Genomic DNA, 57671 nt, shown 5'->3' on the forward strand with positions numbered 1-57671 from the left:
GGTCCTACACCGTGAAGGGCGGGGACACACTCGGCGCCATCGCCTCCCGACACGGTGTCTCCCTGCAGGCCCTGCTGGCCGCCAACAAGATGAGCATGACCACGATCATCTACCCGGGCCAGAAACTCACGATCCCGGGCAAGGGCGCAGCACCGGCTCCCGCGCCCGCTCCGGCACCCTCCGACCTCGTGCCGTCGAGTTTCCTCGGCTACACGTACCCGGACCGCGTCGTCGCGGACGCCAATGCGAACAAGGCCCTCCTGAACTCCCTGCCGGCACCGTCTCAGGCCGAGATGCAGAAGATCGTCGCCGACACCGCCCGTTCCATGGGGGTGGACCCCAGCCTGGCGCTCGCCTTCGCCTACCAGGAGTCCGGCTTCAACCAGCGGTCCGTCTCCCCCGCGAACGCGATCGGCACCATGCAGGTCATCCCCTCCTCGGGGCAGTGGGCGAGCGACCTCGTGGGGCGCAAGCTGAACCTGCTGGACCCGTACGACAATGCGACGGCGGGTGTTGCGATCATCCGGTCGCTCGTGCGGACCAGTCCTTCCCTCGACATCGCCATCGCCTCCTACTACCAGGGTGCGTACTCCGTGCAGACCCGCGGGATGTTCCAGGACACCAAGCAGTACGTCGCCGCCATCAAGGCCCACCAGAAGAACTTCCGGTAGGCCGCGGAGGTCCGTCCTCCGGGACCGTGACCACGGACGGGAGGGGGTGGGATCGCGTGGTGGTCCCGCCCCCTCCCGTCGTCCCCGCCTAGTATCGGAGGGTGCACCAGCAACGGAGGGACCCGCTCGAGGGCGCGACGGTCGACGGACGGTACGTCGTCGAATTCCGCCTTGCCCGCGGCGGGATGTCGACCGTGTACCTGGCCACCGACCGGAGGCTGGACCGGCGCGTGGCCCTGAAGGTGCTCTATCCGCACCTCGCCGACGAGCCCGGCTTCATCGACCGGTTCGAGCAGGAGGCGAAGTCCGCCGCCAGACTCTCGCACCCGCACGTCGTCGGCGTGCTCGACCAGGGCGTGGACGAGGTGGAGGGGCAGGCCATCGCCTACCTCGTCATGGAGTTCGTCCAGGGACGCACACTGCGCGAGGTCCTGCGCGAACACGGCCGCCTCACCCCCAGGCATGCTCTGGTGCTGCTCGACTCCGTCGTCGAGGGCCTTGCCGCGGCGCACGACGCCGGGCTCATCCACCGCGACGTCAAGCCGGAGAACGTGCTGCTCTCGGACAGCGGGCAGGTGAAGATCGCCGACTTCGGTCTCGCCCGTGCGGTCTCGGCGACCACCGGCACCGCGACCCTCGTCGGGACGGTCGCATATCTCTCCCCCGAACTGGTGCTCGGCCGGCCGGCAGAGGCGCAGAGCGACATCTACTCCACGGGCGTCATGCTCTACGAGCTGCTGACCGGCAGGCAGCCCTTCACGGGCGAGACGCCGATCCAGGTCGCGATCCAGCACGCGCAGTCGGACGTCCCCGCGCCCTCCGTCCTCCTCCCGGGCCTTCCCGAGGACATCGACGAACTCGTCCAGTGGTGCACCTCCCGGGATCCCGAGGACCGTCCGGTCGACGGCGCGGCGCTGCTCGGTGAACTCCGGCACATCCGGACCGTCCTCACCGACGAGGAGCTCGACTTCGTCCCGGTCGGGACGGCGGGAGCTGCTGCGGTGCAGGAGAGCCTCACCGCCGCCGTCGTCCCCCGCCTGCCGGACGCCCGGCGCGACGACGGCACCGCCGCGCGGTCGTCATCCGATGCTGTATCCGGCACGGAGATCCTGCGGGACGGACGGACCGGTCCGTGGCAGGGGGAGCGGCAGGCCGATCGGACGGCCGCCATCGGTACGGAGCCGACGGGCGGGCGCGAGGACCACACCGAGGCACTGCCACGACCCTCGACCGGTGCGCTGCATCCCTTTCCTGCTCCGGCCGGCGCGACGGAGGTCTTCCGTACCCTCGACGACGCCAACCGGACGAGCGTGATCGGCACGGACCGGAACGCCACGCGGGTGATCGGTGCCATGCCGACCGCCGCACCGGCGTCGTCCCGTCAGGAGCCCGCCCCGGCCGCCGCGGGACGCCCGTCGTCCGACGCCGCTCCGGGTCCCACCGCCGACCCCGCGCGCTCGGCGGGCAGCACCGCCCGTCCCCTCTCGAAACGCCGGCAGTCCCGCGAGGCCCAGCGCCCGCAGCAGTCGCTGCACGGCACAGCGGGTCGACGCGGGGTCCGCGCGCTCGTCGTCCTGCTCGTCCTCCTCGCCGGCCTCGTGGCCACCGCGAGCTGGTTCTTCGGCGCCGGACCGGCCGGACTCGTCTCCCTGCCCGACGTCAGCAACACGCCCCTCGAGGAGGCCCGGACGGCGCTCGCGGACCAGGGCCTGTCCACCATCGCCACCGAGGAGGTGTTCGACGAGCAGGTCCTCGAAGGGCTGGTGGTCGCCACGGACCCGGCCGCCACCTCCGAGGTCAGGCGCTTCGAGCGTGTCGAGTTGATGGTGTCCAAGGGCCCGGAGCTGTTCGCCGTCCCCGACCTCCTCGGACGCGCCGAGGTCGACGCCGCGGCGCGTCTCGGTGCAGCGGGTCTGGCCGTGGGAGGGCTGGAGCAGGAGTACAGCGAGACCGTTCCCGCCGGGAACGTCCTCCGGCAGACACCGGATGCGGGCGCGGAGCGGCGCCGCAATTCCACGGTGGACCTCGTGGTGTCGCGCGGTCCGGCGCCCGTCGCCGTTCCGGAGGTCACCGGACTCACGGCGGCGGAAGCCTCCGCAGCCCTCGAGCAGGCGGGCCTCGTACCGGCGGTGGCCGAGGTCGAGGAGTTCAGCCGCACGGTGCCGCGCGGAGCGGTCGTGGTCCAGAGCCCGACCGGTACCGAGGTGCAGCGCGGGACGACCGTGACGCTGACCCTCTCCCGGGGACCGCGCCTGGTGAGGGTGCCCAACGTCTTCTCGCTGTCCGAGGACCGGGCCGTCGCCGCACTCGAGGAGGCGGGCTTCGTGGTGGAGGTCGACTACACCTTCGGTGGCTCGGTCCTCGGACTCGTCGCAGGGCAGAGCCCGACGGGTGAGCAGCCCGAGGGGACGACCGTCCGCATCACCGTCACCTGAGACCTGCAGGCGGCCACCCCGGGTGGCCGCCTGCGGGCGGTGAGACCAGCCGGTGCCGGTCCTCAGCTCTTGGAGAGCGCTCCTGCCACGAGGAAGGCCATCTCCAGGGACTGCATGTGGTTCAGGCGAGGGTCGCAGACCGACTCGTAGCGCTCCAGGAAGGCTTCCTGGTCGATCGGATCGGCACCCCCGAGGCACTCGGCGACGTCGTCGCCCGTCATCTCCACGTGCAGTCCACCCGGGAAGGTGCCCAGGGCGTTGTGCACCTCGAAGAAACCCCGGACCTCGTCGATGACGTCGTCGAAGTTGCGGGTCTTGTACCCGTTCGGTGAGGTGACGGTGTTGCCGTGCATGGGGTCGGTGACCCAGAGCACCTGCGCACCGGACGCCGTGACACGTTCGACGAGGGAGGGCAGCTTCTCGCGGATGTTCGACGCCCCCATGCGGGTGATGAAGGTCAGGCGGCCCGGTTCACGGTTCGGATCGAGCTTGTCGATGAGGGCGAGGGCGTCGTCCGCCGAGGTGGACGGGCCGAGCTTGACGCCGATGGGGTTCCGCACCCGCGAGAGGAAATCGACGTGGGCGCCGTCGATGTCGCGGGTCCGCTCCCCGATCCACAGGAAGTGCGCCGAGGTGTCGTACGGCAGGGAGGTGCGCGAATCGATGCGTGTGAGCGCCCGCTCGTAGTCGAGGAGCAGGGCCTCGTGGCTCGCGAAGAACTCGACGCGCTTCAGCGCCTCGAAGTCCGTGCCACAGGCGTCCATGAAGCGCACCGCCCGGTCGATCTCGCGGGCCAGCGACTCGTAGCGGGAGTGCGCGGGGTTGGCCATGAACCCCTTGTTCCAGTGGTGCACCAGGCGGAGGTCCGCGAACCCGCCCTGGGTGAAGGCGCGGATGAGATTCAGCGTCGAGGCGGACGTGTGGTAGGCCTTCACCATGCGGGAGGCATCGTGGCCGCGGCTCTCCGGCGTGAAGTCGTACCCGTTGACCATGTCGCCGCGGTAGGCGGGAAGGGTCACGCCGTCGCGCGTCTCGTCGTTCGACGAGCGGGGTTTGGCGAACTGGCCCGCCATGCGGCCCATCTTGATGACGGGCAGGGACGCTCCGTAGGTGAGGACGACGGCCATCTGCAGGATGGTGCGCACCCGGGCGCTGATCTTGTCGGCGGTCGCACCGTCGAAGGTCTCGGCGCAGTCACCGCCCTGGAGGAGGAAGGCCTTGCCCTGTGCCGCGGCGGCGAGCCGCTCGCGCAGCACATCCACCTCGCCCGCGAACACCAGGGGCGGCAGGCTCGAGAGCTCCTTCACCGACGCCGAATAGACCCCGGCGTCCTGCCACGACGGCTGCTGCACGGCGGCCATCGAGCGCCAGGCATCGAGGCCATCGGTGGTGGACGGGGTGGGTTCCGCGGTACGCGGGAGGGCGGGAGCTAGTGAATCGGTCACACCGGGATTCTACGTGCTGGCCGTCGGGCCCCCGATTCGGCCCGTCATCGCCGCGTCGCGACAGGTCACAGAGGGGAGCCCTCGAGCGGAGTGCGCCTAGCCTGCCTGCGGCCTGGAATCGTGACCCTCGGACGCACCGGTCTCGCCCGCTCCGGCCTGCTTCACCGCGGCCCTGCCGATCTCCGTGACGGCGCCGGGAGCGGGAGCGTCGGGAGAGATCCGGACGGCGGCCTTCCGCGTGTCCGCACCGGGCTTCGGCGTCTTGCGGCCGGCTGCCTTCTCCGCGGCGAGGCGTTCCTTCACGGTGCTGGCGTAGGCGTCCACGTACTCCTGACCGGAGAGGCGCATGAGTTCGTACATGATCTCGTCCGTCACCGAGCGCTGGACGAAGCGGTCGTCCTCGAGGCCCCCGTAGCGGCTGAAATCCAGGGGCTCCCCGATGATGACCCCGACGCGCCTGATGTTCGGGATGCGTCGGCCGATGGGCTGGACCTTGTCCGTCCCGATCATCGCCACCGGGATGACCGGTACGCCGGTGGCCAGCACGAGCTTCGCGACGCCGGTCTTGCCGCGGTAGAGGCGGCCGTCGGGGCTGCGGGTCCCCTCGGGGTAGATGCCGAGGATGCCTCCGTCGTTGAGGATGTCCATGCCTGCGGTCAGCGACGACGACGACGCCGCGCCGCCGGAACGGTCCATGGGCAGCTGGTTGGAGAGGCGGAAGAAGAGGGCGGTGAGTCTGCCCTTGATGCCCTTGCCGGTGAAGTACTCCGATTTGGCGAGGAACACGACGGGCCGGGGTACCACGATCGGCAGGAAGATCGAGTCGGAGAAGGACAGGTGGTTGCTGACGATCACGGCGGGTCCGGTGGACGGGATGTTGTCGAGTCCCTTGACCCAGGGCCGGAAGAGGAGGTTCAGGATCGGACCGACGATGATCCGTTTCATGACCCAATAGAACACGCTGCCAGCCTCCCTGCATGGACGGTGCGGCATGTGGCGTGCCACCCGCTTTTTCCTGTGGAAGCCTACTCTAAGGGGGCCGACCCGGCGGACGCCCGTCCTTTCCGGGCGGGGCGCCACCCCTGCACCCGGTCCCGCCCGGCGTCGAGCACTGCCGACACGCTGACGGCCGGTTGACGTAGCGCCGCGTGATGTCCACGATGGGACGAGCACGCCCTCCCATCAGCAGGATGCCGGCCCGACGTCTCGGGCCCAGGCGCAGCACGCGACAGCAGGTAGCAGAGTATGGGCCCCCGAGGTCAGGAACCGAACGAATCCACCGACGACGCCGTATGGCAGGATCTCGTCGCGCGGCTGGAGGGCACCGCCTCCGATCCCCTGGCCACCGAGGCGTCACCCCGTACCCAGGAACCGCCCGCCGGGGCACCGGGACCGCGGCCGGACGGTCGCGGTGTCCACAGGACCGATGCGGCCGGCGCCGCTCCTGCGGGGCGGGGCGGCGGCGAGCCGGACGGCCTGACGGACCGCGAGCGGGCCGATGCCATCTTCCGCAACCAGCCGTTCGCCTCGGCAGGACCACGCGACTACGTCGCCCCCGAGGAGCCGGAGGAGGACGACGGTTTCACCCCGGACGAGCCGCCACCCCTGGGCTCGGGCGACCCCCTCACCGTTCTCGCCTGGGTGGGAGCCGCCGGCGGGCCCGTCCTGCTGCTCCTGTTCGCCATGTTATGGCAGGATGCTCCCCTGGCCGCGACACTGGCCGTGCTGGCCCTGTTCCTCGCCGGTGCGGGCTACCTCGTGACGAAGCTGCCGAAACACCGGGACATCGGGGATGACGGCGCCGAGGTCTGACGGCGTCCGTCCTCCGAAACCGTTCCCCGCCCGGTCGGGCAGCCACGGGCGGCGGAGGTCAGGTCCCGCTCCGGGACAGCAGGCGTGACAGGTCCGCGGCACCGATCAGCCCCGCCTGGGGGCCCAGCGCGGCACGCTCGATCCTCGCCGCGGGCCGGAAGCCCCGACCGGTCAGGTTCCGACCGAAGGCGCGACGCGCGGGATCGAGGAGCAGCTCGCCCGCATCACTGAGCCCGCCGCCGATCACGAAGGTCCCGGGATCCAGGGCGGCCGCAAGGTTGGCGAGGCCGAGCCCCAGCCACTGGCCGACGTCGTCGACGAGTTCGCGCGACGCCGGGTCCCCCTGCATCGCCAGGCGGGTGACGAGGGCCCCGGTGATGGCCGAGCCGTTCCCCGCGTCCGCGCCGGCCGCATCGAGGATGGCCCGTGCGACCGGGGAGTTCGCTGCAGCGAGCTCCCTCGCCTCGCGGCCCAGTGCGTTGCCCGAGGCGTACTGCTCCCAGCACCCGCGATTGCCGCACTCGCAGCGATGGCCCTGCGGCACGATGATCTGGTGCCCGAACTCCCCGGCGACGCCGTGGCGCCCACGCTCCACGCGCCCACCCATGATCATCGCGCCACCGATGCCGGTCCCGAGCGTGACGCAGACCAGGCGGCTCTCGCCGCGGCCGGCCCCGAAACGCCACTCGGCCCAGGCTGCGGCATCGGCGTCGTTCACCACCGTCACGCGTCGGCGCAGCAGCTTCTCGAGGTTGCGCCGCAGCGGCTCGTTGCGCCACGCGAGGTGGGGGCTGAACAGGACGGTGCTGTTGGTCAGGTCCATCCACCCCGCGGCGCCGATGCCGACGGAACGGATGCGGTAGTCGCCGGAGAGTTCGCGCACCAGGTCGGAGATGACGGCTTCGACCGCACGGGGATCCTGTCCCGGGGTCGCCCTGCGGGCCTCGGCGAGGATGCGGCCGTGCACGTCCACCACCCCTGCGGCGACCTTCGTCCCGCCGATGTCCACTCCGACGGAGAGTCCACGCCGTGCCGGGTTGGGGAAGGAGGACCGCGCTGCGCGTTGCGCCAGGGGGCCGTTCGTCCGCCACCCGGCCGGGGCCTCGCCGCGGGGCCGGCGGACCCTCGGGGTGGTCGGCTCGGGCGTGATCGCCATGCGGTCCTTCCTCGTCGCGGACCGCGCCGACGCGCCGCCGTTACCGATCTGTACACTACTGGACGGTCCGTGCAGCAGGGGAACCGATAGGCTGAGGCGACCCACGATCAAGGTGATACCAAAGGAGCTATCGTGCGCGACATCAGCGTTCCCGTCCTCGTGGACGTTCCCCGCCGGTCCAACATCGCGGATCTCGTCATCCGGCAGGCGGCCAAGCCGTCCGATCCGGCACTGTTCGCGGTCAAGCGGCCCTCGGGTGAGTGGGAGGACATCCCCGCGACGGAGTTCCGCCGGCAGGTCGAGGACATCGCGAAGGGACTGATCGCCTCCGGTATCCAGCCCGGCGACCGGGTCGCCATCATGGCCCGCACGCGGTACGAGTGGTCCCTGGCCGACTTCGCGATCTGGTTCGCCGGGGCCGTCTCCGTGCCGGTCTACGAGACCTCCTCCCCCGCCCAGGTGGCCTGGATCCTCAGCGATTCCGGCGCGGTCGGGGCCTTCGTCGAGGCTTCGCGCCATGAGCAGGTGGTGCGCGAGGCCGTGGCACTGGAGGGCATCACCTCCCTGCAGCATGTCTGGCAGTTCGACGGCAACGGCCTCGACACGCTCCGCACCGCGGGTGCCGGGACCGACGACGCCATGCTGGCGGACCGCCGCGCCTACGCCGGACTCGACGACGTCGCGACCATCATCTACACCTCGGGCACCACCGGGAAGCCCAAGGGCTGCGAGCTGACCCACGGGAACTTCGTGGAGCTGTCGGAGAACGCTGCTGCGGCCCTCCCCGAGGTTGCACGTGAAGGTGGTCAGACCATCATGTTCCTGCCCCTCGCCCACGTGTTCGCCCGTTTCATCTCCGTCCTGTGCGTCGCGGCCGGCGCCACCGTGGCGCACACACCGGACGTCAAGAATCTGCTGCCGGACCTCCAGAGCTACAAGCCGACCTTCATCCTCGCCGTGCCCCGCGTCTTCGAGAAGGTCTACAACAACTCGATGCTGAAGGCGGAGGACGGCGGCAAGGGCAAGATCTTCCATGCGGGAGCCGACGTCGCCATCGCCTGGTCGAAGGCCGAGCAGGCAGGCCGGATCCCCCTGAGCCTCAGGGTCAAGCACGCGGTCTTCGACCGGCTGCTCTACGGCAAGATCCGCACCGCCATGGGCGGGCGGGTCCAGCACGCGGTCTCGGGCGGCGCACCGCTCGGAGACCGCCTCGGCCACTTCTTCCACGGCATCGGACTCATGGTCCTGGAAGGCTACGGCCTGACCGAGACCACGGCCCCCATCACCGTGAACACCCCCAAGAAGATTAAGATCGGCACCGTCGGCGCACCGCTACCCGGCAACGCCGTCAAGATCGCCGACGACGGCGAGATCCTCACCCGGGGCGTCTGCGTGATGAATGGGTACTTCAACCGTCCCGACCTGACCGAGGACACCTTCGCCGACGGCTGGTTCCGCACCGGGGACATCGGTGAACTCGACGACGACGGGTTCCTGCGCATCACCGGCCGCAAGAAGGAGATCATCGTGACCGCCAGCGGCAAGAACGTGATCCCGGCGGTCCTCGAGGACGCCATCCGCTCCAATGCCCTCGTCTCGCAGTGCGTCGTGGTAGGCGACCAGCGCCCCTTCATCTCCGCGCTGATCACCCTCGACGAGGAAGCCCTTCCCGGGTGGCTCGAGCGGCACCAGCTCCCGGCCACGACCACCATCGCGGAAGCGGCGGAGCACCCGAAGGTCCTCGCGGAGATCCAGGAACTCGTCGACACCGCCAACACCACCGTCTCCCGGGCGGAGGCCGTCAAGGTCTTCCGGATCGTCCCGACGGACTTCACGGAGACCACCGGGCACCTGACGCCGTCGCTGAAGATCAAGCGGAACCAGGTGCTGAAGGACTACTCGGCCGTCGTCGAGTCCATCTACTCCTCGGCCCGGGTCTGAGCCGGCTCCTCCCCCGCGGGCCGGACGGTCGGTCCGGGGAGGAGGGGCGGATCAGTCCGTCTTCAGGTTGAGCAGCGCGTTCTCGATGACCTCGGTGAGGGCCGGGTGGATCCAGTACTGGCCCTTGGCCATGGTGTGGGCGTCGAGACCGAAGGACATGGCCTGGACGACGGGCTGGATGATCATGGACGCCTCGTGACCCAGGACGTGCGCCCCGAGGATCCTGCCCGTGGACCGGTCCGCGATGACCTTCGCGAAGCCGGTGGTGTCCTCCATGGCCCAGCCGTATGCGGTCGAGCCGTAGTGCTGCACTGCCGTGACGACGGTGGCGCCGGTCGCGTCCGCATGGACGAGAGCCTCTTCCTCGGTCATGCCCACGGACGCGGCTTGGGGGTGGGAGAACACCGCGGCCGGCACGAAGCGATGGTCGCTCGACCGGAGGTCCCCGGGGTTCAGCAGATTGTGGGCGACGATCCTCGCCTCGTGGTTCGCCACGTGCTTGAGCTGGTACTCGCTGCTGACGTCGCCCAGGGACCAGAGTCCCTCCACGGGTGCACCATCGCGGAGCACCCGCTGCTGGGCGTCGACGGCGAGACGGCCGTCGTCGTGCAGGTCCAGTCCGGCGTCCGCTGCGCCGAGCGTGTCCGTGTTCGGTGTGCGCCCCACCGCGACCAGGACGACGTCGACCTCGACCTCGACCGGACCGTCGGGGCCCTCCAGCGATGCGGTCACGCCGCCGGCGGAGGCCGTCAGCGCGGTGACGGCGGTGCCGAGGCGGAGGTCCCACTGCTGGGCCGCCTGCTGCGTGAAGGCGTCGGCGACCGTCTCGTCGAGATGCCGCAGCATCCCGCCGGAGCGCACGGCGATGGTCACCTCCGTGCCGAAGGAGGAGAACACGTGGGCGAACTCCGCTGCGATGTAGCCGCCACCGATGATCAGCAGCCGTCCGGGCAGCTCATCGATGCGCATGACGGTGTCCGAGGTGTGGACCTGCGGGAGGGTGATGCCGGGGATGTCCGGGATGACGGCGCGTGATCCGGTCGCAATCACCAGCTGATCCGCCGTGACGACCTCCCCGGAGGCCGTCTCGAAGGACTTCTCCCCCGTGAGCCGCACGTACTCCTCGATGAGCGTCACGTTCTCGAGCTCCTCCGCCCGATAGGTGCGACCGCCCCGCGAGATGGCGTCGATCCGGGTGAAGATCCGGTCCCGGATGTCGGTCCACCGGACGCCCTCGAACCGGAGGTCGACCCCGAGCCGCGAGGACACCGTCGGCGCCGAGGCCAGCTCTGCGGGATAGACGAACATCTTGGTGGGGATGCACCCGACGTTGAGGCAGGTGCCGCCGAACGTGCCCCCGTCCACGAGCACGACGCTCCGATCGTCCCATTCCGGCGAGATGAGGGTGTTGCCTGAACCGGAGCCGATGATCGCGAGGTCGTAATGGGTCACCTGCGCAGTCTAGCCGCGCTCACGCGGCGAGCTGGTCGACCACGAGGGCCGCGAGCTCCGTCACCGCCCGCCGCGTGGCCGGGTTCAGCCGGGACAGGTCGACCCGCGAACCCTCCGCCAGGTGGCGATCGTACGGGATACGCACCACGGTGCTCACCCGCGACCGGAAATGCTGCTCGATCTGACCCACGTCCACCTGCGTCCCGTTGCCGGACGAGAGGTTGATCACGACGATCGCCTTCTTCACGAGGTCCTGCCGACCGTGCGCCTCCAACCAGCTGAGGGTCTCCGAGGCGAGCCTCGCCTCGTCGACACTGCCCCCGGAGACCAGCACCACCGAGTCGGCCTTCTCGAGCGTCCCCTTCATCACGGAGTGCACCATGCCGGTACCGGAGTCGGTCAGGACGATCGAGTAGTAGCGGCTGAGCAGATCCGTGACGGCACGGTAGTCGGAGTCGTCGAACGCCTGGGCCACTGCCGGATCGGTGTCCGACGCGAGCACGTGGAGCCGGGAGCCGTCACGCGTCACATAGCCCGCGAGCTGCGCGAACGAATCGATGGTGTACCGGTTCTGGACGAGCTGCCGCGCCGTGTGGTCCGCCCGCCCCGGCGAACGGTCGGACAGTGTCCCACGGTCCGGGTTGGCGTCCATGGCGATGATGCGATCCTCCCGGATGTCGGCCAGGGCCATCCCGAGGAGGGTGGTGACCGTGGTCTTGCCGACGCCGCCCTTGCGGGACAGGACCGGGACATAGCGTGTCCGTCCGCCCAGCCGTGCGGAGATGCGGTGCTCCAGCGCACGCTGCGAGCGCACGGCGTCGGAGTCGCCGACATTGATGCGTCCGAACGTGGCGCTGTAGAGCCAGCGCCGCCAGCCCGAGACCGGCGGCCGGTCCGGTCCCACGAGGAGTCGGTCCGCCGTCAGGGCTGATGCCGGCTCCGGACCGAGGTCCTTCTCACGGCGGCTCGTCCGTTCGGCAGCGGCCGCCGTCGGCCCTGGCGCCGGCGGCGGGTCGTCGCGCGCGGTCGAGGTCCTTCTCGGCGATCGGGTGCCGGACGGCGTCCATCCGTCGGTCGTCGTGGGCACCGCTGCACCTCCGGTGACGAGACCGGACGTGGTGAGGGCGTCGGCGGGAAGGGGGGCGGGCACGCTCAACGTCGGACCCTGCAGCGTCGATGGGGGGACGGTCGAGACGGGGACGGCGAAGGCGTTGAGGTGGACCCCGTTCGGGGCCGTCGCTGCCTCTCCTGCAAGGGCGGTCACGATGGCCGGGACCGGGCCGGTGGTCCCCGGTCCACCCGCGCCCGCGGGACCGACGGGGCCCGGGTCGGCGGGCACGACACCTACGGGACCGGCGTCGTCGGGCTCGATACCGGCTGGGTCGGTGTCGCCTGGATCAGCAGCCACCCGATCCGTACCGGCTGCTCCGATGTCCGCGGCTCCGGTATCGGCGGGCTCATCGGCGTTCCCGGCAGCAGACACTGCGTCAGGACCGGCATCGGCAGGATCCGGGCCCACGCCTGCTGAGGCGGGAACCGGGCTCCCGGGGGAATCGACCGCGGGCGGGGCAGCGTCGGTGGGACCGCCGTCGGGCAGCAGGGGAACGCCGGGAACGATCGGCACGCCCTGCGTCATGTCCGGGCGGACGGCGGCCGGGAGGGGTGCGCTCGCATCGGCGCCGGGCGTGGAGGGATCGGTCGATTCGCGTGCCATGGTTCCTCACAGATCGTCGGGCGGCCGGCCCGCCCGCCTGCGCGAGCGGGACCGTTCGGATGTTCCCAGCGCTCCACTCTAGCCTGACCGTCCTGTCCGCCGAGGTGCGGGGCGGTCCGGTCGGACCACTTCGCGGGCGCGTCAGCCGGGCGTGACGACGAGCAGCAGGTCCCCGCCCTGGGCCGGTCCGCCCGTGGAGGCGACGCGCTGCACCGTGCCGCCGATCGGGGTGGTGATGCTGGCCTCCATCTTCATCGCCTCGATGGTGGCGACCGTGTCACCGGCGGCGACGGTGTCGCCCTCCGCCCGCGTGACCGTGACGGATCCGGCGAACGGTGCGGCGATCTGGCCGGGTGTGCCGGCGTCGGCCTTCTCCGCCGCCTTCACATCGCTCTCGACGCTGCGGTCACGCACGCTCACCGGCCGCATCTGCCCGTTGAGCGTGCACATGACGGTGCGCATGCCCCTCTCGTCGGGCTCGGACACGGCTTCGAGGGTCGCGATGAGCCGCACGCCCTTCTCGAGTTCGATCACGTGCTCGGTGGCGGGCTGCAGGCCGTAGAGGTAGTCGGCCGTACCGAGGAGCGAGACGTCGCCGTACGTGTCGCGGATGGACCGGAAGTCCTTGGTCGGCCCGGCGAACAGCAGCGTGTTCAGGGCGGTACGTCGCTCCATCGAGCTGCCCGCGAGCTTCGCCTCGTCCTCGGAGCTGAGCTGCACGTCGCGGGGCTTGAGTTCGCGCCCTTCCAGCGCCTTGGTCCGGAAGGGTTCCGGCCAGCCTCCGGGCGGGGTGCCGAGTTCACCGTTCAGGAAACCGATCACGGAATCCGGGATGTCGAAGGACTGCGGGTTCTCTTCGAACTCGGCGGGGTCCGCGTTCCTCCCGACCAGGGCCAGCGCGAGATCCCCGACCACCTTGGAGGACGGGGTGACCTTCACGAGTCTGCCGAGGATACGGTCCGCGGCGGTGTACATGTCCTCGATGGCCTCGAAGCGCTCCCCCAGTCCGAGCGCGATGGCCTGCTGCTTGAGGTTGGAGAGCTGACCACCCGGGATCTCGTGGCGGTATACCCGGCCCGTGGGACCGGGCAGCCCGGATTCGAACGGCGCGTACATGCGCCGGACGGCTTCCCAGTAGGGCTCTAACGCGCACACGTTCCCGAGATCCAGCCCGGTGTCCCGCGGTGTGTGCGCGAGGGCGGCGACGAGGGCGGAGGCGGACGGCTGGCTGGTCGTCCCCGCCAGGGCCGCGCTGGCGACGTCGACGGCGTCGACCCCCGCCTCCACGGCGGCGAGCAGCGTGGCGAGTTGCCCGCCCGCGGTGTCATGTGTGTGCAGGTGGACGGGCAGGTCGAAGCGGTCCCGCAGGGCGGCGACCAGCTTCGCCGCCGCGGCCGGACGGAGCAGTCCCGCCATGTCCTTGATCGCCAGGATGTGCGCCCCGGCGTCGACCATGCGCTGGGCGAGGTCGAGATAGTACTCCAGCGTGTACAGCTTCTCGTCGGGATCCAGCATGTCGGAGGTGTAGCACAGCGCCACCTCGGCGACCGCGGTCCCCGTCTCCCTCACCGCCCGGATGGCCGGTTCCATCTGCGAGACGTCGTTGAGCGCGTCGAAGATCCGGAAGATGTCGATGCCGGAGGCCGCGGCCTCCTGGACGAAGGCCATGGTCACCGCCTCGGGGTAGGGCGTGTAGCCGACGGTGTTGCGTCCACGCAGCAGCATCTGCAGGCAGATGTTGGGCACCTCGCGGCGTAGGACGTCCAACCGCTCCCACGGGTCCTCACCGAGGAAGCGGAGCGCGACATCGTACGTCGCGCCGCCCCACGCCTCGGCGGACAGCAGCTCCGGCGTCAGGTGCGACACGCTCGCTCCGGCCGCCGCCAGGTCCCTCGTCCGGACCCGCGTGGCGAGCAGGGACTGGTGCGCATCGCGGAAGGTGGTGTCCGTGACCGCCACTGCCGTCTGGTCGCGCAACGCCCGGGCGAAGCCCTCCGGTCCCAGCTCCAGCAACCGCTGACGGCTACCCGCCGGGGCTTCCGGATCCTTCTCGCCCGCACGGGCGGATCCCGCGCCCGGCACTGCGCCCGCAGGTTCCCGGTCGGATCCCGCAGGAGCCGCTCCGGGGTCGGACGACGCGGCCGGGAGGGCCGGCAGCTTTTCGCGCGGGTCCAGGTGGGCCGGCCGCGGCCCGTTGGGCTGGTTGACGGTGACGTCGGCGAGCCAGGTCAGGAGCTTCGTGCCGCGGTCCGCGGGGACGCGGGCGGTCAGCAGTTCGGGACGCTCGTCGATGAAGGAGGTCGCCACGTTCCCGGCGATGAAATCCGGATCGTCGAGGACCGCCTGCAGGAAGCTGATGTTTGTGGAGACGCCCCGCACCCGGAACTCGGCCAGCGCCCGCCGGGCCCGCGTGACGGCGGACGGGTAGTCGCGGCCACGGCAGGTGAGCTTGACCAGCATCGAGTCGAAGTGCGGGCTGATCTCGGCGCCGGCATAGACCGTGCCGCCGTCGAGCCGCACGCCCGCTCCACCGGCGGACCGGTACGCCGAGATCCGTCCGACATCGGGACGGAACCCGTTCGCCGGGTCCTCCGTGGTGATCCGGGATTGCAGGGCGGCTCCGCGCAGGGTCACGGTGTCCTGGCTCAGGCCGAGATCGGCGAGGGTCTCCCCCGCGGCGATCCGCAGCTGGGACTGCACGAGGTCGACGTCGGTGACCTCCTCCGTGACAGTGTGCTCCACCTGGATGCGCGGGTTCATCTCGATGAACACGTGCTGCCCTGCCCGCTCCCCGACCGTGTCCACCAGGAACTCGACGGTCCCCGCGTTCACGTAGCCGAGCGCCGTCGCGAACTTCACGGCGTCCCGGTGGAGCGCCTGCCGGATGCCCTCGTCGAGGTTCGGTGCGGGGGCGATCTCGATGACCTTCTGGTGTCGACGCTGCAGGGAACAGTCGCGTTCGAAGAGGTGCATGACGTTGCCCTGTGCGTCCGCGAGGATCTGCACCTCGATGTGCCGCGGACGCAGGACCGCCTGCTCCAGGAACATCGTCGGATCGCCGAACGCGGACTCCGCCTCCCGCATGGCCGCTTCCAGCGCCTCGGGCAGTGCCTCCCGGGTGTCGACCCTGCGCATCCCGCGGCCGCCGCCGCCCGCCACGGCCTTCGCGAAGACCGGGAAACCGATCTCCTCGGCAGCGGCGATCAGCTCGTCGACGTCCGCACTCGGCCGGGAGGAGGCGAGGACCGGGATGCCGGCGCTACGGGCGGCGTCCAGCGCCTTCACCTTGTTCCCGGCGAGCTCCAGGACGTCGGCGGGAGGCCCCACGAAGGTGATCCCTGCCTCGGCCGCGGCCCGCGCGAGCCCCGGGTTCTCGGAGAGGAATCCGTAGCCCGGGTAGATGGCGTCGCACCCGGCCTCCGTCGCGACGCGGATGATCTCGGCGATGTCCAGGTACGCCCGGACAGGGTGCCCCTCCTCGCCGATCAGGTACGCCTCGTCGGCCTTCTGCCGGTGGATCGAGGTGCGGTCCTCATGGGGGAACACGGCGACGGTCTTCGCGCCCACCTCGTGCCCGGCACGGAACGCCCGGATCGCGATCTCGCCGCGGTTGGCCACCAGAATCTTCGAGAACATCGCACTCCTGCATCATCGCCGGTCGGGTCCATCACGCTGGCATGATCCTACCCGCCGGCACAGCCTGGTCCAGCGGACGTCCCAGCCGCGGACGTGCCCTCCGCACGGCCGCCGGACGGGCGCAGATCAGGGCGGATGAGCGGTTCCGCCTATGATTGACCGGGGCGTCAAGGACAGCCGCATGCCCCGGCGGCGGCCAGAGACAGGTATGGGTTCACCACGTGCAGGTAGTCAGTATCAGCAGCCTCAAAGGCGGCGTGGGCAAGACGTCGGTCACCCTGGGGCTGGCGTCCGCCGCGCTGGCAGCAGGGATCCCCACCCTCGTCGTCGACCTCGATCCCCACGCTGACGCGACCACCGGTCTCGGCGTCAGACCCTTGGGCCGGACGGACATCGGGCGGCTGCTCAAGAACGCCCGGCGCGCGGACCTCGGAGCGAACACCGTCCCGGCCGGCTGGGTCGCGACGGCGGCCGGGCGGTCCGGGTCGTCCCCCTCGGTCCTCGACGTCGCCATGGGCTCTGCGTACTCCGGCATCTACGACAGGCCGGACCTCGGGCGGCGGGACCAGCGACGCCTGGCCACGCTCCTCTCGAGGATCACGGGGTACAGCCTCGTGCTGATCGACTGCCCGCCGTCCCTCAACGGTCTCACCCGCATCGCCTGGACGGCGAGCAACAAGGTGGTCCTGGTGGCCGAGCCCGCCCTCTTCTCCGTCGCCGGCACCGAGCGGACCATGCGCGCCCTCGAGCTGTTCCGGCGCGAGTTCGCCCCCGGCCTCACCACCGCCGGGATCGTCGCGAACAAGGTCCGCGCCACCTCCAACGAGCACGCGTTCCGCCTTGCCGAGATGAGGCAGATGTTCGGTGACCTCCTCCTGACGCCGACCATCCCCGAGCAGGCCGACTGGCAGCAGATCCAGGGTGCTGCCCACGCGGTGCACCACTGGCCGGGCGATTCCGCCCGCCAGGCGTCGGGCTACTTCGACGAGCTGCTCAGGGGCGTTCTGGATACCGGGAGGATGAGGAGCCGCAGCGGGCGCCGTTGACGGCTCCGGAGCCTTGCCGGGATCGACCGCCGCGTTGCTGGAGGGGATGCGGTTCGACCCCGCCCGACTCCTGCGGGGAGCTAGCTGATCTTGCGGGTGGCGCGGCGCTTGCTCAGCTCGTCGCCCGGGAATTCCTGCTCCAGCGCATGCTCGCTCGGAAGCGCGGCGAGGCTTCCCTCGACCTCACGCCAGACCCGGCCGACGGCGATGCCGAAGACACCCTGTCCGCCCTGCACCAGGTCGATCACCTCGTCGGCGGAGGTGCACTCGTACACACTCGCGCCGTCGCTCATCAGGGTGATCTGCGCGAGGTCCTCGACCCCGCGCTCGCGCAGGTGCTCGACGGCCGTGCGGATCTGCTGCAGGGAGACACCGGTGTCGAGCAGCCGCTTGACGACCTTGAGCACGAGGATGTCCCGGAAGCCGTACAGCCGCTGCGTGCCGGACCCGGAGGCACCGCGGACGGCGGGTTCGACGAGGCCGGTCCGCGCCCAATAGTCGAGCTGGCGGTAGGTGATGCCCGCAGCCTTGCAGGCGGTGGGACCGCGATACCCGGCATCTTCATCGAGGACGGGGAGGTCTTCCGTGAACAGTAAGCCCTGGGCGCTTGCTGGGACGCCAGCGCCTGCCGGGCTGGCTGCCTTGCCGGCGTCACCCTTCGGACTCACGTGCTGCCTCCTCGTAGTGTTCCCGGGGAAGATGCTCTGAACGGAACCTCAGGATGTGCACCAAGTGTGCCCCGAGTCCACCACACACGCAATGGGAACTGTATGCTCCGACGTTAGATCGCGGGAGGGCTGAGGTCAAAGACCGAGCCCCACAAGCATGGGCGTGTCGGAGGCCGTCCTCAGCGCTCGAAATCCTCGGGCTCCACATCGGCGAGGAACTCCCTGAACTGGAGGACCTCCTTCTCCGCCGTCTCCCCGGTGTCGCCGTCCGCGCCGTCCTCCGCTTCGGCGTCGGCGATCTCCACGCCGGCAACCGCCAGGACCTCGTCGGCACAGAAGATGGGGCACGGCACACGCAGCGCCACCGCCAACGCATCCGAGGCGCGCGAACCGACCGTCACACCATCACTGAAGACGAGTTGGGCGTGGTACACGGTGTCCTCCACCGAGGTGATGCGCACCTCGGTGATCACCTTGCCGGCGGCGGCGACGACGTCGACCAGCAGGTCGTGCGTCATCGGCCGGGGCGGCACGATCCCCTGCTGGACGAAGGCGATGGCGCTGGCTTCCGGGGCGCCGATCCAGATGGGCAGGTGCCGTTCCCCCGACGACTCGCGGAGGAGGACCAGGGGCTGGTTCGAGGGCAACTCGATCCGCACTCCCACGACTTCTACTTCGATCACGGGGTGGCCGCCTAACTGTCCATCCGGGCTATGTGGCTGTTCACGAGGGCGCTGTGCAGCCCGAGACAGAGCTCGCTGATCTCCCGTGCCGTCTCGGCCGCACGGGCCTTCGACGCAACGTCCTTGCGCGAGGCGACGGGAGCGACGACACGCTCGACGAGGCCCAGCTCGCGGTCTGCGGCCGCCCGGAAGGGACGGAGATGGCGGGGCTCGATGCCGTGCAGCTCGAGCTGGACGCAGGCCGTCGTGATCTTGAGGGCGTACTCGTCGAAGCGGTTGTCGACGGCAGAGATGAGACCGAAGCTCACGAGGTCGTCCACGAGCCGCCGGGGGGCACCGGCCTCGGCCGCGAGCGTCTCGGCCGTGAGCCGACGGGCGTGGGCGCTGAGTTCCCGTGACAGCTGCTCGGAGACAATGCGCGGCGCGAGCGTCATGCCGCCCGGCAGCGACTCGGGGCGTTCACCCCGGTCGATCGCGTCGACGTAGTCCTTGATGACCTTGAGCGGCAGGTACTGGTCGCGCTGCAGGGCGAGGACGAACCGAAGGCGCTCGACATCGTGCCCCGTGTACTTGCGGTACCCGGCGCGGGTGCGCTGCGGGGTGATCAGGCCCTTCTCCTCGAGGAACCTGATCTTCGAAGCCGTGACCTGGGGGAATTCGCCGGAGAGCTCGCGGAGCACCTCGCCGATCGTGAGGACGCCCGAGGTACCTGGAGCGACGCCGGCGGACCGGCGGGCGGGTTGGGAAGGCATGGAGCGGACTAGGCCTGCGCTGTCGTCTGCTGCGCTGCCTGGGCCGTGACGGCACGGGCAGCATAGAACGTCAGCCGGAACTTGCCGATCTGTACCTCGTTGCCGTTGCGGAGGGCGACGCTGTCGACGCGGTCGTTGTTCACGTAGGTCCCGTTGAGGCTCCCGGTGTCGACGACCATGAAGCCGCTGTCCGTCCGCCGGAATTCAGCGTGCTGCCGGGACACCGTCACGTCGTCCAGGAAGATGTCGGCATTGGGGTGACGACCGGCCTTCGTGATGTCCTCGTCCAGCAGGAAGCGGGCACCCGCATTCGGTCCGGAATGGGCGATCAGGAGTGCGGAACCCGAGGGAAGCGCTGCGACCGAAGCCTGTTCCTCACGGGTGAGATGCCGTTCGAGCTCCGTCGTCACGGCCTGCGGGGGCAGACCGATCGTGGTTGTCTCCGGAGACGTCATGTTCGGCTCTTCTCCATTCACGGCTGGATCGTCATTCGGCATCATCGGTGGTTCCTCCCCTACTGCGTGCAACAGTCCGTCCTGCCCTGCTGCCCTGTCCTGCCGCCCTCGCGGGGGTGGATCTAGCCTACCTGCTGGGAGTAATCGGCTGAACTCAGCAGGCCCGTCACCGCGGAGCTGTCGGAGACCTTGATCTCCAGGAGCCAGCCCTCACCGTAGGGATCGGTGTTGATGAGCGAGGGATCGTCGTCGAGCGCCTCGTTGCGCGAGACGATCTCCCCCGTGATCGGGGCATAGATGTCGCTGACGCTCTTGGTGGACTCGACCTCGCCGATGACCTCGGCGCCCGTGACGGCCGTGCCGGCCTCGGGCATCTGGACGTAGACGACGTCGCCGAGGGCGTCCTGTGCGAAGTCGGTGATACCCACACGAACCGTGCCGTCGGCTGCCGGCTCACTGACCCACTCGTGCTCCGCGGTGTAGTACAGGCCATCGGGAATGTTGCTCATGGTTGCCTTTCGGACGCGCGGTTTTCATCGGCGGCGCCGGGCGCCGTCCGCTACGGGTACTGGTCGAGTATAGGCATATCCACCGGGCCCCGTGACGCACCACTCACGCCCTGTGGACCGCCCGTGGACCGCCCCCGCGGGCATGCGAAAAGCCCGCCTCCTCCGGTCATCACAACCGGTGGAGACGGGCTCTGCAGTGTCGGGATGACAGGATTTGAACCTGCGACCCCTTGACCCCCAGTCAAGTGCGCTACCAAGCTGCGCCACATCCCGATCAGCCCGTCCAGCGGGCCAAACCACTCAGACAACACTACAGCATTCCCCGGGTGGATCGGCACATCGGACGGCGCCGTCCGGGGGTCAGCGCTTGCGGCTGCGCTTCTCCCGGACGCGCATGCTGACCTCGATGGGGGTTCCCTCGAAACCGAACGTCTCCCGCAGCCGGCGGGTGATGAAACGCCGGTAGCCGGGGTCCAGGAACCCCGTGGTGAAGAGGACGAACTTCGGCGGCCGGCTCGAGGCCTGGGTGCCGAAGAGGATGCGCGGCTGCTTGCCCCCGCGGACGGGGTGCGGGTGCGCGGCGACGAGTTCGCCGAGGAACGCGTTGAGGCGTCCGGTCGGGATGCGCCGGTCCCACGACTCGAGGGCGACGTCGAGGGCCGGGACCAGCCGGTCCTTGTGCCAACCGGTGAGGGCGGAGATGTTGACCCGCGGAGCCCAGTCCACGTGCGCGAGATCCTGCTCGATCTCGCGTTCCAGGTACCGGCGGCGTTCGTCGTCGAGCAGGTCCCACTTGTTGAAGGCCAGCACGATCGAGCGGCCCGATTCGATGGCCATGTTGAGGATGCGGACATCCTGCTCGCTGAGGATCTCGTCGACGGCGAGGAGCACGACGGCGACCTCCGCCTTCTCGAGCGCGGACTGCGTGCGCAGGGAGGCGTAGAAGTCTGCGCCCTGCTGCATGTGCACACGGCGCCGGATCCCGGCGGTGTCCACGAAGCGCCAGGTGCGGCCGCCGAGTTCGATCATCTCGTCCACGGGATCGCGGGTAGTGCCCGCTAGGGGGTCCACGACGACGCGGTCGGAACCCGCGAGCTTGTTCAGGAGCGAGGACTTGCCCACGTTCGGGCGGCCGATCAGCGCCACGCGTCGGGGGCCTCCGGACCGCTCGATCCCGCCGTGCTCGGAGAACTCCGGCAGGATCTCGACGACCTTGTCCAGCATGTCGGCGGTGCCGCGGCCGTGCAGCGCGGAGACCGGCCAGGGCTGCCCGAAGCCGAGGCCCCACAGCACGGAGGCGTCGGCCTCGTTCTGGATGTCGTCCACCTTGTTGGCCACGAGGATGACGGGCTTCTTCTTACGGCGCAGCATACGGACCACGGCCTCGTCCGTCGCCGTGGCTCCGACAGTGGCGTCGACCACGAGCAGCACGGCGTCGGCCATGTCGACGGCGATCTCCGCCTGGTCGGCCACGCGGGCGTTGATGCCCTTGGCGTCCTGCTCCCAACCGCCCGTGTCCACGAGCGTGAAGTTGTGGCCCGTCCACTGCGCCGGGTAGGACACGCGGTCACGCGTCACGCCCGGCGTGTCCTCGACGACGGCCTCGCGGCGTCCGAGGATGCGGTTGACGAGGGTGGACTTCCCGACATTGGGGCGGCCGACGATCGCGAGGACCGGGTTGAGCCGCCCCTCTGCCTCGTCGTCGTAGTCCTCGTCCTGCCGGGCCAGGAGGGCGGCGTCCTCGTCGTCGAGTTCGTAGTCCTCGAGGCCCGCGCGCAGCGAGGCGGCACGCTGCTCGGCCTCGGCGTCGTCGAGGGTCTCGAGCAGCTCGCTGACCTGGTCCTCGCCGGTCGGCTCGTAGTCCTGGTCGGCCCCGGCCCCGTGGCCGGTCGCGTTCGGCGAAAGGTTCTCGCTCATCGTTGGTTTCCTTCGGTTGGTGTACGCCGTCTCCCGACGGCGATCCTGGTGGGCGCGAGCCCGGAGTCTTGAGGCGCGCTCAGTGCGCGATGGTGCGGACGACGTCGAGCACGGCGGCGACGGTCTGCTCGAAGTCGAGGTCGGAGGAGTCGAGCGTGACCACGCCGTCGGCGGCCTGCCGGAAGTTGACAACCGTGGAGTCCCTGGCGTCACGGTCGATGACCTGCTGCTTCAGCTGCGCGTCCGTCTGCGTCCCGCCGAGCTGGTCGCCACGGCGCCGCAGGCGGGCCTCCTCGCTCGCGGTGAGGAGGATGCGGACCTCGGCATCGGGGGCGACGACGGTGGTGATGTCGCGTCCCTCGGCGACGATGCGGTGTCCGGCTCCGGCGATCAGCGCACGCTGCCTGCGGATCAGTTCGGCTCGCGCACCCATGGTCGTGGCGACGGCGCTGACGGCCGAGGAGACCCCCGGCTCGCGGATCGCGGCCGTGACGTCGTCACCGGCGATGGTCACCGACTCCCGATCGGGACTCGTGCTGATGAACAGCTCGATGCCGCGGGCGGCGGCCTCCACGGCCACGCCGTCCTGCAGGTCGACGCCGGTGGCGATGCAGTGCAGCGTCACCGCGCGGTACATGGCGCCCGTGTCCAGGTACGCCGCGCGGAGGCGGCGCGCCACCTCCCGGCTGACGCTCGACTTCCCGGAACCGGAGGGTCCGTCGATCGCCACGACGAGCGACTTCCCGAGGCGGAACCCCGAATGGGGGCTCGCGTCCCGCTCCGCCGTCGCCTCCGGATCCCCTGCCGCGGGTGCTGCCGATGCTGCTGATGCCGATGTGGTGATCACTGCACTACCTTCCAGCCCCGCTGGGTCAGGGACTCCGTCAGTTCTTGCCGCTTGCCGGGCAGGACCGAGAGCTCCGCGAGTCCCACCTGCCGCCCGGGTGAATGTTCGAGGCGGAAGTCCTCGACGTTGATGCCGGTGTGGCCGATCTCCGTCAGGAGCTTCGCGATCTGCCCGGGAACGTCGTCGACCAGCACGGTCAGCCGCGCGAACGAATTCGGTGGGGTGCCGTGCTTGCCCGGGACACGCGCCTGGCCGGCGTTGCCCTCCGTCATGAGTTGCGCCATGTCGAGCCGCGCTCCCCCGGCAGTCGGGTCCTCGAGCGTCGAGATGAGGCGGTCGAGGTCCTCCCGGACGCCGTACAGGATGTCCACGAGGCGGCCGGCGTTGGCCGAGAGGATCTGCACCCACAGGCGCGGATCACTCGCGGCGATGCGGGTGACATCGCGGAGCCCGTTCCCGGCGAGGGCCAGCGCCTGCACTGGCGAGTCCTGCAGCCGGCTCGCGACCAGGGAGGACACGACCTGCGGGAGGTGCGAGATCAGGGCGACGGCACCGTCGTGCTCCCCGGCGGACATCCGCGTGGGGACCGCGCCGAGGTCGACGGCGAGTGACTCGGCCCGGAGCACCGCGTCCGGCCTGCTCGTCGCGTGGGCGCACAGCACCCACGGGGCACCGGAGAAAAGCTCCGCGCGGGCCGCCACGGGCCCCGACTTCTCACGGCCCGCCATCGGGTGGGTCCCGACGTAGCGCGGGAGGTGGCCGGCGGCGTGAGGCATGCCCTCGAGGTCCCGCAGGATGGACTCCTTGACGCTGCTGATGTCCAGCACGACGGCGGCGGGGTGCGCCACGAGGGCGTCCGCGACGACCCGGGCCGTGACGTCAGGGGGCGTGGCGACGACCACGAGTTCCGGCTCGAACGATCCGCCGTCGAGCTCGGAGTGGAGCCTGCCGGCCCCGATGTCCCGCGCCACCGCCTCGGTGGACGGCGAGCTGTCGGACAGCACGACGTCGAGCCCGCGCGCCCGGAGGCCGAGCCCGATGCTCGCGCCGAGCAGACCCGCCCCGACGATGAGGACGGGACCGGCGAGGTGCGTCCCCTGGTCCGTGCGGATGGTCATCGACTAGAGGCCCACCGAAGCCAGGAGGTGTCCGACCTCCTGGCGGCCGAGCACGCGGATGCTGCCCTGGCGCTGGTCACCGACGCGGATGGGACCCACCTGGGTGCGGACGAGGCGCTCCACGGGGTGTCCGACGGCGTCGAAGAGCCGGCGGACGACGCGGTTGCGTCCCGAATGCAGGACCACCTCGACGAGGATGTGGCCGGGGGTGGAGTCGACGAGCTTAAAGGAGTCCACCGTCGCCACGCCGTCCTCGAGCTCGATCCCCTCCTTCATCTGGGCTCCGATGCCCTGGGCCATGGGGCCGCGGACCTGGACGAGATAGGTCTTGGGTACTTCGTAGGAAGGGTGCGTGAGGCGGTTGGTGAGCTCACCGTCGTTGGTGAGCAGCAGCAGGCCCTCGGTCTCGGCGTCCAGGCGGCCCACGTGGAAGAGCCGCTCGCTCTTGTCCTTGTTCTTGAGGAAGTCGCTGATGCAGCGCCGGCCCTCGGGGTCCTCCATGGTGGACACGACGCCGCGGGGCTTGTTGAAGACGTAGTACTTCAGGTGCTCGTTGAGCTGCAGGCGGATGCCGTCCACGTGGATGGCGACCTGTTCGGGATCCACCCGCACACCGAGTTCGGTGACGATCGTGCCGTCGACCTCCACCCGGCCGTCGAGGATCATCTCCTCGCAGACGCGGCGGGACGCGACGCCGGCGAGGGCCATCACCTTCTGCAGGCGCACGCCCTCGGGGTTGTGCACGTCGATCTCGTCCGCGGGTCGGCCCGAGTGCTTGGGCCTGGCCTGCCGAACCGGGCCGAGGTTCTGGCCGAAACGCTCCTTGCCGAAGGCCTTGGCGCCCGCCGGCTTCTGGCGCGGGCCTGCCTGGCCCGGACGTCCCGGCTTGCCGGCGCGGCTGCCCGGCTTCGCTGCGAAGCGGCCCGACGGCGTGCCGGCCGAGGGACGGCCTGCGGCCGAACGCGCTCGACCGTCGGCGGACTCGCGCCGCTCACCGCTCTGCGGCCTGCCCTCGGCGGAGCGGCTCGGGCGGCCCTCGCCGGTGCGACCACCGCGATCGTCACGGGACGGGAAGGAGCGGCCCTCGCCTGAGCGACCACCGCGATCGTCACGGGACGGGAAGGAGCGGCTCTCGCCGGTGCGACCTGTGCCGGGGCGGCCCTGGCCGGACCGCGCCGGCCGACCCTCGGCGGAGCGGCTCGGGCGGCCCTCGCCGGCCCGACCACCGCGATCGTCACGGGGCGGGAAGGAGCGACCCTCGCCTGGGCCGCCCGTGTTCGGGCGGCCGGTGCGCTCGCCGCGGGACGGGGACGTCCGTGCACGGTCAGCGTCGGCGGGTCGACCGGCGGACCCGCCGCGGCGCGGCGCGTTACGTCCGGAATCGGATCCTGGCTGCTGTGTCATGTCGTCCTTCGTGTAGGTACTGCTCTGTTCGTCACTGCTCGGGGCGGTCCGTCCGTCCCGCTCCTGATCACCGCTGATCGATGCCGGCCGATGCACCTCAGTACGTCGTCTCGTCGTACTCCGCCAGGCTCTCGAGGCCCGGAAGGTGGGGGGCGATCCGCGGCAGTTCGTCGACGCTGCCGAGTCCCAATCTTTCCAGAAAGAGGATGGTGGTCCCATAGAGGACCGCTCCGGTCTCGGGATCGGTCTCCTGCTCGACGACCAGCCCCCGCTGCAGCAGCGTACGGACCACGGAATCGACGTTGACGCCCCGGATGGCGGACACCCGGGCACGGGAGACGGGTTGGCGGTACGCGATGACCGCCAGTGTCTCGAGTGCTGCCTGTGAGAGCCGGGCAGTCTGGCCATCGAGAACGAAGTCGGCGACAACGGACGCGAAGTGCGTCCGGGAGAAGATCCGCCACCCGCCGGCGATGTTCCTGAGTTCGAAACCGCGCGGTTCAAATGGTTCGGTGCTCTGGAGGCCTGATCCAGTATAGCCGTCGTACTCCCGCTGCAGGTCCACGAGGACCCCGTGCACCTCGGCGGTCGGCCGCCCGAGGACCGCGGCCACCTGTTCGTCGGTCACGGGACGGTCCGCGACCATGAGGATCGCCTCGACGGCGCCCCGGATCCCGCCGGGCAGGACATCGACGTCGGGCACGGGTTCATCCCCTGCGGGGGGTCCAGGCTCAGTCATCCTGCGCCTCCCGTTCCCCCGCGGACCGCGGGCCCTGCCCACCGTCGGGTGCGTCGCTGTTCCCCTCCGCGTTCCCCTCCGAATCGAACCCTTCCGCCTCGAAGTCGCTCGTCAGCGCTTCCGCGGACCAGTGCCCGTCCTCGGCACTCCACCGCACCAGCAGTTCGGCGAGCGGGGCTGCCTGGTCGAAGGAGATCGCCCCGTCGCGGAAGAGTTCGAGGAGCGCGAGGAAGCGCACCACCAGCACCAACCGTGAACCGGCGTCCTCGGTGAGCTGCCGGAAGGACAGCGGACCCCTCGTCAGGAGGAGATCCTGCAGGATGACCGCCTGGTCCCGGACGCTGACGGCCGGGGCGTGCAGGTGCTCGATCCCGACCTCGGACGGCTGCTCCTGCCGTGGGGCGAGGACCTTCGCGGCCAGGGCGGCGAAGTCCGCGGGCGTGTGCTTCCAGATGAGCTCGGGCAGCAGCCGGGTGAGGTGCGGTTCGAGGGGGACGTCGCGAGGATGCCTCGCGTCCTCCTCCTCGAGCCGCTGCGCGAGGTGGCGGGCCACTTCCTTGAAGGCCCGATACTGCAGCAGCCGGGCGAACAGGAGGTCGCGGGCCTCGAGCAGGGCGATGTCCTCCTCGTCCTCGACCGCGCCGGAGGGCAGCAGCCGCGCCGCCTTGAGGTCCAGCAGGGTCGCTGCGACCACGAGGAACTCGCTCGCCTCGTCGAGTTTCCACTCGCCCTCGGCCGCCTGGATGCGGCGGATGTGCGCGATGAATTCGTCCGTCACCTGGGCGAGGGCAATCTCGGTGATGTCGAGCTCACGTCGCGAGATGAGGTTCAGCAGCAGATCGAAGGGCCCGCTGAAATTCGTCAGCTGCACCGCGAACACGGCGGCAGGAGCCGCCGTCGTCGGAGCGGTGGCCGCCTTCGCGCGTGCCATCCCGGTCACCTACCGGGCCCGGGCGGACCCGGTGCGCGCCGGCACTAGGGTGCTCCGCCCCTGCTGATGAGCTCCTTCGCGAGCCGCCGGTAGGCATCCGCGCCGGAGTGGTTGGCGGCGTAGGACGTGATCGGCTCCGCTGCGACGGTCGCGTCGGCGAACTTGATGGTCCTTTTGATCACGGTCTCGAAGACCTTGTCGCCGAAGGCCTCGACCAGCCGGGCGATGACCTCGCGGCTGTGGAGCGTCCTGGCGTCGTACATGGTGGCCAGGACCCCGTCGATCTGCAGGCGCGGGTTCAGCCGGTCCTGGACCTTCTCGATGGTCTCGACCAGCAGGGCCACCGCGCGCAGGGCGAAGAACTCGCAGATGAGCGGGATGATGACGCCGTGGGCCGCAGTGAGCGCGTTGACGGTCAGGAGGCCGAGCGAGGGCTGGCAGTCGATGAGGATGACGTCGTAGTCGTCCGCGACCTTCCGCAGGGCGCGGTCGAGCACCTGCTCGCGTGCCACCTCGTTCACCAGCTGCACTTCTGCGGCGGAGAGGTCGATGTTGGCCGGCAGGAGATCGATGTTCTCGATCGCGGTGTGCTGGATGGCGTCGTGGATGGTCACCTTGCGGTCCATCAGCACGTTGTAAACCGTCACGTCCAGCTCGTGCGGGTTCGTGCCGAGGCCTGCGGAGAGCGCGCCCTGCGGGTCGAAGTCGACGAGCAGGACCTTGCGGCCGGCTTCCGCGAGCGCCGCGCCGAGGTTGATGGTCGACGTCGTCTTGCCGACGCCGCCCTTCTGGTTAACCATCGCGATGACCCGCGCCGGGCCGTGGGACTCGAGGACGGGGGGTTCAGGGAACTCCGTCACGGGCCGGCCGGTCGGACCGAGCTCCGTGTCCGCTGCGCCGGGCAGAGTGGAACCCTGTTCAGTACTCACGTTGTTTCTCCACGCTTCCATCGAATCCGGTGCACGCCGGCCGGGAAGGGGGGCCGGGCGGCGTTTCTCTTGGTCAACCGTACAACGCCCGGGAGGGGCACCGCGGAGGTGGGGGTCCCGGGGTGACGAGCCTTGATCCTCAACCTGAGGTCGAACGTTCCTTTCCCCGCCGCGTCCGGGACGACCACTCAGGGGGTCCTTGGTGGGAGGACGAGCGGGACACCGGACGCCCGGGACGGGGCCCGGATGCACCCGGATCATGCACCGCTCCCCGCGGGAACGACGACGGCGGTGCCCTGGATGAGCTCCAGGGCACCGCCGTCGTCGGGTGGTCGGGCGGACGGCCCGGAGTGGCGCGCAATCAGCGAGCGGTGGTCCCGCGGACGGCGGCCTCCGTGTGGGCCTCGGCGCCATCCTCGACGTCGTTCTCGTCATTGTCGAAGCGGTGGTCCGTGGTCATCGTGCTCTCGTCGAAGGGCTCGCGACCGTCGAGCACGTCATCCACGCGGGCCCGGTCGATCTCCTTGGTCCAGGTCCCGATGAGGACCGTCGCCACGGCGTTCCCGGTGAAGTTGGTGAGCGCGCGGGCCTCGGACATGAAGCGGTCGATGCCGACGATCAGGCCGACGCCGTCCACCAGGTCCGGGCGGTGCGACTGCAGGCCACCGGCAAGGGTCGCGAGGCCCGCTCCGGTGACCCCGGCCGCTCCCTTGGAGGCGATGATCATGAACACCAGGAGCGAGATCTGCTCGCCGAGGGCCAGGGGCTTGCCGAGGGCCTCGGCGACGAAGAGCGCCGCCATGGTCAGGTAGATCGCGGTGCCGTCCAGGTTGAAGGAGTAGCCCGTGGGGACGGTGACGCCGACGACGGGCTTGGAGACCCCGAGGTGCTCCATCTTGGCGATGAGGCGGGGAAGCGCCGCTTCGGAGGACGAGGTGCTGAAGATGAGCAGGTACTCACGGCCCAGGTACTTCATGAGCTTGAAGATGTTCACCCCGGTGACCATCTTCAGCAGGCCGCCGAGGATGACGACGATGAACAGGGCGCAGGTGATGTAGAAGGCGATCATGAGCGTCGCCATGCTGACGATGGCCTGGACGCCGGTCTCGCCGACGACGGCGGCGATGGCACCGAACGCACCGATGGGTGCGAGCCACATGATCATGATGAGGATCCGGAAGACGAGTGCCTGGATGTGGCCGATGCCGCGGAGGACCGGCTTGCCGGCGGAGCCCATCTTCTGGAGGGCGAACCCGACGAGCAGCGCCACGAACAGGGTCTGCAGGATGCTCGGACCCGTCAGTGCGGAGAGCAGGGTGGTGGGGATGATGCTGAGCAGGAAGCCGACCGTCCCCTCGGGTGCACCCTCGGCAGTCGCCGGCAGCTCATAGGTCGACGACGAGATGTCGAGTCCCTCGCCGGGCTGGATGAGGTTGCCGACCACGAGGCCGATCGCCAGGGCGAAGGTCGACATGACCATGAAGTACCCGAGTGCGAGCCCGCCCACCTTGCCGACCGTCGCGGCCTTCGCGATGGACCCGACCCCGAGCACGATCGTGCAGAAGATGATCGGTGCGATCATCATCTTGATCAGGTTGATGAAGCCCGTTCCGAGCGGTTTGAGCGACTTGGCGAACTCCGGGGCCGCCAGGCCGAGGATCGCGCCGAGAATCACCGCCGCGATCACGGCGATGTAGAGGAAATGGGTCTTGTCGACCCGTTTGCGGGTCTTGGCGGGTCCGTTGTCGGACCGCGATGGCGCCATAGCCATGGTGTTCTCCCTGGGTGTCCGGCCGCCCGGCGGCGCCGGCCGCCGGAGGTCGTTCTTCGGCTGCGGGGTCCTACCGGGGAGCGTAGTGTTGGGTGCTTCCTCCTGATCATCGCACCGCGCGTGATGCGCATCACGATTGAGTTCATACTGGTCATGGACCCGCGTGCGCCGGTACCCGCCCGGTGCCCCACGAACCCCGAAGGAGCTGGATCCCCGCGTGAGTCGATGGAGCCTCGCACGGCAGTACTTCCTCGTTCAGCTCGTCTTCATCCTGGTGCTGTCCGCGTCGCTGTCCGTGATCCTGTACGTCGATGCGGCGCAGGGCGTGGACGACGCGGCGGCCGAGCGCATGGTCGCCGTCTCCACGACGATCGCGCTGGATCCTGCCGTCCTCGAGGCCGTGGAGGGCCCGGATCCCTCGTCCGTCCTCCAGCCCTACGCCGTGGGCGTCATGGACCGGCTCGGCGTGGACTTCATCACCATCATGGCGACGGACCGGACCCGCTACACCCACCGCAACCCCGACCAGATCGGCAAGCCGTACATCGGGTCGGTGGCGGAGGCCCTCGCCGGCGGGACCCACACGGAGACGTACGCCGGCACCCTGGGGCCGTCGATCCGGTCGATCGTGCCGATCGTGGGCGGCGACGGGACCGTCCGGGCCATGGTCGCGGCCGGTATCACGGTGGACCGCGCGGCGATCGCCCGGAACGCCCAGCTGCCGCTCGTCGCGTCGATCGCGCTCGGTGCGCTCGCGGTCGGCGCCCTCGCGTCCTTCCTCCTCAGCCGACGCCTGAGCGACGCGACGCTGGGCATGGGACCGGCGGAACTGTCGCGCACCTTCGTGTTCTACGACTCCGTCCTCCACTCGGTCCGGGAGGGCCTCCTGCTGACCGATGCCGAGGGCCGACTGGTCCTCTACAACGACCAGGCTGCGCGGCTGCTGGGGCTCGACGGCACGCAGGAGCCGGTGCCGGCGTCGCACCTCGCCGTGCCGCCGTCGCTCCGCGAGCTCTTGGCGTCGGGGCGGAGGGCGAACGACGAGGTGCACCTGACCGACAGCCGGGTCCTCGTGGTGAACCAGGAACCCGCCGTACCACCGGCTCCCGCGGGGCGCGCCTCACACCATCCGACCGTTCTGGGCACGGTGACCACCCTGCGGGACCACACGGAGATCGAGGCACTGACCGGGCAGGTCGAGACGATGCGCACGCTGACCGACGCCCTGCGCTCGCAGACCCACGAGCACGCCAATCGCCTGCACACCATCGTGTCGCTCGTGGAACTCGGCAGGAGTGCGGACGTGCTCGATTTCGCGACGAGGGACCTGCAGCAGTCGCAGCGGCTCACGGACGAGGTGGTCCGGGCGGTCGACGAGCCGTTCATCGCGGCGCTGCTGGTCGGCAAGGCGGCTCAGGCGAACGAGCGCGGCATCGAGCTGATCTCGGAGATCGGCCATGACGCACAGGCCGGTGCCCTCAATCCCGTGGACCTCGTCACGATCATCGGCAACCTGCTGGACAACGCCTTCGACGAGGCTGCGGCCTCCGAGGAACCACGCGTGCTCCTCTCCGTGACACGTCTCGCGCCGGAGGGGACCGCGCCGTACCTCGAGATCGTCGTGGAGGACAGCGGTCACGGCCTGCCCGATTCCGAGAAGGCGAAGATCTTCGATTTCGGCTACAGCACCAAGCACGACGGCGGCCCGCAGAGGGGCAGGACGGGTGGGGTGACCTCCGGCCGGATGCACAGCCGGACGGGGGTCGTCGGCCAGGGGGTACAGGGGGCCGGGCGCGGGATCGGCCTCGCGCTCGTCCGCCAGGCCGTCCGGCGCTTCGGCGGGGTGGTGGAGGTGACGGACACGGACGACGGCGGTGCCCGCTTCACGATCCGGCTCCCCTACCCTGCACCCGCCGAACCGGCGGACGGACCGGTTCCCACAGGTCCCTCGGCTCCCTCGGGTGCCGCTGCTCGCCCGCTGAGCACCTCACGAGCCTTCGAGGCCGCACCCGATGGTACCGGCGCGCGCCCCGCGTCCGGTGGCGGTCGGGCATGACCGCCATCCGGGTCCTCGTCGTCGAGGACGATCCCGTGGCCGCGGACGCGCACGCGGAGTACGTGCGCCGCCTCGACGGTTTCGAGCTCGCCGGGGTCGCCCGGAGCGGTGCGGAGCTCGCCGCCTTCCTGCAGCTCGTGGGCGACACCGCGGGGCAGGCCGGCGCGCCCGTCGACCTCATGCTGCTCGACATGAACCTGCCGGACGTCCACGGGCTCGACATCATCCGCAGGGTGCGCGGGCTGGGCCTCCCGATCGACATCATCGCCATCACTGCGGTGCGCGACCTGCACGTGGTCCGCTCGGCCATTTCGTCGGGGATCGTCCAGTACCTCATCAAGCCGTTCACCTACTCGGCGTTCAGCGAGAAGCTGGGTGCCTACCAAGAGTTCCGGCAGAGCCTCGTCGACCAGGCGACGGCGACCACGCAGGCCGAGGTGGACCAGGCCTTCGCCTCACTGCGCACCGTCGCGTCCGCGGCGCTCCCCAAGGGACTCTCCGGTGAGACGTTGCGCGCCGTGTCGGCCCATCTGAAGGAGCAGTCCGCCCCGACCACCGCCATCGAGGTCTCGGAGGCGCTGTCGATGTCACGGGTGACCGCGCGGCGCTACCTCGAACACCTCGCCGATCAGCGGTCCGTCCTGAGGACACCGCGCTACGGCACGCGGGGACGCCCTGAGTTCGAGTACAGCTGGGCGCGGACCACCACCGGGCGCTGACGCCCGTCCCGCTCCCCCACCGGGTCGGGCTGCCCGGGCGACCGTCAGTCCGCGGACGTCGGCCGCAGCAGCGGGGCCAGCGCATCGAGCACGGCAGGATCCTCGATCGTGGACGGGACGGCGTACTGCTCCCCTGCGGCCATCTGGCGCATGGTCTTGCGCAGGATCTTGCCCGAGCGCGTCTTCGGCAGCGCATCGACGACCACGGCCGAACGGAAGTCCGCAACGGGTCCGATGGTCGTGCGCACCAGGTGTACGAGGGCCGCTTCGAGCGTCTCGGCGTCGATGGTCGAGCCTGCCTTCAGGACCACGTAGCCGCTGGCGCGCTGGCCTTTCAGCGGATCGTGGAGTCCGAGGACCGCGCACTCGGCGACGGCGGGGTGCTGCGCGATGACCTGCTCGATGGCGCCGGTGGAGAGCCTGTGCCCGGCCACGTTGATGACGTCGTCGGTGCGTCCCATGACGAACACGTAGCCGTCCTCGTCCAGGTAGCCGGAATCCCCGCTGGAGTAGTAGCCGTCGAACGCCTCGAGGTAGGACTCGCGGTACCGCTGATCGCTGCCCCAGAGGGTCGTCAGGGTGCCCGGCGGGAGCGGGAGGCGCAGGGCGATGCTGCCCTCGAGCCCCGCGGGAAGGGGCGCACCGCTCTCGTCCAGGACGGCCACGTCGAAGCCGGGCGACGGCAGCGACGGCGACCCCGGCTTCAGCGGGACGCCACCGAACCCCCGCGGATTGGCACAGATGGGCCAGCCGGTCTCCGTCTGCCACCAGTTGTCCACGACCGGAACACCGAGGACGCCACCGATCCAGGCGGAAGTCCCGGTGTCGAGGCGTTCACCGGCGGAGAAGAGCGAATCGAGGGAGGACAGGTCGTGGCCGCGGAGCGCCGAGCCCTCGGGATCGGCCCGGCGGATCGCGCGCAGGGCGGTCGGCGCGGTGAAGAGCACCTTTGCTCGGTGCTCCTCGATCAGCCTGCCGAAGGCACCCGCGTCGGGCGTCCCCACCGGCTTGCCCTCGTAGAGCACCGTCGTCGCGCCCGCCAGGAGCGGCCCGTAGACGATGTAGGAGTGCCCCACGACCCAGCCGACGTCCGACGCCGTCACGATGACGTCGCCCGGGCCGATGCCGTAGATGTTCCGCATGGACCAGGCCAGCGCGACGGCGTGCCCGCCGTTGTCCCGCACCACGCCCTTCGGGGAGCCGGTGGTGCCGGAGGTGTAGAGGATGTAGAGCGGATCGGTCGCCGCCACGTCGACGGGAGCGACCGGCTCGGCCCGCCCGACGGCGTCGTCCCAATCGACCCACGGCGCGTCACCACCGGCGGTCGAGGAGCCGGTCGAGGAGGAACGGCCGTCTCCGGACACGTCATCCGGATCCGTCCCGGCCCTGTGGTCGAAGCCATCACGATGCTTCACGACCACGGGCGTCCCCCCGCTGCCGGCGAGCGCGAGTGCCTCCCGGACGGCCGGCAGATACTCGACGCGGCGACCCGGCTCGAAGCCGCCCGTCGCGGTGACCACCGCCGCTGGTCCGGCGTCCCGGATGCGCGCGGCGAGTTCGGCGGGGGCGAATCCCCCGAACACCACCGAGTGCACCGCCCCGAGGCGCGCCGTCGCCAGCATGGCGATCACGGCTTCGGGGACCATCGGCAGGTACACGAGGACGCGGTCACCCTTGCCGACGCCGAGCCCGGCGAGGACGCCCGCGAAGACCGCCACCTCGTCCCGCAGCTCGGCGTAGGTGTAGCTGCGGCGCAGACCCAGCATCGCGGAGTCGTACACGAGTGCCGTCCGCGTGCCGTGTCCCGCGTCGACGTGGCGATCGAGGGCGTTGTGACTCGTGTTGAGCGTGGCGGAGGGGAACCACCGGTAGAGGGGCGCGGACGTGGTGTCGAGTGCCGAGGTGGGTGCGGCCGACCAGTCGACCGCTTCCGCGGCAGCGAGCCAGAACCGCTCGGGATCGGCGAGGCTTTCGACGTGCAGCGCCGTGTACTCGTTCCCCGGGGTACCGCCTCCGGCGTCCATCCCTGCTGCAGCCATGCTCGCCCTCCCTTGCGCGTGGAGAGGAGAGTATCACGGGCCCTGAGCTGCTTCAACGGCTCCTGTATACACGACACGCCAGCGGTCCTGAGCCTGGGCTCGCGACCCTTGCTTCTGGGGGGCTCCGTGTATACATTCAAGCGGAAGGCCGGGCTGCGCCCCGGCGACGACGAACAGGCGGAGGTCGGTGTGAGAGCGAGTGACCGCGCCTACGCCTTCCTCCGCTCGGACATCCTCGAGTGGCGGCTCGCTCCCGGCGACGTGCTGGCCGAGGTCGAGCAGTCCGCACGCCTCGGCGTCTCCCGGACGCCACTGCGCGAAGCCCTCTCACGGCTCGTCGCCGAAGGACTGGCCACGCCGCATGCCGGGCGCGGCGTCGTGGTCTCCGCCATCTCGCTCGACGCGGTGGCCGATCTCTTCGACGTCCGGCTGCCGCTGGAATGCGCGGCCGTGCGCCTTGCCGCCGTGCGGGGATCGGCGGCGGTGTTCGATGCCCTGGCCACGGAGTTCCGCTCCGCCGGGCAGAGCCTCGAGCACGGTGGCGGGCACGAGGACTACTACGCGCTCGCGGCCCGGCTCGACCGGGCGATCGACGAAGCAGCCGCCAACTCCTACCTGTACCAGGCGCAGAAATCCATCCGGACGCACCTCGCCCGGGTCCGGCGGCTCGCCCGTGACCATCCGGCGCGGCTGCTCGCCTCCGCCCGCGAACACGAGCAGATCGCTCTCGCCGTCGCGGCCGGGAACGCCGACCTCGCCGAGGCCGCCATGCGCGTCCACCTCCACACCAGCCTGCAGCACCTCCTCGATCCGCCCGTCGCCCCGGCGTCGCCTCCCACCCCGTTCCGAGATCCACGAAAGGTACACCATGGTTGAATCGCACCCCGTCCGCGTCCACCGCAGCGAGGAGAACCTCCCGAAGACCGGCCAGCTCGCCTGGAAGATCGCCGAGGTGGCCACCGACCCCGTCGAGGTCACCGACGACGTCGCGGACATGGTCATCAACCGCATCATCGACAACGCCTCCGTCGCCATCGCCTCCCTGAACCGGGCGCCGGTCGTCGCCGCGCGTGCGCAGGCCCTCAGTCATCCCGTGTCCGTCCACGGCAGCGGCGCAGCCGTCTTCGGCGTCACGGAGCCCGTGTCCGCGGAGTGGGCCGCCTGGGCCAACGGGGTGGCCGTGCGTGAACTCGACTACCACGACACCTTCCTCGCCGCCGACTACTCCCACCCCGGGGACAACATCCCGCCGATCCTCGCCACGGCGCAGCACACCGGCGCCTCGGGCCGGGACCTGCTCCGGGCGATCGCCACGGGCTACGAGATCCAGGTGGACCTCGTGAAGGCGATCTGCCTGCACGAGCACAAGATCGACCACGTGGCACACCTCGGCCCTTCTGCTGCAGCAGGCATCGGCACCCTGCTCGGCCTCGAGGCCGACGTGATCTTCCACGCCGTCGGCCAGGCCCTGCACACGACGACAGCCACCCGCCAGTCCCGCAAGGGCGAGATCTCCACCTGGAAGGCGCACGCACCGGCCTTCGCCGGCAAGATGGCCGTCGAGTCGGTCGACCGGGCGATGCGCGGACAGACCTCCCCCACACCCATCTACGAGGGCGAGGACGGCGTGATCGCCTGGCTCCTCGACGGCCCGACCGCCGCCTACGAGGTGCCGCTCCCCACCCGGGGCGAGGCGAAGCGGGCCATCCTCGACACCTACACCAAGGAGCACTCGGCGGAGTACCAGGCGCAGGCCTGGATCGACCTCGCACGGCGCCTCCACGGTGCCCACCCCGAGGTGGCCGACCCGGACAACGTCGCGGCCGTCGTCATCCACACCTCCCACCACACGCACTACGTCATCGGGTCCGGTGCCAACGACCCGCAGAAGTACGAGCCCACCGCCTCGCGTGAGACTCTCGACCACTCCATCCCCTACATCTTCACCGTGGCGCTGCAGGACGGCCGCTGGCACCACGAGGACTCCTACGCGCCCGAACGCGCCGCCCGCCCCGACACAGTGGCCCTCTGGCACAAGGTCACCACGGTCGAGGACCCGGAGTGGACGCGGCGCTACCACTCGCTCGACATCGCCGAGAAAGCCTTCGGCGGCCGCGTCGAGATCACCCTGACCGACGGGACGGTCATCACGGACGAGATCGCCGTCGCCGATGCGCATCCCCTCGGCGCCCGCCCCTTCGCCCGTGCCGACTACATCGCGAAGCTGCGCATGCTCGCCGCGGGCATCGTCGAGGACGCGGAACTCGAGCGCTTCCTCGCCGCCGTCGAGCAGCTCCCGGACCTGCCCGCAGGATCGCTCGGGCAACTCAACGTCGTCGCCCGTCCAGGCCACCTCGATGCGGTCGCGATGCCGCAGGGACTCCTGTAGGAGGGCCGGGATGCTGTATTCGAGCGTCACCGCCCCCCAGAAACGACGCGCCCTCCGCGACGGGCTGGCCTCGGGCCGCCTCCAGCAGTTCCCGGGTGCCTTCAATCCCCTCTCGGCCCGGCTGATCGAGGACAAGGGGTTCGACGGCGTCTACATCTCGGGCGCCGTGATCGCCGCTGATCTCGGGCTCCCCGACATCGGCCTGACCACGCTGACCGAGGTGGCGCAGCGGGCCGGACAGATCGCCCGGATGACGGACCTGCCCTGCCTGGTCGACGCCGATACCGGCTTCGGCGAGCCCATGAACGTGGCCCGCAGCGTACAGGAACTCGAGAACGCAGGCCTGGCCGGTTGCCACATCGAGGACCAGTTCAACCCCAAGCGGTGCGGTCACCTCGACGGCAAGAACGTCGTCGACCTCGACACCGCGGTCAAGCGCATCCGGGCCGCCGCCGACGCACGCCGCGACCCCGACTTCCTCATCATGGCGCGGACCGACATCCGAGGCACGGACAGCCTCAGGGCGGCACAGGACCGGTCCCGTGCACTGGTCGAGGCCGGCGCGGACGCGATCTTCCCGGAGGCGATGCGGACCCTGGACGAGTTCCGTGCCATCCGGGATGCCGTGGACGTACCGATCCTCGCGAACATGACGGAGTTCGGGAAGAGCGATCTCTTCACGGCGGAGCAGCTCCAGGACGTCGGGGTGAGCATGGTGATCTACCCGGTCACGCTCCTGCGCAGTGCGATGGGCGCCGCCGAGCGTACGCTGGACACGATCCGACTTCACGGCACCCAGCAACCCGCCGTGGAGGGGATGCAGACGCGCAGCCGGCTGTACGACCTCGTGGACTACGAGGGCTACAACCGGTTCGACTCGTCCATCTTCGACTTCGAGGTACCGGGCAGCAGATCCGCCGCCCCGCCCGCACCCGCAGGATCTGATGCACAGGAGGAGCAATCGTGACAGAACCAGAGATCCACAAGGGCCTTGCCGGAGTGGTCGTCGACCACACCGCGATCTCGAAGGTGAATCCCGAATCCAACTCCCTGCTCTACCGGGGCTACCCCGTCCAGGAGCTGGCCGGCCACCGGGACATGGAGGACGTGGCCTATCTCCTCTGGAACGGCGAGCTGCCGGACGCCGCGCAACGGCAGGAGTTCGACGCCTTCGAGCGTGCCCACCGCGCCCTGCCCGAGCAGGTCATCGCCGCCATCGACCTGCTCCCTGCGACCGCGCACCCGATGGACGTGGCACGCACCGCCGTGTCCGTCATGGGGGCGAGCCACCCCCTGGCCGGCGACAACTCGGTCGACGCGAACATGGAGAAGGCCGCCACGCTGTTCGCGGCCTTCCCCGCCGTCGTCGCCTATGACCAGCGGCGCCGGCGCGGACAGGCGCTCGTGGAGCCGCGCGACGACCTCGGCTACTCGGCGAACTTCCTCTGGATGACGTTCGGGGAGGAGGCACCCGTGGAGGTGGTCCACGCCTTCGACGTCTCGATGGTGCTCTACGCCGAACACTCCTTCAATGCCTCGACCTTCACCGCGCGGGTCATCACGTCCACCCTCGCGGACCTGCACTCCGCGGTCACCGGGGCGATCGGCGCCCTGAAGGGAGCCCTGCACGGCGGAGCCAACGAGGCCGTCATGCACACCTTCGAGGAGATCGGCATCCGCGAGGACGAGAGCGCCGAGGACGCCGCCGTCCGGGCCAAGGCATGGATGGAGGACGCCCTCGCATCGAAGAAGAAGGTGATGGGCTTCGGGCACCGCGTCTACAAGAGCGGCGATTCCCGCGTGCCGACCATGAAGTCCGCCCTCGACGCGATGATCGAGTACTACGGACGCAGCGAGATCCTCGGCCTCTACTCGGGGCTGGAGACGGCGATGGACGAAGCCAAGGGCATCAAGCCGAACCTCGACTACCCGGCCGGGCCCACCTACCACCTCATGGGTTTCGACACGGAGATGTTCACCCCGCTCTTCATCGCGGCCCGCATCACCGGCTGGACGGCACACGTCATGGAGCAGGTGGCCTCGAACTCGCTCATCCGGCCGCTCAGCCTGTACAACGGTCCCGAGGAGCGGCACGTCGGCTGACCCCGGGGGCCGTCGCCGGGCTGGCGCCGGGCCGGCGCCCGCCCGTCAGGCTCGGCAGGCGCGGGGTCGCGCCGGCGGAGGGTCCGGCCGGGCGATCGACACCCGCTGAGGGTAGCGTCAGCCGACCCGTCGCCGTGGAGGGTCGCGTCAGCTGATCGTCGCCCGCGCGACCCCATCGTTGTCCGCCGCCATCTCGATGTGCGCCTCGACGCGGGTTCCGGCCAGGAGCTCCGGAAGCCAATGCGGCGCGTCCTTCCACATGGCGGCCCAAGGGATCGCGTCGACCGGATACCAGCGCGGCTCGATCTCCTCGCACGGGGCGGGCACGCTGTGTCCGGCCTCGGCCGTGAAGAGTGCGGACTGCATGTTCCAGTCCGGCCGGGCAGGGAAGGACCAGCTGATCCGGCCCGCATACCGCAGGTCCGACGGCCGCAGGGCGATCCCGCTCTCCTCCTCGACCTCGCGGACCGCGGCGTCGAGGTCGGACTCGTCGCCGTCGACCTTGCCGCCGAGCGCCACGACCCTCCCCGTCCCGAAACCGGTCCGCTTGAGGCCGAGCAGCACCTCCCGACCCGTGGACGACGGGCGGAACAGGAAGCACAGGACGACACGCCTGTAGGCTGCGCCGTCGATCGTCGACCACTCGCGGGACACTCCGGACGCGGTGGGGCCAGGCAGCCTCCCGTCTGGCATCACAGCGCCGGACGAGGGCACGCCGGTCGCCGGATCGCCGTCCGGGACGTCGACGTCAGGCACGGGCCCTCGGGTGCGCCGCGGCGTACACCTCGCGCAGCGTATCGGCCGTGACCAGGGTGTACACCTGCGTGGTGGTGACGGAGGCGTGACCGAGCAGCTCCTGCACCACCCGGACGTCCGCGCCCCCCTCGAGCAGATGCGTCGCGAACGAGTGGCGCAGTGTGTGCGGGGAGACGTCGCGGGTCACACCCGCGCGTTCGGTGGCCGCTTTCAGGATGCTCCAGGCGCTCTGGCGGCTCAGGCGCCCCCCGCGCATGTTGAGGAAGAGGGCAGGACTTCCCGTGCCCTTCGAGGCGAGCAGGGGCCTGCCGCGGACGAGGTAGCCGTCCACCGCCCGAGCCGCGTAGGACCCGACCGGGACCAGTCGTTCCTTCGAGCCCTTGCCGGTCAGCCGGACGACGGCCGGGAGGTCCTGCGCGTCGCTGACGGAGACATCGTCGACGTCCAGCCCCACGGCCTCGCTGATCCGGGCTCCGGTGGAATACAGGAACTCCAGCAGCGCCCGGTCCCGCTGACCGGTGGAGGTCGAGGTGTCCACGGACTCGAGGATCCTGACGACCTCCGCCACCGGGATGGCTTTCGGGAGCCGCTGCCCCGCCATCGGCGGGTGGACGTCCCGGGCCGGATCTCCCTCGGTGATACCCTCGAGCGCCCAGAACCGGTGCAACCCGCGGACGGCGACGATCGTCCGTGCCGCCGACCGTGGACTGAGTGCCGCGAAGCCGTCGTCGCCGGAGACGACAGCCTGGGCGAAGGCCGATACGTCGTGCCGCGTCACGGCGGTAGCATCACCGACGTCCCTGGTCCGGAGGAACGCGGCATAGCGGCGGAGGTCCCGGCGATACGCCTCGAGCGTGTTGACGGACAGGCCCCGCTCCACGGACATGTGCTGCAGGTAGTTCCGGAGCAGCGTCGACAGCGGCCCGTCCTCGTCGACAGGTGCCTGGTCCGCCATGGTGGTCAGATCTCGAGCACGGCGCCGCGCGGCCACGTGGAGTGCTGGCTCGGGTGTTCCGGCCACGGCGTCATGGCCGGGCGCAGATCGATGAACCCGTTCTCCCGTGCCACGCGGGCCGCGAGAACTGCCGCGACGGCGGACGGACTGTGGATCCGACCCTCGAGGGCCGCGCTGACGGCGTCGTCGAGATCCATCCACCGGAGTTCGATCTCCGCCTCCTCGTGCGTGCGCGTGTGGCGATCGGCCTCGGGCACGTCACCGATCCCGCGGGCCAGGTAGATGCGCAGCGCCTCGGAGGACGAGCCCGGGGACAGGAAGAGGTCCACCAGGACGTGCCACTGGCGGGCGGTGAGGTCCGCCTCCTCGGCGAGTTCACGCGCCGCCGCGTCCACGAAGTCCTCGCCCTCCTCGTCGAGCAGGCCGGCCGGGATCTCCCAGAGCGCCATGCGCACCGGGTGCCGGTATTGACGGATCAGCAGCACCTGGCCGTCGTCGTTCAGGACCAGGACGGCGACGGCCCCGGGGTGGCGGATGAAGTCGCGTGTGATCGCCTCGCCGTCCTCCGTGAGGCTGAACTGCTCGCTGACGACGTCCCACACAAGCCCTTCGTAGACCGTCGACGCGTCGATCAGCCGGCGGGGGCTCTGCTCGTCGCTGAAGGTCGCACGGTCGTCCCCGGACACCTGCACGGTCAGACCTTCGCGCCGCGGCGCTCGAGCGCCGCCTTCACGAGGCCGGCGAAGAGGGGGTGCGGACGCGTGGGCCGCGAGCTCAGCTCCGGGTGGGCCTGGGTGGAGACGTAGTACGGGTGGACGTCCTTGGGCAGCTCGGCGAACTCGACGAGCTTTCCGTCCGTCGTCGTCCCCGAGAACACGAGGCCCGCCTCGGCGATCTGTTCGCGGTACTCGTTGTTCACCTCGTAGCGGTGCCGGTGCCGCTCGAAGACCGTGGTCTTCCCGTAGGTGCCGGCGATGACGGAGCCCTCCTGCAGCTTGGCCTCCCAGCGACCCAGGCGCATCGTGCCACCCATGTCCCCTTCACCGGCGACGATCTCGAGCTGCTCCGCCATGGTGGCGATGACCGGGTACGTGGTGTCGGGTTCGAACTCGCTCGAGGAGGCACCCTCCAGCCCGACGACGTTCCGCGCGTACTCGATGACCATGCACTGCAGCCCGAGGCACAGGCCGAGGGTCGGGATTCTGTTCTCGCGGGCATAGGTCAGCGCTCCGAGTTTGCCCTCGAGGCCCCGGATGCCGAACCCGCCGGGGATGCAGACCGCGTCGACGCCGTCGAGCGCCTTGCTGGCTCCCTCCGGGGTCTGGCACTCGTCGGACGGGACCCACTTGATGGTCACCTTCGCCTTGTTCGCGAAACCGCCCGCACGCAGGGCCTCGGTGACGGACAGGTAGGCGTCCGGGAGGTCGATGTACTTGCCCACGAGCGCCACCTCGACGTGGTGCTTGGGGTTGTGCACGGCCTCGAGGAGCTTGTTCCACTTGGTCCAGTTGACGTCCTTGAACTTCAGGCCGAGCGCCTGGACGATGTACGCGTCGAGCCCCTGCGCGTGCAGGGTCTTCGGGATGTCGTAGATGCTGGGGGCGTCGGCCGCGTTCACGACGGCGTCGATGTCGACGTCGCACATGCGGCCGATCTTCTCGCGCATCGCCGCCGGGACCTCGCGGTCGGAGCGGATCACGATGGCATCGGGCTGGATACCGATGGAGCGCAGCATCGCCACGGAGTGCTGCGTCGGCTTGGTCTTCAGCTCCTGGGATGGCCCGATGTACGGGACCAGGGACACGTGCAGGAAGAAGACGTTGTTCCGTCCGACGTCCTGCCGGACCTGTCGGGCGGACTCGAGGAAAGGCTGCGATTCGATGTCGCCGACCGTGCCGCCGATCTCCGTGATGATCACGTCCGGGGCCTTCTTGCCGGGAGCACCCTCGGCCGGCAGGCGCATGCGGCGCTTGATCTCGTCGGTGATGTGCGGGATGACCTGCACGGTGTCACCGAGGTACTCGCCCCGGCGCTCCTTCGCGATGACCGTCGAGTAGACCTGACCCGTCGTCACGTTCGCCGAGCCGTCGAGGTTCTCGTCGAGGAACCGCTCGTAGTGACCGATGTCCAGATCCGTCTCGGCGCCGTCGTCCGTGACGAACACCTCGCCGTGCTGGAAGGGGTTCATCGTGCCGGGATCGACATTGAGGTAGGGATCAAGCTTCTGCATCGTCACGGAGAGGCCGCGCGCCCGGAGGAGGTGACCCAGGCTGGATGCCGTCAGTCCCTTGCCGAGTGATGAGGCCACGCCGCCGGTCACGAAGATGTGCTTGGTCGTTGCGGACTTGAGGAACCGGGAGTTTGTTTGCTGCGCCACGGAGTTCAAGGCTATCACCGAGCGACGGTCCGGGCCGCATCGGCCAGGAGTTCCTCGGCATGGGCCCGAGCGGAGGCCGAGTCCTCCTGGCCGGCGAGCATCCTCGCCAGCTCGCGGACCCGCTCGTCGTCGGGCAGCACCTCGACGTCGCTGGCCGTCACGCCGCCCCCCTCGCCGTCGCGGGACACGTTCTTCGTGACGCGGATATGACGCGCCGCGAAGGCCGCGACCTGGGGCAGGTGCGTCACCACGATGACCTGCACGTGCTCCGCCAGCATCGCGAGGCGACGCCCGATCTCGACGGCGGCCTTGCCGCCGACACCGGCGTCCACCTCGTCGAACACGAAGGTCGGCACCGGATCGACGGCGGCCAGGACGACCTCGATCGCCAGCATCACGCGTGAGAGCTCACCGCCCGAGGCGCCCTTGCCGAGGGCCCGCGGTGCCGATCCGGGATGGGGCTGGAGCATGAAGGAGATGTCATCGGCACCATGGATCGTCAGTGACTCCGCCGCTGTGACGTCGATGATCAGCTGCGCATCCGGCATCGCGAGGGCCGTCAGCTCATCGCTGACCCGGTGGGCGAGATCCTCGGCAGCGGTCCGCCGCAGCACGGACAGGGCCTCGCCCAGGTCGTGGACGCGGCGGTCGAGGTCCTCGATCTCGTCATCGAGCTCCTCCACGCGGGAGGAGTCGCTACCGAGCTCCAGGAGCCGCTTCACGGCATCCTCCTGCCACGCCAGCACCTCGTCGATCGTCGGTGCGTACTTCCGCACCAGGACCGAGAGGGCGGCCCGGCGCGACTCCACCTCCTCGAGCCTGCCGGCGCCCTCCCCGTCGAGGGACGTCCCGTAGCCGGCGAGTTCGGCGGAGATGTCCGCCAGCAGGTACCCGACCTCGGCGAGCCGCTCCGCCAGCTTCCCGAGATCGGCGTCGTGCTCCGCGACCGCCTCGAGCTGGCGCTTGGCCTCGTCGACCAGCGACACGGCATCGGCACTCGCCCCGATGTCCTCGGAGACGAGCGCCTGATGGGCCACCAGCGCAGCTGTCCGCAGCTCCTCCAGGTTGCCGAGCCGCATCGACTCGGCCTTCAGGGCAGCGTCCTCCCCCGGCTGCGGGTCGGCGTCGCCGATCTCCGTCAGGGCTGCCTCGAGACCTTCGGCTTCACGCAACCGCTCACGGGCCTCGCTGCGCAGCCGGTCGCGTTCGGCGAGGGCGTCCCGCCACTGGCCGAAGGTCGCCGTGTAGTCACGGATCGCGTCCTCGACCGGCCTGCCTCCGAACTTGTCGAGGGCCTGGCGCTGGGCCGGAGCGCTCTTCAGCCGCAACTGGTCGGACTGTCCGTGGACGACGACGAGCTGGTCGCCCAGCTCTGCGAGGACACCCACGGGTGACGCGCGGCCCCCGACATAGGCTCGGCTGCGCCCCTCACTCGTCACCGTCCGCGCGAGGATCAGTTCAGCGGCGCCGTCGTACTCCTCGAGGGCAGCACCTGCCTCGGCAGCCCGCCGTGCGGCACCGCTCGCTGGATCCAGCCGGAGGACGGCCTCGGCGGAGGCGGACGCTGCCCCCAGCCGGACGGCGCCGGCGTCGGATCTCGCGCCCCGCAGCAACCCGAGGGCCGTGATCACCATGGTCTTGCCCGCACCGGTCTCGCCGGTCACGACGGTCAGGCCGGGCCCGAGGTTCAGGGTGGCATCGGTGATGACGCCGAGGTCGCGGATCCGCATCTCCTCGATCATGGCGTCCCGCCGTCCTGATGCCTGATCGGGCCGCGCCAGCCCTGGATGGGGAGCTCGAACTTGCGCACGAGCCGCTCCGAGAAGGGTGTGTGCCGTGTTCGGGCGAGCCGTACGGGATGCTCGGAGCGCCGGACCTCGACCCGGGCGCCGGGCGGCAGGTCGATACTCCGCCGCCCGTCGCACCAGAGGATGCCGGTGGCGTCGGTGCGGGCGAGCAGTTCGACGGCGAGCACCGAGGTGGGAGCGACGACGAGCGGCTTGGCGAACAGGGCGTGCGCGCTGATGGGTACCATCAGGAGCGCCTCGACCTCCGGCCACACGATCGGTCCGCTCGCCGAGAACGCGTAGGCCGTGGAGCCCGTGGGCGTGGCGAGGACGACGCCGTCGCAGCCGAAGGAGCTGACCGGGCGCCCGTCGACCTCCATGACGACCTCGATCATGCGTTCGCGGTTCGCCTTCTCCACGGCGGCCTCGTTCAACGCCCAGTTCGTGCCGAGCAGGGTGTCCCCGTGCCAGACCAGCACCTCGATGGTGGTGCGCTCCTCGACCGTGTAGCTGCGTTCGGCGACCCAGCGGACGGTCTCCTCGAGGTCGGCACGCTCGCTCTCGGCGAGGAAGCCGACGTGCCCGAGATTGACCCCGAGCAGGGGTATGTCGGCTTCGCGGACGAGCTCCGCCGCGCGCAGGATGGTGCCGTCCCCGCCGAGGACCATCACGAGCTCGACGTCGCCGAAGGCCACGTCGTCACCGAGCACTTGGGCGGGCGCAGCGAGCTCGCCGTACTCGCGCTGGATGTCGGCGAGTTCCTCGGGACGCATGACCGGCTGCAGTCCCAGGTCGTGGAGGCGTGTGCACGCCTCCTGCGCCGCGATCATCGCGTTCCTGCGGCCGGTATGCGCGAGCACCAGGATTCGTCTACTCATCGAGCTCCGTCTGATCGGTGGAACGGTCGGGTGGTCCGAACAGATCGCCGCCGGGGAGGGCCTGTTCGGTCAGCCGGTCCAGTTCCCCCTCGATCCTAGGCATCAAACCCTCGTGGGGCACCTTTGTCCACACGAAGTACTCCAGGTTGCCGTCCTGCCCGGGCAGACGGCTCAGCGCCACCCCGCCCACGTCGAGCCCGCACCCGAGCGCGCTGCGGAGCACTCCGGCCACCGCGCGACGGCGGGCGGCGGGCTCCGTCACCACCCCGAGCCGGTTCAGCCCCCCGCGGCCCACCTCGAACTGCGGTTTGACCATGAGCAGCAGGTCTCCGCCTGTCTCCGTGGCACCCGCGAGGGCCGCCATGACCAGGCGCAGGGAGATGAAGGACAGGTCGGCGACCGTGAGCTGTACCGGGCCACCGATGTCACCGGGAAGCAGGTGACGCACATTCATGCCCTCGAACACCTGGACGCGCGGATCGTCGCGCAGATGCTGCACGAGTTGGCCGTGTCCGACGTCGACCGCCGCCACCTCGCGTGCCTCGCGCCTCAGGAGGACGTCGGTGAATCCTCCTGTCGAGGCCCCCGCGTCGAGGCAGCGCCGACCCTCGACCAGCACGTCCGGGAAGGCCCGCAGGGCGCCGTCGAGCTTCGTCCCCGCCCGACTGACGAAGTCGTCACCGTCGCCTTGGACGAGCAGGACGTCCGCCGGACCGGTGGAGACGGAGGACTTGGCCGCGAGGGCGCCGTTCCGCGTGATCCGTCCGGCGGCGATGAGTTGCGCTGCATGGGACCGCGAGCGGGCGAGACCGCGGACCACGAGTTCCTGGTCAAGGCGCGCCATGGACTCCGCCCGGGCGGAGGGCCTGCTCGGGCGCGAGGACGCCGCCGAGCCGATCGTGGACCTCGAGGAGGACGGCGGCATGATCGTCGACGGGAAGTTCTGCCAACCGGTCGAGGGAGCCCAGTACGTCGTCGACCAGCAGATCCCCCGTCGACGACGTGCTGGAGCCGGTCTCCGCCTGCGCGTCGGCGCCGTCATGGTGCACGGGCTCCTCCTGTTCTGCTCCCACTCGTCCTTCATCCATCTGTCCTGCAGCGGTCCGCCGGCGAACCGTCCCCAACCCTAGCGGGCAGCGACGACATCGACCGCCGGAGGCTGCTCGGGGTCGTGGGCGGGGTGGGTGGCCCACCAGGCTGCGCACGCGGCACGCCAGCTGTCGACGTCGTCCTCGCTGCCACTGATGCTGACCGAACCGCCGACCACGCGAGCCGTGGACCTCCCGCACGAGTAGATGTCCCCGTCCTGCGCGACCGCGGGATACTCCTCGTACAGGTCGGCGAGCGAGGCGATGAGGTACGTGGGGCGCTCCTCCACCGTCGCGCCGAGCGCCGTCCGCACGGTGTCGACGCCGGTCAGGACGAGCGCCGTGGCCATGCCGGCACGGTTCCCACCGAGGATGTCGGTGTCGAGGCGGTCACCGACCACGAGGGCACGATCGACCCCCGAATGCCGGGCGGCCGTCTCGAAGAGGGCGGCGCCCGGCTTTCCTGCGACGAGCGGCTGCTTGCCGGTCGCCGCGGCGACGGCGGCGACGAGCGTGCCGTTGCCGGGGGCGATCCCCCGCTCCTGCGGGATCGACATATCGGTGTTCGTCGCCACCCAGGTGGCACCCGCGGTCACCGCGTACGCTGCTTCGGCGAGGTCCTTCCAGCCGAGGGTCGGGGAGAATCCCTGGATGACGGCGGCCGGCCCGTCGTCGGCGGAGCCGACGACGGAGAGCCCCTGCGCCCGCACGGCGTCCGCGAGCGTCTGACTGCCGACGACGAGCACAGCCGACCCCGGCGGGACCTGCGCGGCGAGAAGCTCGGCGCCGGCCTGTGCCGAGCCGAAGACCTGCTCCGCGGTTGCGGGTGCACCGATCTCGCGCAGGTGCTGGGCAACCTGCGCGGAGGACCGGGAGGCGTTGTTGGTGACATAGGCGAGGCTCTTGCCCTCCCCCGCGAGCCGATCCAGCGCTTCGATGGCCCCGGGAATGGCGTTGGGCCCCGCATAGACGACGCCGTCGAGATCGGACAGCACCCCGTCGAAACCATCGATCAACCGCTCACTCATCCGCTGCGTCCTCCGTTTTCGCCGTCGTCTTCGGCGTCCGCCTGGCTTTGGCACTGGTCGCCGGGGCTTCGGCCGCCGGCGGGACGTCCTGCGCGTCCTGCGCCGGCCCGTCCTGCACTGCGGCGCCCGTTGCTGCATCTTCTGAGTCTTGCGGTGCAGTGGCTCCCGAGGAGCTGTCGCTCAGCGAACTGTCCGGCGCCTCACCGGCCGAGAACCGGACGGCGGGAGTCCCGGCCGACGACGCGGTGTCGGCGTCGTCGGTAGACGGCTCGATCCGGGTTCCGCCCAGTGCGTCCATGCTGAACAGCATCTCGGTCTGGAGCGGTTCGACCCGTGGTGCCGATTCGCCGGCGGGAATCGCGTCCGCTGCAGGAACGACGTCGTCCGCTCCCTGCACCTCGTCCAGGTCCGTCCCTCCTGTCTTCCCGGGACTGTCGCCGGCTGCTTCCTCCGGCATCGCCCCGCGGTCCGCTGGCTCCTGAACCTCTGCCGGCTCCGGGTCATCCCCTGGCTCCTGGACCTGCGCTGCCTCCTGGTTCCGCGTTGTCTCCTGCGAGCTGTTCTCCAGGACAGGCGCCTCGGACGATGCGCTTCCGATGGTGCGGCCGGTTCCCGGTTCTGCGAGGTCTGCCTCCAGATCGAGTGAGACGTCGCCCACGAGGCCCTGGTCCACCGCCGCCGTGGTGGCGGCTGGGTCCTGTGTCGTACGTCCGGCGGCACCGTCCGGCATCTCGGTGGGATCCGTGTCCAACTCCTCGTCCGGGTGTTCGAGAAGACCGTCCGTCACGTCGTCGTCCTGGTCGCCGTCCTGCCGCGCGGCGGTCGACTCGTTCCGTGCCGACGGTCCCGCACCCTCGTCGGTGTCCCCTCCGGACTGCTGGTTGGGCGCCTGGCCCACCTCGTCGTTCGTCGAATCGTGAGCCTTCCGAGCCGGACCGGCGAGTACCTCTGCCACCTTGGGGACTCGGTCAGGGGTGGGCTCGTCGTCCTCACCGAGGTCGATGATGTCCGGTTCAAGGTCATCCTCGAGTCCCAGGGCCTTCTCGGCCACACGGGCCTGGCGGCGCCATTTCTCCGACTCGCCCGTCCGTCCGACGGCGTCGAGAGCATCGGCGTAGGCACGGAACAGACGAGGACTGAAAGCGAACGCGCGGTGCAGGTCGAGCTGCGGGATCTCGAGGGCCGCGACGGCAGCGTCGAGCTGATCGAGATCGGAGCGTGCGCCGGACACGACCATCGCGAGTTCTGCCTTGCCCGCTGCATCCAGGGATTCCGCTTCCTCCGAGCGCGCGAGGTCGAGCGCCCGGTCGGGTCGCCCCAACCCGCGCTCACAGTCGGCCATGACCGGCAGGTGCACGTTCGAACCGCTGATGCGACGGAAGGTCCTGAACTCGCGCAGCGCCTCGCCGTAATGTCCCGCCGCGTATGCCGTCAGGCCCACGGCCTCGCGGACCGCGGCAAGGCGCCCGCCTCGGCGGCTGGCTGCCAAGGCGTGCTGGAACGCCAGCTCAGGGTCGAGATCGAGGAGCCGTCCGGCCATCACGAGGTGCTTGGAGACCCAGAGCGCGCTCCGCTCCTCGAGGTTCCGAATCTGGGCGCGGGTGACACGATCGAGCTCATCACCCTTGACGTCCTCGTCGATCTCGGGCGAACGCTCCCTGTCGGGCCTGTTGGCGCTGCGCAGATCACGGGCATTGTGGGCACGCGGAGCCGTCGCGGCGTCGTCCGCTCTGCGGCCGGTCCGGTCGTCGCTGCGTCCATAGCCGGCAGACCCGCGGTCCTGCCTGTCAGAGGGCCGACGGAAGGTACTGCCGCCATCCTGGGAGGGTCGACGAGCCCTGCCGGAGGAATCGCCCGCGGACGATGTCCGCGACTGCCAAGGACGCTCCGCGCCGTTCGACGGCTTCCCCGAAGATGTGCCGCCACGGCTGCCGTACGTGCCCTGCCGATCAGCAGCCGAACCGGAGGCCGAGCCCCCGCGCGACGCGGCGCCACGCAAGTGCGCACCCTGCCCGCCGGTGTCTCCCTGATCCGACCGCCGGTCCTGACCCGATCCACGCGTGAAGCGATCGGTACGCCGACTCTCCGACGCTCCGTCTCGTGAGCCCGGCCGCCTGTCCTGGCCGGACCCGCCGTACGGCGCCCTTGCCCGACCATCGCCTGAACCACCCCTCGGTCGATCATCACGATCGCCACCTGCGGAGCCGCTGTCGCGACGGTTCGCGTTCCGGGCGTCCGACTGACTCTTCCAGGCGGGCCTACGGGACTCGCCCTGTGCGCCATTGCCTCGGTCGCCTGACCCACCCAGCGGCGGAGCGTCCATGGGACGGTCCGCGGGACGGTCCGGGCGGCGCGACGCCTGTGAGGGGCGGCTCCGGTCGGAGCGGTCGGCGGACAGCGTGCGTCCTTCCCCGCCGTCGACATCGGTCGCTTCACGGCGAGATCCATCGGAGGCGTCACGGCGAGGGTTGTCCAGGGCTGAATGTGCGCGGTCGTCGGACCGGGCGGACGGCGAAGCAGGGGCGGACCCTTCATCGCCAGCGGACCGACCGGTTGCAGGCGCCCTGCCAGGGCTCGACTGCCTGCCCGCTTTGGAACCCCAGGAGTGGCGTCCCCGCTGAGTGGATCCTTCCTGACGATCGCCGTCTCGACTGTCCGCTCCGCGGGCCTCCGCATCGTGTCCAGCGGTGTGCTCCTGCTCAGTCATGGCAGCGCGGTCCTCTCATCAGGTGCCGGCGGTGTACCGTCGGCGGATCTCTATTTTGCTGTAGGTCTTGCCTATCTATGGAACCACGAAGCCACGCTTCACCACTCATCGGTTGTTTGCCGTGCGGCTCACTTGCCTCCCTGCCTGCTTGCCAGCCGTGGGTCTTCGCTGCTGGCCGGCCATTGTGTGCGGGGCGATGCCGGCTGCGGCGGCGTAGCCGGGTGCCCGTGGGGCGCTGGCCTGGCCGGGCTGGTGCCGGGCTGGTGCCGGGCTGCTAGGTGCCGGGCTGCTAGGTGTGGGGTTAATGGGGTGAGGCCCCGCACCTGGTGGTGTGGGGCCTCAGCCTGTGAAGTGTTGTCCGGCGGTGTCCTACTCTCCCACACTCTCTCGGGTGCAGTACCATCGGCGCTGTGGGTCTTAGCTTCCGGGTTCGGAATGGGACCGGGCGTTTCCCCCACGCTATGACCGCCGTAACTTTGTTTACCGTGTCCGTCCAGTGTCCTGCCCGGGGTCCGTGTCACCCCTTGGTGCCCGTTAGGGGTGTGGGGTGGGGTGGTCCGGGTGGTGTTGGTGGTGGTAAGTCTGTGGTTACAACTGTGACAACTGTGCTGTATGGAGTTGTGGTGGTGGTTCCTGTTGTTGGTTGGGAACCGCATAGTGGACGCGTAGCATGTTTGATCTTCACTCACCCCTTGTGGTCATCCTGTGATCATTGCTGGTCACGGGGTGGGGGGGGTGGGTGTGTGGTGTAAGTTATCGGCTTATTAGTACCGGTCAGCTTCACAGGTCTGTAGTCCCTGCTTCCACATCCGGCCTATCAACCCAGTGGTCTGGCTGGGGGCCTCTCACACTCTAGGTGTATGGAAATCTCATCTTGAAGCAGGCTTCCCGCTTAGATGCTTTCAGCGGTTATCCCATCCGAACGTAGCTAATCAGCGGTGCACTTGGCAGTACAACTGACACACCAGAGGTTCGTCCGTCCCGGTCCTCTCGTACTAAGGACAGCCCTTCTCAAATTTCCTGCGCGCGCAGCGGATAGGGACCGAACTGTCTCACGACGTTCTAAACCCAGCTCGCGTACCGCTTTAATGGGCGAACAGCCCAACCCTTGGGACCTACTCCAGCCCCAGGATGCGACGAGCCGACATCGAGGTGCCAAACCATGCCGTCGATATGGACTCTTGGGCAAGATCAGCCTGTTATCCCCGAGGTACCTTTTATCCGTTGAGCGACGGCCATTCCACAATGTGCCGCCGGATCACTAGTCCCGACTTTCGTCCCTGCTCGAGATGTCTCTCTCACAGTCAAGCTCCCTTGTGCACTTACACTCGCCACCTGATTGCCAACCAGGCTGAGGGAACCTTTGGGCGCCTCCGTTACTTTTTAGGAGGCAACCGCCCCAGTTAAACTACCCATCAGGCACTGTCCCTGACCCGGATTACGGGCCGAAGTTAGATATCCAGAGTGACCAGAGTGGTATTTCAACGATGACTCCACGTGAACTGGCGTCCACGCTTCACAGTCTCCCACCTATCCTACACAAGCCACACCGAACACCAATACCAAACTATAGTGAAGGTCTCGGGGTCTTTCCGTCCTGCTGCGCGTAACGAGCATCTTTACTCGTACTGCAATTTCGCCGAGTTTATGGTTGAGACAGCGGGGAAGTCGTTACTCCATTCGTGCAGGTCGGAACTTACCCGACAAGGAATTTCGCTACCTTAGGATGGTTATAGTTACCACCGCCGTTTACTGGGGCTTAAATTCCCAGCTTCGTCCCACGCAAGCGTGAAACTAACCGGTCCTCTTAACCTTCCAGCACCGGGCAGGAGTCAGTCCGTATACATCGTCTTGCGACTTCGCACGGACCTGTGTTTTTAGTAAACAGTCGCTTCCCCCTGGTCTCTGCGGCCCTGATCCGCTCCGGTGAGCTAGTCACCATCACAGTTGGGGCCCCCCTTCTCCCGAAGTTACGGGGGCATTTTGCCGAGTTCCTTAACCATAATTCTCTCGATCGCCTTAGTATTCTCTACCTGATCACCTGTGTCGGTTTGGGGTACGGGCGGCTAGAACCTCGCGCCGATGCTTTTCTAGGCAGCATAGGATCACCGAATTCCCCCATACGGGGGTCCCATCAGATCTCAAGCACGGTATCTAAACCAGAACCACGGATTTGCCTATGGTTCGCCCTACATCCTTAGACCGGGACTACCATCGCCCGGCTCGGCTACCTTCCTGCGTCACACCTGTTAATACGCTTACCTCCCGAGATCAGGTCCCGCGATCCACAAAAAACCACGTCACCACAAGGGTGGGCGGTCATGCTTCTGGCGGTTAGTATCCCTCGATCAGTATTGGCGGTTCTTCGCCGGTACGGGAATATCAACCCGTTGTCCATCGACTACGCCTGTCGGCCTCGCCTTAGGTCCCGACTTACCCAGGGCAGATTAGCTTGACCCTGGAACCCTTGATCATTCGGCGGACGGGTTTCTCACCCGTCTTTCGCTACTCATGCCTGCATTCTCACTCGTGTAGGCTCCACCGCTGGTTTACACCGCGACTTCACTGCCCACACGACGCTCCCCTACCCATCCACACCCTTGAACCAAGAGAACAAGTCTCCGGCTTGGGATATATGTGAATGCCACAACTTCGGCGGTGTACTTGAGCCCCGCTACATTGTCGGCGCGGAATCACTTGACCAGTGAGCTATTACGCACTCTTTCAAGGGTGGCTGCTTCTAAGCCAACCTCCTGGTTGTCTGGGCAACTCCACATCCTTTCCCACTTAGCACACGCTTAGGGGCCTTAGTTGGTGGTCTGGGCTGTTTCCCTCTCGACTATGAAGCTTATCCCCCACAGTCTCACTGCTGCGCTCTCACTTACCGGCATTCGGAGTTTGGCTGACGTCAGTAACCTTGTAGGGCCCATTAGCCATCCAGTAGCTCTACCTCCGATAAGAAACACGCAACGCTGCACCTAAATGCATTTCGGGGAGAACCAGCTATCACGAAGTTTGATTGGCCTTTCACCCCTACCCACAGCTCATCCCCTCCATTTTCAACTGAAGTGGGTTCGGTCCTCCACGACGTCTTACCGTCGCTTCAACCTGGCCATGGGTAGATCACTTCGCTTCGGGTCTAGATCACGCCACTCTGGTCGCCCTATTCAGACTCGCTTTCGCTACGGCTTCCCCACACGGGTTAACCTCGCGACGTAACACTAACTCGCAGGCTCATTCTTCAAAAGGCACGCCGTCACAGAAACAAGTCTGCTCCGACGGTTTGTAGGCACACGGTTTCAGGTACTATTTCACTCCCCTCCCGGGGTACTTTTCACCTTTCCCTCACGGTACTGGTCCGCTATCGGTCATCAGGGAGTATTTAGGCTTACCAGGTGGTCCTGGCAGATTCGCACGGGATTTCTCGGGCCCCGTGCTACTTGGGATCCTCTCCAAACGGCATCACGCATTACGGTTACGGGACTAACACCCTCTCCGGCCGGGCTTTCAAACCCGTTCACCTATACGCATGCACTCATTTCACCAGTCCGGCAGAACTGGAACGGAAAGTCCCACAACCCCAGTGATGCAACGCCCGCCGGCTATCACACACCACTGGTTTAGCCTGTTCCGCGTTCGCTCGCCACTACTAACGGAATCACTATTGTTTTCTCTTCCTGTGGGTACTGAGATGTTTCACTTCCCCACGTTCCCTCCACGTACCCTATGTGTTCAGATACGGGTCACCCGGTCACTCGCGCGCCGGGCGGGGTTTCCCCATTCGGACATCCTGGGATCAAAGTTCGGTTATCAACTCCCCCAGGCTTATCGCAGATTCCCACGTCCTTCTTCGGCTCCTGATGCCAAGGCATCCACCGTGTGCCCTTAAAAACTTGACCACTAAGATCAAAAACATATCGAGAAAACCAGGCCCGAACACACACGCACCCTCCCCCAAAAGGAAAGACCACGCATCCACTCGAAACCAGATTTATCTTAGAAATTGCTTCTTTTTAAGATGCTCGCGTCCACTATGCAGTTCTCAACCAACAACCCCAACACACCCCCAGCAACCAGCCACCCACACACACCGAAGCGCATACAGACAACCACCACCAAGGCCACGCCCACCAAAGGACACAACACCACGACAGATAAGAGCCCTGTTATCTCAGGACCCAACAGTGTGCCAAACGATCAACCCGATACCACCCACCAACCTGAGCTTTCCACAACCAGAACACCCACGAACCCACCCCGAAGCCGAAACCCCAGAACAAGACCATGAACGAACCAATCCGTACTCACCAGCTAAGCAGGCACCACCAGGCACCTATCCGTTGATATTCCACCCATGAGCACCCACCGCGGAACAAACGCCCGCGCTATGGGCTGACTCCTGCGAACACCACCCCCACCACACAGGACGAGGACGGACATTCGAGGCGCTCCTTAGAAAGGAGGTGATCCAGCCGCACCTTCCGGTACGGCTACCTTGTTACGACTTAGTCCCAATCGCCGGTCCCACCTTCGACGGCTCCCTCCCACAAGGGGTTAGGCCACCGGCTTCGGGTGTTACCAACTTTCGTGACTTGACGGGCGGTGTGTACAAGGCCCGGGAACGTATTCACCGCAGCGTTGCTGATCTGCGATTACTAGCGACTCCAACTTCATGAGGTCGAGTTGCAGACCTCAATCCGAACTGAGACCGGCTTTTTGGGATTAGCTCCACCTCACAGTATCGCAACCCTTTGTACCGGCCATTGTAGCATGCGTGAAGCCCAAGACATAAGGGGCATGATGATTTGACGTCGTCCCCACCTTCCTCCGAGTTGACCCCGGCAGTCTCCCATGAGTCCCCGGCATAACCCGCTGGCAACATGGAACGAGGGTTGCGCTCGTTGCGGGACTTAACCCAACATCTCACGACACGAGCTGACGACAACCATGCACCACCTGTAAACCGGCCACAAGTGGCTGACACATCTCTGCATCATTCCGGTTCATGTCAAGCCTTGGTAAGGTTCTTCGCGTTGCATCGAATTAATCCGCATGCTCCGCCGCTTGTGCGGGCCCCCGTCAATTCCTTTGAGTTTTAGCCTTGCGGCCGTACTCCCCAGGCGGGGCACTTAATGCGTTAGCTACGGCGCGGAAAACGTGGAATGTCCCCCACACCTAGTGCCCAACGTTTACGGCATGGACTACCAGGGTATCTAATCCTGTTCGCTCCCCATGCTTTCGCTCCTCAGCGTCAGTTACAGCCCAGAGACCTGCCTTCGCCATCGGTGTTCCTCCTGATATCTGCGCATTTCACCGCTACACCAGGAATTCCAGTCTCCCCTACTGCACTCTAGTCTGCCCGTACCCACCGCAGATCCGGAGTTAAGCCCCGGACTTTCACGGCATACGCGACAAACCGCCTACGAGCTCTTTACGCCCAATAATTCCGGATAACGCTTCCGCCCTACGTATTACCGCGGCTGCTGGCACGTAGTTAGCCGGCGCTTCTTCTGCAGGTACCGTCACCAACCCCGAAAGGCCAGCTTCTTCCCTACTGAAAGAGGTTTACAACCCGAAGGCCTTCATCCCTCACGCGGCGTCGCTGCATCAGGCTTGCGCCCATTGTGCAATATTCCCCACTGCTGCCTCCCGTAGGAGTCTGGGCCGTGTCTCAGTCCCAGTGTGGCCGGTCACCCTCTCAGGCCGGCTACCCGTCGTCGCCTTGGTAGGCCATTACCCCACCAACAAGCTGATAGGCCGCGAGTCCATCCAAAACCACAAAAGCTTTCCACCAACATGGCATGCGCCAGAAGGTCGTATCCAGTATTAGACCCGGTTTCCCAGGCTTATCCCAGAGTCAAGGGCAGGTTACTCACGTGTTACTCACCCGTTCGCCACTAATCCCCCCACAAGTGAGGTTCATCGTTCGACTTGCATGTGTTAAGCACGCCGCCAGCGTTCATCCTGAGCCAGGATCAAACTCTCCGTAAATGATTCACAGACACAACACGGAACCCCGGGAAAACGAGGAACCACGCTGCACAAAATTCGAAACCAGCCAAAAAAACCAGCCACCACACACAAAATGCGCGACAACCAGCAAATTCAACCAATCAAAAAACAATCGGTATCAACAAACTTGGCACACTATTGAGTTCTCAAACAACAGGAACGTACGATTACTTGCGAGATATACCGTTTCCGGCCTCTATCCGCTTTCCTTCGCCGTTGTGTTCACAGCTTATTTCATTCTCTTTTCCCTTGTCAAATCCTTCGCTTTGGCTTATTGCCTGCAAATACGGATATGACTTGGCAATCCCATGACAAATAGTGATCGAATTCGTTCTCCATTTGGAGCGCGCGAACCGACCGCACATTTTGTAGGGGTTGGTTGCCCTCACCGGGGCAACTCATGAAACATTACACGCCGTCCGGCAGTCGAGCAAACCGGGTTGGGGTTAGCTGCATCACGGACTCAAGGACTCAAGGGCTCCCTCGGCCAGGGGTGCCCGATGACCAGCCACCAGGAGTGGGCAGTGGAGTGCCTTCGTCCCACTGATCGCTAGCGGACGCGATCCCAGCTGGCTCCGGCTTGAGACCACGACCGAGACTTCTGCGCCTTTTGTCGAGGTTCAGCCCCCACGAGTCAGGCTCTGAGAGCGTATGCGATCGATCCTGTGTGACGACTAACCACTCTTGGTCCAGGGGCACGTTGTCCCGTCATCATCTTCGGAGATGATGCGCGATACCGCAGACCC

41 protein-coding genes, 1 tRNA gene and 3 rRNA genes are annotated in these 57671 nt (G+C 68.6%); 12 read left to right on the top strand and 33 right to left on the bottom strand.

All coding sequences use genetic code 11. From position 1 onward, the window contains the following. Positions 1-671 (top strand): lytic transglycosylase (locus ACTIMO_RS14410; RefSeq protein WP_448182838.1); only part of this gene is annotated, 671 nt, incomplete at its 5' end. A 101-nt stretch (positions 672-772) separates the two neighbouring features. After that, the gene (locus tag ACTIMO_RS14415; RefSeq protein WP_448182839.1) at positions 773-3106 is read left to right on the top strand and encodes a protein kinase domain-containing protein; all 2334 of its coding nucleotides are present in this window, start codon (positions 773-775) and stop codon (positions 3104-3106) included. 62 nt (positions 3107-3168) lie between these two features. On the opposite strand, the gene ACTIMO_RS14420 is transcribed toward ACTIMO_RS14415, so the two are convergent. Continuing rightward, a complete protein-coding gene (locus tag ACTIMO_RS14420) occupies positions 3169-4551 on the bottom strand; it encodes a class II 3-deoxy-7-phosphoheptulonate synthase (RefSeq protein ID WP_055773537.1) in 1383 nt (460 codons plus the stop codon). Positions 4552-4647: 96 nt separating this feature from the next. After that, complete coding sequence (locus ACTIMO_RS14425; protein ID WP_448182840.1) at positions 4648-5511, bottom strand: lysophospholipid acyltransferase family protein; 864 nt, start codon at positions 5509-5511, stop codon at positions 4648-4650. A gap of 285 nt (positions 5512-5796) precedes the next feature. Between ACTIMO_RS14425 and ACTIMO_RS14430 the strand changes: the two genes are divergently transcribed. Then, positions 5797-6363 (top strand): hypothetical protein, encoded by a 567-nt coding sequence (locus ACTIMO_RS14430; protein ID WP_448182841.1) that lies wholly within the window; start codon positions 5797-5799, stop codon positions 6361-6363. A 58-nt stretch (positions 6364-6421) separates the two neighbouring features. Here the strand turns inward: ACTIMO_RS14430 and ACTIMO_RS14435 are convergent, their stop codons facing one another. Then, complete coding sequence (locus ACTIMO_RS14435) at positions 6422-7519, bottom strand: ROK family glucokinase (RefSeq protein ID WP_082471658.1); 1098 nt, start codon at positions 7517-7519, stop codon at positions 6422-6424. A gap of 132 nt (positions 7520-7651) precedes the next feature. Between ACTIMO_RS14435 and ACTIMO_RS14440 the strand changes: the two genes are divergently transcribed. Further along, positions 7652-9460, top strand: coding sequence for an AMP-dependent synthetase/ligase (locus ACTIMO_RS14440; RefSeq protein WP_448182842.1), 1809 nt, complete (start codon positions 7652-7654; stop codon positions 9458-9460). A gap of 51 nt (positions 9461-9511) precedes the next feature. Here the strand turns inward: ACTIMO_RS14440 and ACTIMO_RS14445 are convergent, their stop codons facing one another. The 3 genes from ACTIMO_RS14445 to ACTIMO_RS14455 all read right to left on the bottom strand — a co-directional run bounded on the left by ACTIMO_RS14445 (position 9512) and on the right by ACTIMO_RS14455 (position 16262). Continuing rightward, on the bottom strand, positions 9512-10912 hold the full coding sequence (locus tag ACTIMO_RS14445; protein ID WP_448182843.1) for a mycothione reductase: 1401 nt from the start codon (positions 10910-10912) through the stop codon (positions 9512-9514). A 19-nt stretch (positions 10913-10931) separates the two neighbouring features. Continuing rightward, the gene (locus ACTIMO_RS14450) at positions 10932-12626 is read right to left on the bottom strand and encodes a nucleotide-binding protein (protein WP_448182844.1); all 1695 of its coding nucleotides are present in this window, start codon (positions 12624-12626) and stop codon (positions 10932-10934) included. A gap of 141 nt (positions 12627-12767) precedes the next feature. Next, on the bottom strand, positions 12768-16262 hold the full coding sequence (locus ACTIMO_RS14455) for a pyruvate carboxylase (RefSeq protein ID WP_448182845.1): 3495 nt from the start codon (positions 16260-16262) through the stop codon (positions 12768-12770). A gap of 221 nt (positions 16263-16483) precedes the next feature. On the opposite strand from ACTIMO_RS14455, the gene ACTIMO_RS14460 reads away from it, so the two are divergent. Beyond that, complete coding sequence (locus ACTIMO_RS14460) at positions 16484-17308, top strand: ParA family protein (RefSeq protein ID WP_448182846.1); 825 nt, start codon at positions 16484-16486, stop codon at positions 17306-17308. A gap of 80 nt (positions 17309-17388) precedes the next feature. On the opposite strand, the gene ACTIMO_RS14465 is transcribed toward ACTIMO_RS14460, so the two are convergent. The 14 genes from ACTIMO_RS14465 to ACTIMO_RS14530 all read right to left on the bottom strand — a co-directional run bounded on the left by ACTIMO_RS14465 (position 17389) and on the right by ACTIMO_RS14530 (position 30025). After that, entirely contained in the window at positions 17389-17976 is a 588-nt protein-coding gene (locus tag ACTIMO_RS14465) for a MerR family transcriptional regulator (protein WP_055773550.1), read from the bottom strand. Positions 17977-18155: 179 nt separating this feature from the next. Next, the gene (locus ACTIMO_RS14470) at positions 18156-18659 is read right to left on the bottom strand and encodes a bifunctional nuclease family protein (RefSeq protein WP_448182847.1); all 504 of its coding nucleotides are present in this window, start codon (positions 18657-18659) and stop codon (positions 18156-18158) included. A gap of 11 nt (positions 18660-18670) precedes the next feature. Further along, complete coding sequence (gene ftsR, locus ACTIMO_RS14475) at positions 18671-19411, bottom strand: transcriptional regulator FtsR (protein ID WP_448182848.1); 741 nt, start codon at positions 19409-19411, stop codon at positions 18671-18673. Between the two features lie 8 nt (positions 19412-19419). Beyond that, complete coding sequence (locus ACTIMO_RS14480) at positions 19420-19866, bottom strand: FHA domain-containing protein (protein WP_235499063.1); 447 nt, start codon at positions 19864-19866, stop codon at positions 19420-19422. A gap of 122 nt (positions 19867-19988) precedes the next feature. Continuing rightward, a complete protein-coding gene (gcvH, locus tag ACTIMO_RS14485; protein ID WP_055773558.1) occupies positions 19989-20375 on the bottom strand; it encodes a glycine cleavage system protein GcvH in 387 nt (128 codons plus the stop codon). 199 nt (positions 20376-20574) lie between these two features. Further along, positions 20575-20648: transfer RNA gene (locus ACTIMO_RS14490), tRNA-Pro, on the bottom strand. Between the two features lie 87 nt (positions 20649-20735). After that, a complete protein-coding gene (gene der / locus ACTIMO_RS14495; RefSeq protein ID WP_448182849.1) occupies positions 20736-22292 on the bottom strand; it encodes a ribosome biogenesis GTPase Der in 1557 nt (518 codons plus the stop codon). 79 nt (positions 22293-22371) lie between these two features. Beyond that, entirely contained in the window at positions 22372-23022 is a 651-nt protein-coding gene (cmk, locus tag ACTIMO_RS14500) for a (d)CMP kinase (RefSeq protein WP_055773590.1), read from the bottom strand. Positions 23023-23135: 113 nt separating this feature from the next. Then, the gene (locus tag ACTIMO_RS14505) at positions 23136-24257 is read right to left on the bottom strand and encodes a prephenate dehydrogenase (RefSeq protein WP_448182850.1); all 1122 of its coding nucleotides are present in this window, start codon (positions 24255-24257) and stop codon (positions 23136-23138) included. Between the two features lie 3 nt (positions 24258-24260). Continuing rightward, positions 24261-25661 (bottom strand): pseudouridine synthase, encoded by a 1401-nt coding sequence (locus tag ACTIMO_RS14510; protein ID WP_448182851.1) that lies wholly within the window; start codon positions 25659-25661, stop codon positions 24261-24263. Positions 25662-25758: 97 nt separating this feature from the next. After that, positions 25759-26400, bottom strand: coding sequence for an SMC-Scp complex subunit ScpB (scpB, locus tag ACTIMO_RS14515; RefSeq protein WP_448182852.1), 642 nt, complete (start codon positions 26398-26400; stop codon positions 25759-25761). Then, a complete protein-coding gene (locus tag ACTIMO_RS14520; protein WP_448182853.1) occupies positions 26393-27331 on the bottom strand; it encodes a segregation and condensation protein A in 939 nt (312 codons plus the stop codon). The genes scpB and ACTIMO_RS14520 overlap by 8 nt, the downstream gene beginning before the upstream one ends. Before the next feature lie 44 nt (positions 27332-27375). Beyond that, positions 27376-28260 carry a ParA family protein gene (locus ACTIMO_RS14525; protein ID WP_055773566.1) on the bottom strand — a complete coding sequence of 295 codons (885 nt, stop codon included), beginning with the start codon at positions 28258-28260 and terminating at the stop codon, positions 27376-27378. Between the two features lie 361 nt (positions 28261-28621). After that, entirely contained in the window at positions 28622-30025 is a 1404-nt protein-coding gene (locus ACTIMO_RS14530) for a cation:dicarboxylate symporter family transporter (protein WP_055773568.1), read from the bottom strand. Between the two features lie 223 nt (positions 30026-30248). Between ACTIMO_RS14530 and ACTIMO_RS14535 the strand changes: the two genes are divergently transcribed. Further along, positions 30249-32087 carry a sensor histidine kinase gene (locus ACTIMO_RS14535; protein ID WP_422391680.1) on the top strand — a complete coding sequence of 613 codons (1839 nt, stop codon included), beginning with the start codon at positions 30249-30251 and terminating at the stop codon, positions 32085-32087. Continuing rightward, entirely contained in the window at positions 32084-32806 is a 723-nt protein-coding gene (locus tag ACTIMO_RS14540; protein WP_055773570.1) for a response regulator, read from the top strand. The genes ACTIMO_RS14535 and ACTIMO_RS14540 overlap by 4 nt, the downstream gene beginning before the upstream one ends. A gap of 44 nt (positions 32807-32850) precedes the next feature. Here ACTIMO_RS14540 and ACTIMO_RS14545 read toward each other — a convergent pair whose 3' ends face one another. Further along, positions 32851-34845 (bottom strand): AMP-binding protein, encoded by a 1995-nt coding sequence (locus ACTIMO_RS14545; protein WP_448182854.1) that lies wholly within the window; start codon positions 34843-34845, stop codon positions 32851-32853. Positions 34846-35034: 189 nt separating this feature from the next. On the opposite strand from ACTIMO_RS14545, the gene ACTIMO_RS14550 reads away from it, so the two are divergent. From ACTIMO_RS14550 to ACTIMO_RS14565, 4 genes are read left to right on the top strand one after another with little or no spacing between them, the layout of a single operon-like run. Further along, a complete protein-coding gene (locus tag ACTIMO_RS14550; protein WP_448182900.1) occupies positions 35035-35721 on the top strand; it encodes a GntR family transcriptional regulator in 687 nt (228 codons plus the stop codon). Next, positions 35714-37234 (top strand): MmgE/PrpD family protein, encoded by a 1521-nt coding sequence (locus ACTIMO_RS14555; RefSeq protein WP_448182855.1) that lies wholly within the window; start codon positions 35714-35716, stop codon positions 37232-37234. The genes ACTIMO_RS14550 and ACTIMO_RS14555 overlap by 8 nt, the downstream gene beginning before the upstream one ends. Positions 37235-37244: 10 nt before the next feature. After that, the gene (prpB, locus tag ACTIMO_RS14560) at positions 37245-38201 is read left to right on the top strand and encodes a methylisocitrate lyase (RefSeq protein WP_055773573.1); all 957 of its coding nucleotides are present in this window, start codon (positions 37245-37247) and stop codon (positions 38199-38201) included. Continuing rightward, entirely contained in the window at positions 38198-39337 is a 1140-nt protein-coding gene (locus ACTIMO_RS14565) for a bifunctional 2-methylcitrate synthase/citrate synthase (protein WP_448182856.1), read from the top strand. The genes prpB and ACTIMO_RS14565 overlap by 4 nt, the downstream gene beginning before the upstream one ends. Positions 39338-39484: 147 nt before the next feature. Here ACTIMO_RS14565 and ACTIMO_RS14570 read toward each other — a convergent pair whose 3' ends face one another. The 7 genes from ACTIMO_RS14570 to ACTIMO_RS14600 are packed head-to-tail and all read right to left on the bottom strand — an operon-like array spanning position 39485 to position 46934. Continuing rightward, entirely contained in the window at positions 39485-40093 is a 609-nt protein-coding gene (locus ACTIMO_RS14570; RefSeq protein ID WP_448182857.1) for an 8-oxo-dGTP diphosphatase, read from the bottom strand. Beyond that, a complete protein-coding gene (xerD, locus tag ACTIMO_RS14575) occupies positions 40086-41048 on the bottom strand; it encodes a site-specific tyrosine recombinase XerD (RefSeq protein ID WP_448182858.1) in 963 nt (320 codons plus the stop codon). Before xerD ends, ACTIMO_RS14570 begins: the two co-directional genes overlap by 8 nt. 5 nt (positions 41049-41053) lie before the next feature. Beyond that, on the bottom strand, positions 41054-41740 hold the full coding sequence (locus tag ACTIMO_RS14580) for an NUDIX domain-containing protein (protein ID WP_448182859.1): 687 nt from the start codon (positions 41738-41740) through the stop codon (positions 41054-41056). A gap of 2 nt (positions 41741-41742) precedes the next feature. Next, on the bottom strand, positions 41743-43443 hold the full coding sequence (locus ACTIMO_RS14585) for a CTP synthase (protein WP_422391673.1): 1701 nt from the start codon (positions 43441-43443) through the stop codon (positions 41743-41745). Continuing rightward, the gene (gene recN, locus ACTIMO_RS14590) at positions 43440-45167 is read right to left on the bottom strand and encodes a DNA repair protein RecN (protein ID WP_448182860.1); all 1728 of its coding nucleotides are present in this window, start codon (positions 45165-45167) and stop codon (positions 43440-43442) included. Before recN ends, ACTIMO_RS14585 begins: the two co-directional genes overlap by 4 nt. Continuing rightward, complete coding sequence (locus ACTIMO_RS14595; protein ID WP_448182861.1) at positions 45164-46090, bottom strand: NAD kinase; 927 nt, start codon at positions 46088-46090, stop codon at positions 45164-45166. Before ACTIMO_RS14595 ends, recN begins: the two co-directional genes overlap by 4 nt. After that, the gene (locus tag ACTIMO_RS14600; RefSeq protein WP_082471661.1) at positions 46083-46934 is read right to left on the bottom strand and encodes a TlyA family RNA methyltransferase; all 852 of its coding nucleotides are present in this window, start codon (positions 46932-46934) and stop codon (positions 46083-46085) included. The genes ACTIMO_RS14595 and ACTIMO_RS14600 overlap by 8 nt, the downstream gene beginning before the upstream one ends. On the opposite strand from ACTIMO_RS14600, the gene ACTIMO_RS14605 reads away from it, so the two are divergent. Continuing rightward, the gene (locus ACTIMO_RS14605; protein ID WP_448182862.1) at positions 46933-47220 is read left to right on the top strand and encodes a hypothetical protein; all 288 of its coding nucleotides are present in this window, start codon (positions 46933-46935) and stop codon (positions 47218-47220) included. The genes ACTIMO_RS14600 and ACTIMO_RS14605 overlap by 2 nt on opposite strands. Here ACTIMO_RS14605 and ACTIMO_RS14610 read toward each other — a convergent pair. The 5 genes from ACTIMO_RS14610 to ACTIMO_RS14630 all read right to left on the bottom strand — a co-directional run bounded on the left by ACTIMO_RS14610 (position 47217) and on the right by ACTIMO_RS14630 (position 56904). Beyond that, the gene (locus ACTIMO_RS14610; protein ID WP_448182863.1) at positions 47217-48206 is read right to left on the bottom strand and encodes an HAD-IIA family hydrolase; all 990 of its coding nucleotides are present in this window, start codon (positions 48204-48206) and stop codon (positions 47217-47219) included. The genes ACTIMO_RS14605 and ACTIMO_RS14610 overlap by 4 nt on opposite strands. Beyond that, on the bottom strand, positions 48199-50205 hold the full coding sequence (locus ACTIMO_RS14615; protein ID WP_448182864.1) for a hypothetical protein: 2007 nt from the start codon (positions 50203-50205) through the stop codon (positions 48199-48201). The genes ACTIMO_RS14610 and ACTIMO_RS14615 overlap by 8 nt, the downstream gene beginning before the upstream one ends. Positions 50206-51269: 1064 nt before the next feature. Next, positions 51270-51386: ribosomal RNA gene (gene rrf / locus ACTIMO_RS14620) — 5S ribosomal RNA — on the bottom strand. A 270-nt stretch (positions 51387-51656) separates the two neighbouring features. Beyond that, positions 51657-54812, bottom strand: a 23S ribosomal RNA gene (locus ACTIMO_RS14625). A gap of 557 nt (positions 54813-55369) precedes the next feature. Further along, positions 55370-56904 (bottom strand): 16S ribosomal RNA (locus ACTIMO_RS14630). Together the 16S, 23S and 5S rRNA genes form the textbook arrangement of a ribosomal RNA operon. Positions 56905-57671 lie beyond the last annotated feature (767 nt).

It is taken from the genome of Arthrobacter sp. CP30 (assembly GCF_053470025.1).

Coding starts and splice junctions, on each gene's coding strand:
- ACTIMO_RS14430 (WP_448182841.1), top strand. CDS start 5,797: ATGGGCCCCCGAGGTCAGGAACCGAACGAATCCACCGACGACGCCGTA.
- ACTIMO_RS14435 (WP_082471658.1), bottom strand. CDS start 7,519: ATGGCGATCACGCCCGAGCCGACCACCCCGAGGGTCCGCCGGCCCCGC.
- ACTIMO_RS14450 (WP_448182844.1), bottom strand. CDS start 12,626: ATGGCACGCGAATCGACCGATCCCTCCACGCCCGGCGCCGATGCGAGC.
- ACTIMO_RS14455 (WP_448182845.1), bottom strand. CDS start 16,262: ATGTTCTCGAAGATTCTGGTGGCCAACCGCGGCGAGATCGCGATCCGG.
- ftsR (WP_448182848.1), bottom strand. CDS start 19,411: ATGCCTTCCCAACCCGCCCGCCGGTCCGCCGGCGTCGCTCCAGGTACC.
- ACTIMO_RS14480 (WP_235499063.1), bottom strand. CDS start 19,866: ATGACGTCTCCGGAGACAACCACGATCGGTCTGCCCCCGCAGGCCGTG.
- gcvH (WP_055773558.1), bottom strand. CDS start 20,375: ATGAGCAACATTCCCGATGGCCTGTACTACACCGCGGAGCACGAGTGG.
- der (WP_448182849.1), bottom strand. CDS start 22,292: ATGAGCGAGAACCTTTCGCCGAACGCGACCGGCCACGGGGCCGGGGCC.
- ACTIMO_RS14505 (WP_448182850.1), bottom strand. CDS start 24,257: ATGACCATCCGCACGGACCAGGGGACGCACCTCGCCGGTCCCGTCCTC.
- ACTIMO_RS14510 (WP_448182851.1), bottom strand. CDS start 25,661: ATGACACAGCAGCCAGGATCCGATTCCGGACGTAACGCGCCGCGCCGC.
- scpB (WP_448182852.1), bottom strand. CDS start 26,400: ATGACTGAGCCTGGACCCCCCGCAGGGGATGAACCCGTGCCCGACGTC.
- ACTIMO_RS14520 (WP_448182853.1), bottom strand. CDS start 27,331: ATGGCACGCGCGAAGGCGGCCACCGCTCCGACGACGGCGGCTCCTGCC.
- ACTIMO_RS14530 (WP_055773568.1), bottom strand. CDS start 30,025: ATGGCGCCATCGCGGTCCGACAACGGACCCGCCAAGACCCGCAAACGG.
- ACTIMO_RS14540 (WP_055773570.1), top strand. CDS start 32,084: ATGACCGCCATCCGGGTCCTCGTCGTCGAGGACGATCCCGTGGCCGCG.
- ACTIMO_RS14545 (WP_448182854.1), bottom strand. CDS start 34,845: ATGGCTGCAGCAGGGATGGACGCCGGAGGCGGTACCCCGGGGAACGAG.
- ACTIMO_RS14555 (WP_448182855.1), top strand. CDS start 35,714: ATGGTTGAATCGCACCCCGTCCGCGTCCACCGCAGCGAGGAGAACCTC.
- prpB (WP_055773573.1), top strand. CDS start 37,245: ATGCTGTATTCGAGCGTCACCGCCCCCCAGAAACGACGCGCCCTCCGC.
- xerD (WP_448182858.1), bottom strand. CDS start 41,048: ATGGCGGACCAGGCACCTGTCGACGAGGACGGGCCGCTGTCGACGCTG.
- recN (WP_448182860.1), bottom strand. CDS start 45,167: ATGATCGAGGAGATGCGGATCCGCGACCTCGGCGTCATCACCGATGCC.
- ACTIMO_RS14595 (WP_448182861.1), bottom strand. CDS start 46,090: ATGAGTAGACGAATCCTGGTGCTCGCGCATACCGGCCGCAGGAACGCG.
- ACTIMO_RS14605 (WP_448182862.1), top strand. CDS start 46,933: ATGGACTCCGCCCGGGCGGAGGGCCTGCTCGGGCGCGAGGACGCCGCC.
- ACTIMO_RS14600 (WP_082471661.1), bottom strand. CDS start 46,934: ATGGCGCGCCTTGACCAGGAACTCGTGGTCCGCGGTCTCGCCCGCTCG.
- ACTIMO_RS14610 (WP_448182863.1), bottom strand. CDS start 48,206: ATGAGTGAGCGGTTGATCGATGGTTTCGACGGGGTGCTGTCCGATCTC.